This is a genomic window from Pseudomonas mandelii (assembly GCF_006438925.1).
In the GTDB taxonomy this organism is placed as follows: Bacteria; Pseudomonadota; Gammaproteobacteria; order Pseudomonadales; family Pseudomonadaceae; genus Aquipseudomonas; species Aquipseudomonas mandelii_C.
In genome coordinates, this window is the sequence record NZ_RCZA01000005.1 from 345,779 (window position 1) to 401,096 (window position 55,318).

The following is a 55,318-nucleotide window of genomic DNA, read 5'->3' on the forward strand; positions in this document are numbered from 1 at the left end:
GGGTGCTGCGTATTGAAATCCGCCAGCCTGGGCATCAGCCAAAGCATGGCAAAGGACGGACGGACATTGATCTTCACGGTCGGCAGCGAGGCGTGCTGCTTGAGTTCAGCCGCAGCGTTGGCGATCTGCGCCAGCCCGGCACTGACCTGCTCATAAAAGCGCTGACCGGCCGGCGTCAGCACCGATTGACGGATACGACGCTCGAACAGCAGCACACCCAGGTGCTCCTCAAGCAATTTGATGTGCCGGCTGACGGCACTGTGACTGACATGCAGCTCTTCGGCCGCCAGGCTGAAACTCTGATGACGAGCAGCAACAGCGAAGGCGCGAACAGCATTAAGCGGCGGTAGTGGATTTATCATGCGTCTAATTTAGTCACATATGCACCGCAATTAAAGCGTTTGTCACGCCCACGTCGTCACGCCAATCTGCCAGCACGCAGCTAGCGCCACCTGACGGAGCAAGACATGAACAGCTACGGACTCTTTCTACTGTTTGCCACCCTGACCATTTTGAGTCCAGGGCCTGGCGTGGTCCTGACCCTGTCCAACGCGGTGCGCCACGGCTGGACGGGGGCCGTGCCAGGCATTCTGGGGATCGCGTCGGGTGCGTTTATCGTCGCCGCCATCAGCGCCACCAGTGTCGGCCTGATCCTCAGCACCTCAGCCAACGCCTTTACCGCCTTGAAATTCGCGGGGGCCGCCTATTTGTTGTACCTGGGTTACAAAAGCTGGCGCTCGGCTGGTTTCAACACGCTGCTTGAAACGCGCCCCTCAAGCCCGGGCTATCGCTTCCTTGAAGCGGCTTCGATCCAGTTTTTGAACCCCAAGGCAGTATTTTTCTTTCTGGCGGTGTTCCCGCAATTCATCGACACCTCAGCGCACTTCTCTACCCAGTTTTTTAAACTGGTCGCCTCCTATGGCGTACTGGTGATCCTCGTCCATGGCAGCTATGCCTTGCTCGCCAATGCCGCCAAAGGCTGGTTGTCGAGCCCGAAGGGTTCCTGGCTGGCGGCGAAAGTCTCGGGCGTGACCTTCGCCGGTTTCGGCGTGCTGATGGCCTCGGCCAGTCGCTAAGGTGCCGAACTGGCGTTCGCGCGACGCCTTGTCTCGGTGAATGCGGGTTGTGCTGTCGATACCTGAACAGGCAGTTCAACGGCAAACCGGCTACTGAGCTCCTTTCGCCCCGTCGCCGTCAACGCCAGCGCGCGGCTGTCCAGGTCTTGAGTCACCCATTTGCGCTTGATCGCCGTTTGCAACAACGCCGCCCCCAGTGAGCCGCCCAAATGCGGCCGACGCATGCTCCAGTCCAGACATGGGCAAGCGAAGCGGCGACGCAGCGTGCTCAAGTCCTTGACCTCGATACCCAACCCTTCAAACAACGCCTCACCGCTGTCGCTCAGCTGATAGACCTGTTCATCGGTTTCCAGCAGCCACCCCGCTTCGATCATCCGGTCATGCAGCAGCACCGCCAACGTGCCGGCCATATGGTCGTAGCACGTGCGGGCGAATTGCAAGCGATCCGGGGTGCGCGAATTGAAGGTCGGCGCGGCGTTCTGGCCGATCACCATCAACGCTTCCAGCGCCTGGGCGACGCGCCTGTCCGTCAGGCTGTAATAGCGATGGCGGCCCTGAACATGCAAACGCACCAACGCCAGTTCCTTGAGTTTGGCCAGGTGCGCGCTGGCGGTGGAGGCGCTGACTTCGGCAATCGCCGCCAACTCGGTGCTGGTGCGGGCGTGGCCGTCCATCAGCGAACAGAGGATTTTCGTCCGGGCCGGTTCCGCGATGGCCGCCGCCACGTGAGAAACGCCGATGTCATGCTGTTCTACGTTCATATTTCGCTCCCGGACGAATCAAGGCCCTTTCGGACTGGAGATAGTAGCAACACTTTTCCAACCACGAACAAGGCTGCGACCCATGGACCCGATCATCGCTGCGACTCACGCCGACCCTTATCCCTATTACGCGCAACTGCGCGCTGAGGGCGGGCTGGTTTTTCACCAAGGACTGAAAGTGTGGGTGGCGAGTAGCGCCCGAGCCGTTGCGGCTGTGCTAGCGCACCCTGACTGTCATGTCCGGCCGTCCCACGAGCCGGTGCCCAAGGCGATTGTCAGCGGGATGGCCGGCAAGGTCTTTGGTCAGTTGATGCGGATGAATGAGGGCGAACGGCAGCGTTGTCCAAGGTCGGCAATTCAACCAGGGTTGGCGTCGATTGATGTCCATGAAGTCAATGCACTGGTCGGCGCTCGCCTGATCACCCCGGGCGCCGATGGGTTGTACAAGGCGATGTTCCGCGGGCCGGTTTGCGTGGTGGCTGCATTGCTGGGCTTCTCTCCGGCTCAGGGCCGGGTTATCAGCGAGCTGACGGCGGACTTCGTCGCGTGCCTGTCGCCCCTGAGCGATCAAGCGCAACTGGAGGCGGCGCACGGTGCGGCGGAACAATTGAGCGGCTATTTCATTGAACTGCTGGATGACCCGGGCAATCAGAGCACCCTGCTCGCCGGAATCCGCCAGCGCTTCGCGGCAACCTCTAGCGACTCCGAAATGTTGATCGCCAACCTGATCGGGCTGTTTTCCCAGACCTATGAAGCCACCGCCGGGCTGATCGGGAATGCGCTGTTGGCGTTGATTCGAAACCCGTCGTTGCACAGCGAATCGACACCCGTTGACAACTTGATCGCTGAAGTTCAGCGCTTCGACCCGTCGGTGCAGAACACCCGCCGGTTTGTCGCTGCGCCTTGTGAAATCGAGGGGGTAAGCCTGAACCCCGGCGACGTGATTCTGGTGCTGCTGGCTTCGGCTAATCGTGATCCGCAGCTCAATGACCATCCCGACGTCTTTCTTCTTGATCGTCCAGACCGGCGCAGTTTCACCTTTGGTATTGGGCGGCATCAATGTCCGGGGCAGATATTGGCTCAGTGCATTGCCAGCGCTACATTGAAGGAGATTCTGACGATGAAGCCTGCTTTGGATCGCCTGACCTGGCATTACCGACCTTCGCTGAACGGGCGTATTCCGCTGTTTAGCGATTTGCCGTAAGACCCCGGGAACGATCAAAACGCGCAATCAATCAACCTGACCAACACGCTCCGCATCCGGCCAGAACAGTGCCGCCTGCCCCCGATGCTCACCGTGCTGATCGATCAGCGTCCAGACTTTGCCTTCGTGAATCATGAAGGCATTGCCATTCCGATCCACCCGATAACCGCTGTAGCCATGAGCAATCCCGTTGGCCGTGACCTGTTCCAGCAACATCTGGCGCATGGCCCGGTCCAGTGGCGAAGCGCTGAACCGTGATGGCATGCCGAGGAACTGCGAGCGATCGTATTTGAAACAGGCCAGCGTTTGTTCGTTGGCGTAGAAGAAGCACGGATCGGCTTCGGTGCCATGGGCCAGCAGGCTGTATGGCGCGTGCGCGTGTAACCAGTGCAAGCGCTCAGGTCCGGTCAGCGACTCAGGGGCTGGCAGGCTTTGGCCGGTCCAGCGCAGGTAAGCTTCGTCCAGTAGTTGAACAGCAGCTGCATATTCGTTGATTGACGACACGCGCCCTCCCACGCAAAGGCGTTGGTTTTAGATGCGTCGTAGCCTATCGAAACCCTGCTGAAAAATCCGCATCCACACCAGTCACGCCAGTCGATCCGCAACAAAATCGATAAAGGCTTTCAACTTGGGCAGTGATTTTCGCGAGCGTGGATACACCATCTGTACTGGTTTGGGCGGCGGCGCATAGGCGTCCAGGATCCGCACGAGTTCGCCATTGGCCAAGGCAGCCGACACCAGGAAATCGGGCTGCATCAAAATCCCCTCTCCGGCCACGGCCGCCTGCAGCAGCACTTGACCGTCATTGCTTTTCAGCACCGCCCCTTCAGGCCAGGGGACTTCGCTGGCGCCGCTTTTCAAAGGCCAGGCAAACCGATTATTCCAGGACGTGTGGGTGAGGATTCTGTGTCGGTGCAGGTCTTCGGGGGATTGGGGTTCCTGCCATTTTTCCAGGTACCGGGGCGATGCGCAGATCACCATTCGATACGGTGGCAATGGCTTGGCCAGCAGATTCACGCCGATCAGTTCGGAAATCCTGAACGCCAGATCGAATGACGTCTCGTACAGGTCCACCACTTCATTGCTCAGAATCAACTCGACCTGGATCTGCGGATAACACTGCATGAATTCCGACACCAGAGGACCGACCAAGGCCACGCCGAGGGTCATCGGTGCGGTGATTCGCAACAGGCCGCTGGGCTCCGGGCTCGACGCCTCCACCCGGCTGAACGCGTACTTCACCTGTTCCAGTGCCCGCTTGGCCTCTTCATAAAATAACCGCCCCTCCCCGGTGATGGATTGGCGTCGGGTGGTGCGTTGAATGAGCTGGGTGTTGAGGGTTTTCTCCAGGCTCTGGATATGCCGTCCAACCATGACCGCCGACATGCCAACTTCACCGGCCGCATCGGCGAAGCTGCCCGCCTCGACCACGGCGACGAAAACTTCCATTTGCCTGAGTTTGCTCATGACCATGCCTTGTGAAGGGAGGAAACGGAACGCTTGATTAAGTACATCAGGTTAAAGGAGTAATAACCGGCAATGCGTTTATCACGAAGGGCTTTCTCCATAGAGTCATATTATTAAAACGAACAACGAGGCTCCATTGATGCAAACCCTTCTGGACACGTCACTGAGTTCTTTTGCGCGGGCAGACCTTCTGCAAGGCCCCACGCCCATTCAGCGCGCCGAACGCCTCGAACAACTGCTGGGATTGAAGTCGCAGGGAATCGGCCTGTTTCTCAAGCGCGACGATCATATGCTGATTGGCGGTGGCGGTAACAAACTGCGCAAACTCGAATTCCATATCGGCGCAGCGCTGGCGGCCGGAGTCGACACTGTGATCACCGTGGGCGGCATTCAGTCCAACCACGCGCGCCTGACTGCTGCGGTGTGTGCTCGCCTGGGCCTTGCCTGTGAACTGATCCTTACCCGCGCCGTCCCCAAAACCGATGTAGATTACGAACTCAACGGCAACGTTCTGCTCGACCAGTTGTTCGGCGCACAGCTACAGGTACTTGCCGGGGGCAGCGACTCACTCGCCGTGGCCGAAACACGGGCCACGCAACTTCGGGATTCGGGGCGCAACGTGCTGGTGATTCCCACCGGTGGCTCAACACCTCTGGGCAGTCTCGGTTATGCGCGCTGCGCGGCGGAGATCGCACAGCAAGAGACGGAATTCGGCCTCAGCTTCAATCAGGTCGTGGTGCCCAACGGCAGCGCCGGCACCCACGCCGGGCTCGCGGCGGGCTTCCAGTTGCTGGGCCGAGGCACCTCGATCGTCAAGTCCTATTCGGTTTTATCCGATCAAGACAGTTCAGCGGCCAGAACCCGGCAACTGACCCAGGACGCACTGGCGCTGTTGGGCAGTAGCGCCATTGTGCAGGCTGAAGAGATCGCCATTGACGGCAGTCAGTTGGGCGACGGTTACGGTCTGCCAACGCCCGCGATGCAGGAAGCGGTGCGCCTGATGGCTCGCGCCGAAGGTCTGTTGATCGACCCGGTCTACTCCGGCAAAGCGTTCGCCGGGCTGTTGGCCGATCTCAGACAAGGACGCTATCGTTCCGGGGACAACGTGCTGTTCGTGATGACCGGCGGAATACCGGGTCTTTATGCCTACCGGGAAACCTTTCAGTCTTAGCGGTTAATCGTCGCGGCCCTTTGGCCAACGGGATAACCAAACCGCTGACGTTAGTCGTCTTCATATCATCACATGCACAGACGACGGGTCAGATCATTCAGAAGCCATCGGCCTGCTTTCCCTAAAGAGCGATTTTGCATGTGCGCGGCGTAGATCGTCAGTGTGTCTGGTGTGCGCTGAAGTTCGGCGGTCAACTCAAGCGGTACGAGGCGTCCTGAAGCCAGATGATCCGCAATCAGATGCTCTGGCATTCGACACCAACCGAACCCGGCGAGCAAAAAATCCAGCCGCCGTGCCAGATCTACAAACCGCCACTGGTAACTGCCCGTCACCCCATAGCTAGGGCCGTCGGGAGAAACCGGATCGGAAAGTACCAGTTGCACATAAGGCTTGAGGTCTGCACTTGTTGCCCGACGGCCTAACATGGCCAAGGGATGTCCGCTGGCTACTACTGGCCTCAAGTCGACGCTGAGCAGCGGCAGTGCGGTGACATCGTCGGGCACTGTCGGAATCAATGTGCAAAGCGCCAGTGCCGCATCGCCGTTGCGCAATCGGCGCTCTGCGCCGCCTAAGCCTTCTGTAGAAAAACTCACTGCCAGATGCGGAAAAGCCTCACGGATAGCGCGCAGGCTTTCGATGAGCGGTGCGCTAGGGACTAAAGGGTCTATGGCGAGAGCCAACTCCGGCTCAACCCCGGCTGCCGTACTGGCGGCCATTGCTTCAAACTGGGCAGCGCTTGCCAGCACTGCGCGCGCTTGAACCACTAGCACTCTACCTACCTCAGTGAGCGTTGGACGATGGCCGCTCCGATCAAACAGCCTCACACCTTGAACTGACTCAAGTGTGGCAATCGACTGGCTAATGGCAGATTGAGCACGCCGCAGGTGACGTCCCGTTGCCGAGAAACTGCCTGTATCAGCAATGGTTACAAGGATCCGCAACTGATCCAAGCTGAGATTTCCGATCATGACCCATCACTTAAACAGATGGACTCAATCATATTTACATCACTCCTGCTTAGAGATCGCATTGGGTAGAGTGTGTCGCACATCGCCTAAAGCGACAACGCAAAACCTACCGCCGCGTCACCGCGCAGGAGTTACATCCATGTCCAGGCTTCTCAGCATTGAAACCAGCTCACGTGGGGATGCTTCAATCTCCCGGCAGCTCACTCGCCGATTTGTGGCCGCGTGGCAAGCTGCACACCCTAGGGGCGCCATCAAAATACGGGATCTAACGGACACTTCGCTTACGTTCGTGACGGCCCCCTGGTTACAGGCTTATTTCACCCCAGAAACTGAACATTCGCCTGAAATGAAAGCCGTGTTGCAGCTATCCGATGAGCTTGCGGCCGAGTTGCTGGAAACCGATCACCTGGTTATTTCAACGCCGGTCTACAACTATAACGTCCCTGCGGCGCTCAAGGCGTGGGTGGATCACGTGGTACGTAAAGGCCTGACCTTGGGCTTCGATGGTAAAGGACTGGTGACCGGTAAAAAGGCAACGGTGCTGCTCGCCTCGGGAGGTGTATACACCCACGACTCCCCGATTAGAGACCGTGACATTGCGACCCAATATTTGAAACTGATCCTGAACGTCCTAGGTATCACTGATGTCACCTTTATTGCGGCCGGCGGCGCTAAAGCTGTAGATCTCGGAGAAATCGGCATGCACGATTTTCTGGATACATTTGATCATCAAATTCAAAAGTCGCTGGTTTAGACAGCATCCAGATAGAAGGCGCTGGCGAAAAAATAGTGGCGAGGTGGCTTGATCAATGTTCAAAAAAAACCGCTCTTTCTGTGAGCAGATAGTGCGGTTCTTGTCATTTCAGCTAATACGCCAATCAATCATCGCGCGTCAGCACTTCCAGCAGTTCAATCTCGAAAATCAAATTCGAATGCGGGGGAATACCCCCCATCGTCCGCTCGCCATAGGCCAAACGCGCAGGCACCCACAGCTTGCGCTTGCCACCGACCTGCATGCCCATAATTCCCTGATCCCACCCTTTGACCACCCGACCCGTGCCAATCACACACTGGAAAGGCTTACCACGGCTATAGGAAGAGTCGAACTCGGTGCCATCTTCCAGCCAGCCACGGTACTGCGTGGTGATCAGCGCGCCTTTGACGGCGGCTTTGCCGTCGCCTAGTACAAGGTCGATTACCTGAAGCTCGTCATTCATTGCATTCACTCGTGTGTTCGTTTGCCCGAAAGGCTTTATGGGCGCCGTTTTCCCAGATTTGCAGCCGATTGGCAACCATTCCGATCGCCTGACGAGGGGTTTAAACCTGTTTCTGCAGTGACCGTGAACTAAGATAAGCAACACCTACCCGTACGGATCAACACGCCATGACGGCAATTCCTGAATGAATGTAGTTTGGACCAGCGCAACCATCGGCTCACTGATGCTAGCCCTGATCGTCGCGTTGATCTGTCGCGAGCGCACGCTGCAAAAGCAGCTGGCCGAGTATCGCGTGCTGATCACCAGCCTGACTGATGGACAAAACATCCGTCAGGACGGTGACGCCGAACGCTTTAAGCGCAGCCAGTACTTCGCCCGTATCGGCACATGGGACTGGGATGTTGACACCGACAAGCTCTACTGGTCGGACGCGATCTACGGCATGTTCGGCTTCAAGATCGACGATGTAACGCCCTCCTACGCGCTGTTTTGCTCATGTGTTCACCCGGACGACCGGGCCAAGGTCCGGGCCGGGGAGCTGCGCTGCCTGGAAACCGGCGACAACCATGACGAGGAATATCGGGTGGTCTGGCCCGACGGTACGATCCGCTGGCTTCGGGAAACCGGCAATGTGGTCAAGAACGACCACGATGCAACGATCAAGATGATGGGTGTGGTACGCGATATCACCGAGGAAAAAGCCTCCGCCAGCTACCTGCAACACCTGGCCCACTTCGACCCGCTGACCGGTCTGCCCAATCGTCTGGTGCTCGAAGAGCGTCTGTCCGAAGCGCTGGAACAGGCGCGCATCAGTGCCACGAGAGTTGCGCTGGTATTTGTCGACCTCAATGGTTTCAAGGCAATCAACGACCATTACGGCCATGCCGCCGGCGACCGGGTACTGATCACCACCGCCACCCGACTGAAGAAAATCCTGCGTTCAACCGATACCGTCGCCCGGATCGGTGGCGACGAGTTTGTGGTCATCCTTCAAGGCCTGTCCCAGGGCAACAGCCTGCAAGACGAAGCCCGCAGCATCTGCCAAAAAATCTTCGTCGAACTGTCGCCACCGGTGACCATCGGCAATGATCAACGGCACATCGGCACCAGTCTGGGGGTCGCGGTGTTCCCGGACCATGCGCCGAGCATGGACCGGTTGATTCATATTGCGGATCTGGCGATGTATGAGGCGAAGCGCAGTGGGAATAATCAGTATCGGTTGGGAGAACAAACTTTGAGCCCTAGCCGGGTAGATTGACCCGTTCAGTCCTTGCGCAGACCAAAAGGAACACCATTGAAGGTGTGGGTGCAGCAGTAACAGTTAGGGGTCATGCGCTCTGCCGTCAGCTCAGGATTGACGATCCGCAAAAACCCTTGATCATCGACATACAAGCCGCTGAAGTAGCTCGACTCTCCCAGACACACCTGCTCCTTCCTTTCGTTTTCATGCAGAGCCACCATCCAGAACACCGGTTCAGGCCGATCGAGGCGAGCCACCGCTTCGCTGAAAACCTCATCCCATTGCCTACCGACGCGAGACAGTAGAAAACGGAACAACGGCGTGTAATCGAACCCGTGCCGGCGGGTTCCATGCATCGAACCCCGTGACGCATCGTTGTTGACTTCATTCTTGGTATTGCGCTGATGCCGGTAATGTCCCGTGTAATCGTTCCGCCAAACACCCCAAGTGCGGGTATTGACCTTACGGTAGAGGGGTTTCTTTTCCAATGCGTTGCTCCTGACATCCAGTCAATGAAATCGCCGCCGAGCTTTACCGGAACCGCTGGCGATTTCAATCAGCCTTCAATGGCTAAATGTTGCTTGCGGTTTAACGCTCCACTGGCGTGATATCCACGATCGTCCCGTTGGTAATCATCACCATCATGTACTTGTCGTTAATCTGCACCCACTGCGCCTGAGCCTTCGGGGCTTTCAGGCCTTTCTGCTTCCAGTTGCTCAAAGCTTTTTCGCTGCGCTGGTAAACGTCCGGGGCGCGATCACCCATCACCAGTTGGCGGGAGTTGTTAACCCCCGGCTGGACGGTTTTTTGCGGTGGGTCATCCGCTTGAACAATGGGACTGATACCGGCAACGCCGGCGGCGATGGCCAAGGCGGCGATGAGGGATTTGCTGTTCATGGGGTGATCCTCCTGTGATGTCGCGGTACCAGAACTCCGACTGCATAGGCAGCGAATCATTCCTTACGGGTTACATTGATCCGTTTCACACATCAATGCATGCCAACAATGCAATTAACATATCGATCACCCTGCTCCACTATCCGCCCCAATAAGAACCGTGCACCGCGTCCAGGCGGTGCACGTCATAAAAGCGGTGGAGTACATGTCTATGACAGCATCAACCCAACGGCCCGCGACTTCCGGTCGCTCCCGGGCCAGCGCGATTTTCCGGGTCACCTCGGGCAACTTCCTCGAACAATTCGACTTTTTCCTGTTCGGCTTTTACGCCACGCAGATCGCTGCCGTGTTCTTCCCGGCCAGCAGCGAGTTCGCCTCTCTGATGATGACCTTCGCGGTGTTCGGCGCAGGCTTTCTGATGCGGCCGTTGGGCGCCGTGGTGCTGGGCGCCTACATCGATGATGTGGGTCGGCGCAAAGGGTTGATCGTCACCCTGTCGATCATGGCCAGTGGCACGATTTTGATTGTGCTGGTGCCCGGCTATGAAACCATCGGGCTGTTCGCCCCGGCCATCGTGTTGATCGGCCGCTTGCTGCAAGGCTTCTCGGCCGGCGCAGAAATGGGTGGCGTCTCGGTGTACCTCTCGGAGATCGCCACGCCCGGCAACAAAGGCTTCTTCACCAGTTGGCAGTCGGCCAGCCAGCAAGTGGCGATCATTGTCGCGGCAGCATTGGGCTATGGCCTGAACCAGTGGATGGCGCCGGCGATGATTGCCGACTGGGGCTGGCGAATTCCGTTTTTCGTCGGCTGCATGATCGTGCCGTTCATTTTTTTCCTGCGCCGCAACCTTGAGGAAACCGAAGCGTTCGCCGCCCGTAAACACCGCCCGAGCATGGGCGATGTGTTCCGCACGTTGGCGCAGAACTGGGTGATCGTGTTCGCCGGGATGATGATGGTGGCCCTGACCACCACCGCGTTTTACCTGATCACCGTGTACGCACCGACCTTCGGCAAGACCGTGCTGCACCTGAGCACGTCTGATGCACTGCTGGTGACTTTGCTGGTGGGCGTTTCGAACTTCTTCTGGCTGCCGATTGGTGGCGCACTGTCGGACCGCATCGGCCGTCGTCCGGTGCTGATTGCCATGGCCCTGCTGACCTTGGCCACGGCGTATCCGGCGCTGACGTATCTGGTGCAGGCGCCAAGCTTCATCAACATGCTGTTGGTGCTGCTGTGGTTGTCGTTCATTTACGGTTTGTACAACGGCGCGATGATTGCCGCGCTAACGGAAATCATGCCGGTCGAAGTTCGGGTTGCCGGTTTCTCCCTGGCTTATAGCCTGGCCACGGCGGTGTTCGGTGGTTTCACCCCGGCGATGTCGACCTTCCTGATCCAGTACACCGGCGACAAGGCTGCGCCCGGTTACTGGATGAGTTTTGCCGCGCTCTGTGCCCTGTGCGCGACGTTGTATCTCTATCGCCGTTCGACCGGTCGCTTGCAACCGTCGATGTCCTGACCCCTTTGAGAGCACATGACCATGAAGAAACTATTCAATTTTGCTGCCCTGATTTTGCTGGCCAGCCTGGGTCTGAGCACCATCGCCCAGGCCGAAGAAATCCGCGTGATGACCTCCGGCGGTTTCACCGCGGCCTACAAAATCCTCGGCCCGAAATTCGCCGCCTCCACCGGCAACACGTTAGATACCGCCCTCGGCCCCTCGATGGGCAAGGCGCCGGAAGCGATCCCCAATCGTCTGGCTCGCGGTGAAAAGGCCGACGTGGTGATCATGGTCGGCTACGCCCTTGATGACCTGATCAAGCAAGGCAAAGTCGATCCCGCCTCACGGGTCGAGCTGGCGGACTCGCGGATCGGTCTGGTGGTACGTGAAGGGGCGCCGAAACCGGACATCAGCTCTGTCGACGGCCTGAAAAAGACCTTGCTCGACGCGAAGTCCGTGGCCTATTCCGACAGCGCCAGTGGCGTGTACATCGAGGAACAATTGTTCAAACGGCTGGGCATCGAAGACCAACTCAAACCCAAATCGACGATGGTTGCGAAAATCCCGGTGGGCTCGGTGGTTGCCACCGGTGACTATCAACTGGGCTTTCAGCAGGTCAGCGAGTTGCTGCCGGTGCCGGGCGTGAGTTTTGTGGCGAAGATTCCAGAGTCGGTGCAGTCGGTCACGCGTTTCGCCGCCGGCATTCCGGTCGGTGCGCAACACCCGGCGCAAGCCAAGGCGTTGCTGGATTACCTGGCCTCCACCGCCGCTCAACCGGAGGTGAAAGCCACCGGGCTGGACTCAGTCAGTCGCTGACCTGGACTTTCATTTCCACCACCAGCCGTTCCAGTTCCAGCGCCGCCGGGGTCAATGTGCGCCCCCGGCGCTTGATCAAACCGACACTGCGCATCACCTGCGGATCGGTCAGCGGCACCCGCGTCAGGATCGGGTGGTCCGCCGCCGGCATCGCCATCAAGGGCACCGCTGCCACGCCCAACCCCGCTTCGACCAAACCAATCATCGTCGTCACATGCCGGGTTTCGCAGATGCTCGACCGCTGCGGCACGATGCCCGTGAGCGCCTGATCCAGCAGAAAGCGATTGCCGGACGTCTTGTCCAGCGAGATGTAGTCCTGCTGATAAAACTCATCCCACGTCACGCTGGCGCGTCCGGCCAAGGGATGATCGCGCCGGCACGCCACCACATAACCTTCCTGCACCAGCGGCTCGAACTCCACTTCCGCCTCCAGGGTGCCCATGAAACTCAGGCCGAAATCCGCCTCGCCGTTGACCACCGCACTCAGCACTTCATGGGCGCTGGAATCGAGGACCTTGACCTTGATCCGTGGAAACTGCCGATGGTAGTGGGCGATCACTCGCGGCATGAAGTAGTAAGCCGCTGAAGGCACGCAGGCCACGGTGACGTGACCGAGGCGGGTCGAGGCGACTTCGCTGATGCCCAATAGCGCCACGTCCAGATCGTCCAACAGACGCTCGACACTCGGCATAAAACCGCGTCCGGCCTGGGTCAGGCTGACCTTGCGTGTGGTGCGTTCGAACAACCTCACACCGAGGGCGTCTTCGAGTTTTTCGATGCGCCGGCTCAGCGCCGGTTGGGAAATGCGCACCGCGTCGGCCGCCTTGCGAAAGCTGCCCTGCTCCACCACAGCGCGAAAGGCTTGCAGGTCGTTCAGGTCGAAGTTGATGGCCATGGTGCGCACTCGGGAACGGACAGATTGATCAGCCTATCGCATAAATGTAACTAATTAATGCAACATATAACTACATTTTCGTCGCCCTACAGGCCGCCATCGCGAGCAGGCTCGCTCTCACAATGGATCTACGGTGGACACAGTATCTCTGCACCCCACAAACAAATGTGGGAGCGAGCCTGCTCGCGATGGCGGTGTGTCAGTCAGCAGAACTGTATGTTCATGGCTGACGCATCAAGCATCACCCTTTATCCTTGTCACCCCCGCCATACCGAGTGAATGGAGTTTTTGTCATGCCCCATGAAGGCAACCTGTTGCAAGCCGCTGTCGTGTTTCTGTTCGCGGCGGTGCTCACCGTTCCCTTGGCCAAGCGCCTGCAACTGGGGGCGGTGCTGGGTTATCTGTTTGCCGGGGTGATCATCGGGCCGTCGGTGCTGGGCTTGATTGGCAATCCGCAAAGCGTCAGCCACATTTCCGAACTCGGGGTGGTGTTGCTGCTGTTCATCATTGGTCTTGAACTGTCGCCGCGACGTTTGTGGGTCATGCGCAAATCGGTGTTCGGCGTCGGCCTGGCGCAGGTGCTGCTGACAGGCTCGGTGATTGGTGTGCTGGCGTTGTTCGTGTTCGGCCAACCGTTGAACAGCGCGATCGTGCTGGGCTTGGGCCTGGCGCTGTCGTCCACGGCGTTCGGTTTGCAAAGCCTGGCCGAGCGCAAGGAACTGACCAGTCCCCACGGACGCTTGGCATTCGCGATTCTGTTGTTCCAGGACATCGCCGCCATCCCGCTGATTGCCATGGTGCCGTTGCTGGCGGGCGGCGATCACTCCAGCAGCGCTGGCGAAGGCCTCAATCACGGCTTGCGCGTGCTAGGCAGCATCGCGGTGGTGGTGATCGGTGGGCGGTATCTGCTGCGACCGGTATTCCGGGTGGTGGCCAAGACCGGTTTGCCGGAAGTCTCGACCGCCACTGCGTTACTGGTGGTGATCGGCACGGCGTGGCTGATGGACCTGGTTGGCGTGTCCATGGCGCTGGGGGCGTTCCTTGCCGGGTTGTTGCTGGCGGACTCCGAATACCGCCACGAACTGGAAGCGCAAATCGAACCGTTCAAGGGATTGCTGCTGGGGCTGTTTTTCATCAGTGTCGGCATGGGTGCCAACCTCAGTCTGCTGCTGAACGCGCCGATCACGGTGCTGGGCCTGACCCTGCTGCTGATCGCAATCAAACTGCCGCTGCTGTTTGTTGTCGGGCGACTGGCCGGTGGCTTGGGCAAGGTCAGTGCCATTCGCCTTGGCATCGTGCTCGCGGCCGGTGGTGAGTTTGCGTTTGTGGTGTTCAAGATCGGCCGCGACCAGGGACTGTTCGAACCTCGGCTGTACGACTTGCTGGTGCTGACCATCACCTTGTCCATGGCGGTGACGCCGCTGCTGTTGCTGGTGTGCGCGAGACTGGTCAGCCCCAGGGTTCAACCGGTGGTGGTGCCGGAGAAATTCCGCGAGATCGATACCGACACGCCACGCGTGGTGATCGCCGGCATGGGCCGTATGGGGCAGATCGTTGCGCGGATTTTGCGCGCGCAGAACATCAAATTCGTCGCCCTCGATACCTCGGTGGAAACCATCGAACTGTCGCGCAGCTTCGGCGGTGTGCCGGTGTTCTACGGCGACCCGATGCGCCCGGAGATCCTCAGTGCGGCCAAGGTCGAGCAGGCGGAATACTTTGTCATCGCCACCGACGACCCGGACACCAACATCAAGACCGCCGAGTTGGTGCACAAACTCTACCCGCACATCAAAATCATCGCCCGGGCCCGTAACCGTCAGCATGTGCATCGGCTGGTGGACCTTGGCGCCGAGGCCATTCGGGAAACCTATTATTCGAGTCTGGAAATGAGCAGGCGCACGCTGGTCGGCCTGGGGCTGACCCCGGCCCAGGCCGATGCGCGGATCAAGCGCTTCAAGCATCACGACGAGCAGGTGCTGGAGGCCCAGCATGCGGTTTATGACGATGCGGCGAAGGTATTGCAGACGGCGCAGGAAGCCCGGGCGGAACTGGCGAGATTGTTTGAGTCGGATCAGTTGGGGGAGCAGGAATCGGGTAAAGCTTGAGATCCAGCCCCTCGCCCTAACCCTCTCCCCAAGGGGCGAGGGGACTGATCTGGGAGTTCTTTTGAGATACGGCGACCTGAATTATCGAGTCGAACTCAGGATTTGAAAGCAATGGAGATCTGCCCCCTTTCCCCCTCTCCCCCGTGGGGATAGGGCTGGGATGAGGGGATGGATCTAACTGACACACAACCATTCGAGCAAACCCATCCTATGACCAACACCAACCAACCCGCCCCCGCCCTGAAAGAAATCTTCAACGCCGACCGCCTCAAGCACATCGCCACCGAGATGACCTCCGTCTACCCCACGTTCAACGCCAAGGCCTTCCTGAAACTGGCCAACGACGGGCTAGCCGAATTATCAATCATGCAGCGCATGGCCCGGGTCAGCGAGTGCCTGCATGCGGTGTTGCCGTTGAGTTATGAACAGACGCTTGAAGTGCTGCGCGCCCTCGTTCCGCGGCTGAACAGCGGCTTCGTCAGCATCTCATTACCGCATTACGTCGCGACGTACGGCGGACATGCTTTCGAACAATCCATGGACGCCCTCAAGTACTTCACTGCGTTCGGCTCCTCGGAGTTCGCGATCCGCCATTTCCTGCGCAGCGACATCGAACGCTCCCTGGCGGTCATGCACGATTGGTCCCTGGACGACAACGAACACGTCCGCCGCCTGGCCAGCGAAGGCAGCCGACCGCGCCTGCCATGGTCGTTTCGACTGGAACAGATTCAGGCTGACCCAACATTGGCGGCCGCGATCCTCGATAACCTCAAGGCCGACGACAGCCTCTACGTGCGCAAGTCCGTGGCCAACCACCTCAACGACATCACCAAGGATCATCCTGAATGGGTGCTGGACCTGATCGAAGGCTGGTCGCTGGACAACAAGCACACCGCATGGATCGCCAAACACGCCCTGCGCAGCCTGATCAAACAGGGCAACCAACGAGCGTTGGCGATCATTGGCGCGGGCGGCAAGCCTGAGGTCGAGATCATCGATGTGAAGGTGGAACCGGCGGTGATTCGTCTGGGTGAAAAAATCACCCTGTCCTTCGCCATGAAATCCACGGTCCAGGACAGTCAGCGACTGGTGATCGACTACGCCATCGATTACGTCAAAGCCAACGGCAGCACGTCGGCGAAGGTGTTCAAGCTCAAGGCGCTGACGCTTCCCGGCAAGGCGACCGAGTCCATCGTCAGGAGTCAGCAGATCAAAGAACTCACCACCCGCCGGCATTACGCGGGTCATCACGCCGTGCACATTCTGGTGAACGGCGAGCGCCTGGCCAGCACCGGGTTCGAGATTATCGCTGACGCTGATTGACCGTATTGCCGGATCGACCGGGCAGCATGCGCGTCAAGGTGTTGTCACGGACCCAATAGTGATGGAACAACCCCGCTGCCGCGTGCAAGCCGATCAGCCAGTAACCGGTGCTGCCGAGCAATTCGTGCCAGTACTTGAACTGCTTGGCCAGGTCCGGATCGACCGCCACCGGCGAAGGCAGGAAGAACTCGAAATAAGGCATCGGCTTGCCACCTGCCGACAGCATCAGCCAGGCCAATAACGGCGTGGCGATCATCAGCCCATACAACGCCAGGTGCATCAGGTGCGAAACGCCCGTCTGCCAGCCGGGCAGCGCCGGCGTAATCGGCGGACGCGGGGTGATCCGCCCGAGCAAGCGCACCCACACCAACACAAAAATGCTCAGCCCGAACAAGCCGTGCAACCCAAGAAACAATCCCTTCAAGGCGTGCCCCTTTGGCAACAACCCTTTGATTTCGATGCAGGCATACACGCCGACAAACAGCGCAAGCATCAGCCAGTGCAAGGTGATCGAGAGTTTTCCATACCGGTGAGCGAGTGCATTGCGGGTCATAACAGGCCTCGTGAACGTTATTGTGGCTGCCGAGTCATTCGCGCAGCCCGGTTCCGCTTTGTTGCCGAACCGATCGGCGCCACCCTGCCCGCCCAGTCTTAAGGCAATCTGAAGACAGGCCCGATCGGTCTTTGGCCACCTTCAGACTCAGTTAAGAAATGCTTCCGATACTTCTCCCATACTTACCCGGGGAGGCGTCTTCCAATGCCCGATTTCAACTGGAACATTCCTCTGCCCCTGCATTTCGGACAAGCCGAAACCCCGCAGATGAGTTTGGCCAGAGCCCTGCCGGACGAGCCCCTGCGTCCGGTCTTCGAAGCCTTTATCCAGCAACGTTTCCGTAAGGCCCACGGGGCCGACATCCGTCATTTCATGCCGGAGCTGTTTGGCATGAACAACGCGTCAGGTGAACTGTGTGCAGTGGCCGGCGTGCGTCTGGCGAGTAGCGAACCGCTCTATCTGGAAAGTTACCTGGACGAACCGATCGATCCGCTGATCAGTGCCGCGGTCGATTGTGCAGTAGACCGCAGGGGCATCGTCGAAGTGGGCAACCTGGCCGCCAGCGACACCGGCAGTGCGCGAATGAGCATCATCGCCATCACGTACCTGCTGGCGATGGGTGGCCTGGAATGGGTGGCGTTCACCGGCAACATCGGCCTGGTGAACAGCTTTCATCGCCTGGGCCTGAAGCCCGTCACCCTCTGCGCTGCCGATCCCGAGCGGCTGGGCGACGACCGCCACAGCTGGGGCAGTTACTACGAGAGCAAGCCCTGGGTGCACGTTGGCAACATCCGCGCCGGCTTCATCCATTTGCGCAACATCGGGATGTTCAACCGACTGGGGTTGCCATCGTCCATCGAGGAATCCAGCCATGTCGCCTGAAATGGAGCGTTTCAAACAGACGCTGCGCAGCCATGCCCAGCGCAAGTCCAATGCCGTCGCCGTGTGGGGCGATCAACTGAAACTGGACTACGCCACGCTGTACGCAGAAGTGATGTATCGCCAGCAGCGTCTGCGCGATGAAAACGTCAAGGTGGTTGCACTGGCCCTGGACAATGGCGTCGAAGCCATGCTCTGGGACCTGGCCGCGCTGTTCGAAGGCCTGACCTGCCTGACGTTGCCACCTTTCTTCAGCCCGGCTCAACGCAAACATTGCCTGAAGCAAAGCCAGTCCGCCCTGGTGATTGCTGAGCCAGCACTGGAAACTGAACTGAAAATGGCCGGCTACGAAAAAACCGGCGAGTTCTGGCGCCGCATCTTCAGCGGCCCAAGTCGGATGCCCGAAGGCACCGCCAAACTGACCTTCACCTCGGGCACCACTGGCACCCCCAAAGGCGTGTGCCTGAGCGCCGAAAGCATTCTGCGGGTCGCCCGCGAACTGGATCAGGCCAGCAAACCCACCGATCCACAGCATCACCTCGCACTTCTGCCGCTGGCGATCCTGTTGGAGAATATCGGCTGCTATGCGGCGCTGTACGCCGGCGCGACGCTGAGCCTGCCCAGCCAGAAAGCCCTGGGTATTCAGGGTGCCAGCGGTGTGGATGTGCCGCGACTGCTCGGATGCCTGATCACCCGCGCGCCCGAAAGCCTGATCCTCGTGCCGCAATTACTGCTGCTGCTGGTCAGCGCCGCCGAGCAAAAAGCCTTCAACCCCCACGCGTTGCGTTTTGCCGCGGTGGGTGGCGCACGGGTCAGCGAAGAATTGCTGCATCGCGCGCAACGGATCGGTCTACCGGTTTACGAAGGCTACGGACTGTCCGAGTGCGCGTCGGTGGTGTGCCTCAATCGGCCAGAAGCGCGCCGCCCTGGCAGTGTCGGCCGGCCCCTGCCCCACGTGGACATTCGCCTGGCTGACGACGGCGAAGTGCTGATCAAGGGCTCAACCTTGCTCGGTTATCTGGGCGAGGCGCCGCACACCGATGAATGGTGGCCCAGCGGCGATCTTGGCGAGTTCGACCCCGAAGGTTTTCTCTACCTCAAGGGGCGCAAGAAACATCAATTTGTCACCAGCTACGGCCGCAATGTGAACCCGGAATGGGTCGAGGCTGAATTGACCCAACGTCATCATATTGCCCAGGCCTTTGTCTACGGCGAAGCGATGCCGAGCAACCACGCGCTGCTCTGGCCCCATCGCCCGGATTGCACCGACGAAGAACTGGCCGCCGCCGTGGCCCACGCCAACGAGGCCCTGCCCGATTACGCCCAGGTCCATCACTGGACGCGTCTGGATCAACCGTTCACACCCGTCAACGGTCTGCTGACCGCCAATGGCCGACCACGCCGGGACGCCATCGTCGAGCGTTACCGGGCACAACTGACTGAAGCTGATTTTTCAGAGGAATCTGCGTCATGAGCTTTTTCGACACACTGCAAGAAGCCACCCATCAAGAACGCCACGAGCTGTTCAACCTGCCGATCATTCTCGACGCCCTCGAGGGCAAGGTCAGCCTGGAAAGCTACCGGGCCTTCCTGGCGCAAGCCTATTACCACGTACGTCACACCGTGCCCTTGATGATGGCCTGCGGCGCACGCCTGCCGTCGCGCCTGGAATGGCTGCGTAAAGCGGTGTGCGAGTACATCGAGGACGAATACGGCCACGAACAATGGGTTCTCGACGACATCGAAGCCTGCGGCGGCGACAAGGATGCGGTGCGCGATGGTCGTCCGTCCTTGCCGATCGAATTGATGGTCAGTTTCCTCTACGACCTGATAGCCCGGGACAACCCGGTCGGCCTGTTCGGCATGGTCAACGTGCTGGAAGGCACCAGCATCGCCCTGGCCACCCATGCTGCCGACAGCATTCGCGAACGCCTGGACCTGCCGCAAAGCGCTTTCAGTTACCTCAGCTCCCATGGCTCGCTGGATATCGAGCACATGCACACCTATCGCCGACTGATGAACACCCTCGATGATCCGGCCGACCAGGCCGCTGTGATTCACGCATCCAAGGTGGTTTATACGCTGTACACCGACATGTTCCGCGGCTTGCCGCGCAACGGGGAGAACCTGCATGCACCTGTCTGAGGCTCGCGTGGTATTGACCGGTGCCAGCGGCGGCATTGGCCTGGCAATCGCAACCGCCCTGTGCTCCAGTGGCGCCCGAGTATTGGCGGTGGCTCGGCATCGGGAACCGTTGGAGCCTTTGCTCGAACGCTATCCGCAGCATTTGTACTGGGTCGGCGCCGACCTGACCTTTCTCGCCGACCGCCGCAAAGTACTGGCCGCCGCCGAAGCTATCGGCGGTATCAACCTGCTGATCAACGCCGCCGGGGTCAATCACTTCGCCATGCTTGAACAGCTCGATGACAGCGACATCAACACCATGCTGGCGGTGAACATCAGCGCGCCGATCTGCCTGACCAAGTTATTGCTGCCGCTGCTCAAGCAAGCTGAAAGCGCGATGGTGGTGAACGTCGGTTCGACCTACGGCTCCATCGGCTACCCCGGTTACGCCAGCTATTGCGCCACCAAGTTTGCCCTGCGGGGGTTTTCCGAAGCCCTGCGCCGGGAACTGGCCGACACCCGCGTCGGCGTTTTGTACGTCGCGCCACGTGCCACCCGCACCAGCATGAACAGCCCGGCGGCGCAGGCCTTGAATGACGCACTCAAATCCAATGTCGACGACCCGCAAAAAGTCGCCTCGGCGGTGATGCACGCCATTGCCGGTGACCGCCGCGACTTGTACCTGGGCTGGCCGGAACGCTTTTTCGTACGCCTGAACAGTCTGTTGCCAAACCTGGTGGATCGCGGCCTGCGCAAGCAGTTGCCTCTGATCCGTCGCCTGAGTCAGAAGCCCGATAACGAGAATCTCAAGCCATGAAAAAACTCTTTGCCTGCTTGCTGATGGGCGCCTTGAGCCAAAGCGTCTGGGCGCTGGACGCCGCCGATCAGCAACGTCTCAATGGCATCCAGCAAAGTTGGGCGCACATTCAATACGAAGTGCCCGAGAATCAACGCACCGCGGCGTTTGAAAAACTCGCCGGCCAGGCCTCGGCGTTCACTCACGAACGCCAATCGGTGGCCGAAGCCTGGATCTGGTCCGGCATCGTCAACAGCAGCTGGGCCGGCGCCCAAGGCGGGCTCGGTGCGCTGAGCAAGGTCAAGGATGCGAAAGTCGATCTGGAGAAAGCCCTGGCCCTGGACCCAAAAGCCCTGCAAGGCTCGGCCTACACCAGCCTCGGGGCGCTGTATGATCGCGTACCGGGCTGGCCCATTGGCTTTGGCGACTCAGACAAGGCCGAACAGTTGCTCAAGCAGGCCTTGCAACTCAACCCGAACGGCATCGATAGTCTGTACTTCTGGGGTGATCACCTCTACCGTCAAAAACGCTACAGCGAAGCCCGGGGTGCGCTGCAAAAAGCCTTGCAGGCAGACCCAAGGCCCGGCCGGGAAACCGCCGACGCCGGGCGGCGCAAAGAGATCGAAGCCTTGCTGGTGGACGTGAACAAGAAACTCGACTGACAGGAGTCCGTGTGCGCTTATTACTGGTTGAAGATGACGTGGCCCTGGGCGAAGGCATCCATCAGGCCCTGGGCCGCGAAGGTTATACCGTTGACTGGTTGCAGGACGGCAGCAGTGCCATGCATTCGTTGCTCAGCGAAAACTTTGATCTGGCGGTGCTCGACCTCGGCCTGCCGCGCATGGACGGGCTGGAAGTGCTGCGCCGCCTGCGTGACAGCGGTTCCAATCTGCCCGTGCTGATCCTCACCGCGCGGGATGCCACCGAAGACCGTATCGCCGGGCTGGATGCCGGCGCCGACGACTACCTGATCAAGCCCTTTGATCTGGCCGAACTCAAGGCGCGCCTGCGGGCCTTGCTGCGGCGCAGTGCCGGCCGCGCGCAGATGCTGATCGAACACGCCGGCATCAGCCTCAACCCCGGCACCCAGCAAGTCAGCTATCTGGGCGAGCCGGTCGCGCTGACGCCCAAGGAATATCAGCTACTCCACGAATTACTCTCGCCACCGGGCCGGGTCATGACCCGCGATCACTTGATGCAGTTGCTTTACGGCTGGAACGAAGAAGCCGAAAGCAACACCCTGGAAGTGCACATCCATCATCTGCGCAAGAAATTCTCCACCGATCTGATCCGTACCATTCGCGGTGTCGGTTATCTGGTGGAGGAGCGTCGATGACGTCAATCCGGCGCCGCACCCTGACGCTGATCATCGGCCTGATGCTCGCGGGTCTGGCGATGATCAGCATGTTCAACCTGCACGACAGCAATCATGAAATCGCCGAAGTCTACGATGCCCAACTCGCGCAGAACGCCCGGCTGTTGCAGGGTGTGATGCGCATGCCCATGGCCAGCAAGCAACACGCTGACCTGTATCAGGCCTTCAACAAGGCGTTGGGCGAGGCGGAGCCAAGGGTCGACGGCCATCCCTATGAAACCAAGCTTGCCTTTCAGGTGTGGAATCGTCAGGGCGAAGTGCTGGTGCACACAGCCAGCGCGCCCTCTTTCACTGCGCCGCCGTCGGTGCCTGGTTTCAGCGACGTGGTGGACTTGAGCGACCGTCACTGGCGCGCGTTTGTACTTGAAGATAAACAGAATGACCTGCGGATCTGGGTCGGTGAACGTGAAGACGTGCGTTCGGACCTGGTGGAGCGAATTGTGCGCCATACCCTGTGGCCCAATGTGCTGGGCAGCCTGATTCTGGCTGCATTGGTCTGGCTGGCCATTGGCTGGGGCCTCAAGCCCCTGGCCGACATGGCGGCGACGCTGCGGGCTCGGCACAGCGGCTCTCTGGAACCGCTGCAACTGACCCCGCTGCCCAGCGAGCTCGAGCCGATGCAAGCGGCGCTCAATCGCATGCTCGCGCAGATTCAGGAAGTGCTCGGCCGCGAGCGGCGCTTTATCGCCGACGCCGCCCATGAAATGCGCACCCCCCTGGCGGTGCTGCGGGTGCATGCGCAAAACCTGTTGGAGGCCGGCACCGAACAGGAGCGTCGGGAATCCCTGGGGTTTCTGATTTCGGGCGTGGACCGAGCCAGCCGGTTGGTCAACCAATTGCTGACCATGGCGCGCCTCGAGCCCACAGCCGTAACACCGGTGCTGCACACGATCGACCTGACTCAAACGGTGCGCGACAGCCTGGCTCAGCTAACACCCTGGTTACTGAGCAAGAACCTTGAGCTGGCCTTCGACGTCATTGACCGTCCCTTTACCGTGATGGCAGACGCGGCGGCCATCGACATCGCCCTGAACAACCTCATCAGTAACGCGGCAAACTTCTCCCCGGAACATGGTGTTATCACCGTGCAGTTAAGTCAGGCGGACGGTTTCTATTCGCTGAGTGTCGAGGATCAGGGACCGGGCATCGACGAAGGGGAACGCGGGCGCTTGTTCGAACGCTTTTACAGTCGCGGTAACGCCCAGGGGGCGGGGTTGGGACTGACGATCGTCAACACCATTGCAACTCGGCTGGGTGGACGCATTACCCTGGTCAACCGGCCGGAGGGCGGATTGCGGGCGACGCTGTCGATTCCGGACGGCCAACGGCTCAGTCCATTGCAGCGAACCACCCGCGAGCTGCCGCCCAAGGATTGAGTTGTTGCGGTCCCAAGCGGCTAAACAATCTGTGGCGTGGGAGCTTGTCGGTTCACGTTTTAGCGCTCGCCAAATAATGCGCAACCAAAGCATTGGCATGCCCATGCCCCATACCGTGTTCAGTCTTCAGCCACGCCACCATTTCCATGTGCTTCTTTGCGCTCACCGTTCCCAGCAGATCCAGCCAGTGGCTGATTGGCTGCCCGTACTTTTTCTCGATTGACGGAAAGTACGACGCCGGGCCTTTTGTTTTTGTATCGTCGGTCATGCTGCAAGCTCCCTTTATCGCGACGGAGTGTCGGATAACGCTCCTTGTCGTCATCCAATAGACTGGACGCCAAACGCTATCCCAGCAACAACCCCTGCTCCGCCTCACACAACGCCACTACGTAATCCCACAACACCCGCAACCGCACGGATTTGTGCAGCTCGCGCCGCGTGCTGATCCAGTAGCTGCGCTGAATACTCTCATCCGGCAACAACGGCACCAGGCCGGGATCAGCGCTGGCCATGTAACACGGCAGCACGGCGATCCCCAGCCCGGAACGCGCGGCCTGTTGTTGGGCGATGACGCTGGTGCTGTGAAACACCACCTGCGGATTGCGACAGAAGCTGTTGAGAAACACCAATTCCTGGCTGAACAGCAAGTCATCGACGTAACCGATCCAGGCGTGGCGACCGAGGTCTTCGCGGCTGCGCAGCGGTGGTGAGCGGTCCAGATACTCCTGGCTGGCGTACAGCGCCAATCGATAGTCAGTCAGTTTGCGTGTGACCAGCATGTCGGCGGCCGGGCGCTCGAGGTGGATGCTGATTTCCGCTTCGCGGTTGAGGATGCTGACGAAACGCGGCACCGCCACCAGTTCCACTTCGAGCCCCGGATAACGTTCGAACAGGCCGTTCATGCGGCTGGCGAGGAACATGATGCCCAACCCCTCTGTCACGCCGACGCGGATCTTGCCCAGCGGCGCCGTGGATTGGGTGATTTCTTCCTGCGCCAGCAACGCGACGTTTTCCATGGCTTCGGCGTGTTTGAGCAACGCTTCGCCCGCCGGCGTCAGCTCATAACCCTGGGCATGCTGGACAAACAACGCCGTGCCGAGGCTCTTTTCGATGGCCTCGATGTGCCGGGCCACGGTGGCGTGGGTGGTGTTCAAACGGCGGGCGGCGGTGAGCAGACGCCCGCTGCGCTGCAATTCGAGAAAAAACCGCAGGTCATTCCAGTCGAACATGAACCGTCCTTGAGGTGAGGCTGTTTAAAAACGCACAGTGGCTGCGCAAAAACTAACATTCTTTTGACGAAAGCTAACAACTAGGATGACCGACAACAAGAACAACAACATGAGGTCACGGATGCAGACTTCCCTGGATGAATACGACTACATCGTGGTCGGGGCCGGGCCGGCCGGTTGTTTGCTGGCCAATCGGTTGTCGGCCAACCCGCAACATCGCGTGCTGCTGCTCGAAGCTGGCGGCCGCGACAACTATGCGTGGATTCACATCCCCGTGGGTTACCTGTTCTGCATCGGCAACCCGCGCACCGACTGGTGCTTCAAGACCGAAGCGCAACCCGGCCTGCAAGGTCGCGCCCTGAGTTATCCGCGTGGCAAAGTGCTCGGTGGCTGTTCCTCGATCAACGGCATGATCTACATGCGCGGCCAGGCCGGCGACTACGACGGCTGGGCGGCTCAGGGCAATCCCGGCTGGAGCTGGCAAGACGTGCTGCCGTTGTTCAAAAAGAGCGAAAACCATTTTGCTGGCGACTCGGCGTTTCACGGCGCCGCCGGTGAATGGCGAATCGAACGTCAGCGACTGTCGTGGCCGATTCTCGATGCTTTCCAAAGGGCCGCCGAGCAAAGCGGCATCGCCAGCATCGATGACTTCAACCAGGGCGACAATGAAGGCTGCGGCTACTTCCAGGTCAACCAGAAAGCCGGTATTCGCTGGAACGCGGCCAAGGCGTTTCTCAAACCGATCCGCAACCGCCCCAATCTCACCGTACTGACCGATGTCGAAGTGGATCGCGTGCTGCTGGATAACGGCCGTGCGTCGGCGGTCAGTGCGCGTTGGCAGGGTGAGACGAAAACCTTCAAGGCACGCAAGGAAATCGTGCTGTGCGCCGGTTCCGTCGGCTCACCGAGCATCCTGCAACGTTCCGGGATCGGCCCTCGCCCGCTGCTACAACGATTGGGGATCGGCGTTGCTCATGAGCTGCCCGGCGTGGGTGGCAATCTGCAGGATCACCTGCAACTGCGCCTGATCTACAAACTGGAAAACACCCGCACCCTTAACCAGATCGCCGGCAGCCTGTGGGGCAAGATGGGCATGGGCCTGCGTTACCTGTATGACCGCAGCGGCCCGCTGTCCATGGCGCCGAGCCAGCTCGGGGCCTTCGCCCGTTCGGGACCGGAGCAAACATCGGCGAATCTCGAGTACCACGTTCAACCGCTGTCGCTGGAGCGTTTCGGCGAGCCGTTGCATGCGTTCCCCGCCTTCACGGCGTCGGTGTGCGATCTGCGCCCGCAAAGCCGTGGTCGCATCGAGATCCGCTCCACCGATCCGCAGGAAGCGCCGCTGATCCAGCCCAATTACTTGAGCCATCCGGAGGACTTGCGGGTGGCAGCAGACGCCATTCGCCTGACCCGCCGCATCGTCGCCGCCCCGGCCCTGCAAGCGTTCAAACCGGTCGAGTACTTGCCCGGAGATAGCTTGCAGAGCGACGAAGAATTGCACGAAGCCGCCGCGCGTATCGGCACAACGATTTTCCATCCTGTCGGCACCTGCCGCATGGGCAACGACGCGGACGCCGTGGTCGATGCCGAACTGCGCGTCCATGGCATCCCCGGCCTGCGCATCGCCGACGCCTCGATCATGCCGCGCATCACCTCGGGCAACACCTGTTCGCCTACGCTGATGATTGCCGAAAAAGCCGCACAACTGATCCTCAACCCCAACTCAAGGAGCATCGCCGCGCAGAAGGAACTGACCAGCAACGCCTGAATCACACCGGTAGGAGCTGGCGCAGCCTGCGATCTTTTGGCGTCTTTGAAGGCGCTGAAAGATCAAAAGATCGCAGGCTGCGCCAGCTCCTACAGAGAGCCAGTGCACCCGATACATCGACAGTAGCGGCGCCAGCCCATAAGGCCGGCGTCGACAGTGGAACAAAAAAAACAATCACTGTGAGGGATACCGATATGTCAGAACATGTTCAGCCCCTGGAAGCCGTGCGCAGCGCGGGCACCAGCCAGGAAACCCAGAAAGTCATCTTCGCCTCGTCGCTCGGGACGGTCTTCGAGTGGTACGACTTTTTCCTCTATGGCGCCCTCGCGGCGGTAATCAGCAAACAATTTTTCGCCGGGGTCAACGACACCACGGCGTTCATCTTTGCGCTGATGGCCTTCGCTGCCGGCTTCATCGTGCGGCCGTTCGGCGCTTTGGTGTTCGGCCGGTTGGGGGACATGATCGGACGTAAATACACCTTCCTTGCAACCATCATCCTCATGGGCCTGGCGACTTTCTGCGTCGGGTTGCTACCGACCTACGCGAGCATCGGCATCGCCGCGCCGATCATTCTTGTGGTGCTGCGCATGCTTCAGGGCCTGGCCTTGGGCGGTGAATACGGCGGCGCTGCCACTTACGTGGCCGAACACGCACCGACGGGAAAACGCGGCTTCCACACCAGCTGGATTCAGTCCACCGCAACCCTCGGCTTGCTGCTGTCGCTGCTGGTGGTGCTCGGTTGCCGCTACTTCACCGGTGACCAGTTCGAAGTCTGGGGCTGGCGGATTCCGTTTCTGTTTTCGATCATTCTGCTGGGCATCTCGACCTGGATTCGCATGAGCCTGCACGAGTCGCCAGCGTTCGTGAAAATGAAAGAGGAAGGCAAGCTCTGCAAGTCGCCGCTGCGCGATTCCTTCGGCAAATGGGAAAACCTGAAAGTCGTCCTGATCGCCCTGTTCAGCATCAACGCCGGGCAAGCCGTGACTTTCTACGCGGCGCAATTCTACGTGCTGTTCTTCCTCACCCAGTTCCTGAAAATGGACCCGGCGCTGGCCAACAGCCTGCTGATCGTCAGTGTGATCATCGGCGCCCCGTTCTTCATTTTCTTCGGCTGGCTGTCGGATAAAGTCGGGCGCAAACCGGTGCTGATGATCGGCCTGCTGCTGGCGACTGCACTGTACTTCCCGATCTTCAAGTCCATCGCCCACTACGCCAACCCGGCCATTGACCAGGCCAGCCGTCAGGCACCGATCACCGTGCTGGCGGACCCGGCCACCTGCACCTTCCAGTTCGACCCGGTGGGCAAGGCGAAATTTGACAGCCCTTGCGACAAGGTCAAAACCTTCCTGGTGAAACAGGGCCTTCCTTACAGCAGCGAAGCTGCACCGGCCGGCAGTGCCGTGCAGGTGAGTGTCGGGGAAGTGAAACTCGATGGTTACGATGAGGCGGCCTTGCGTGGCGCCGTGACCCTCGCGGGGTATCCGTCAAAAGCCGACACCCAGTTGATCAACAAACCGATGATCGTGGCGCTGATCGTCGCGCTGATCATCATTTCCGCCATGTGCTACGGCCCGCTGGCAGCGCTGATGGTCGAACTGTTCCCGACCCGCATCCGCTACACCTCGATGTCCCTGCCGTACCACATCGGTAATGGCTGGTTCGGCGGTTTCCTGCCAACGGTGTCGTTTGCCTTGGTGGTGTACACCGGGGACATCTTCTACGGACTGTGGTACCCGGTGGTGATTACCGGCGTGAGCCTGGTCGTCGGGCTGATCTGTTTACGTGAAACCAAGAACGTGGACCTGGATACCAACTGATAGCACGTGCAAAAAAACGCCCCGCAATGCGGGGCGTTTTCGTTAATCTGACTCTACGCTCGACGCAACCATCGCCCCGCCACTCACCAGACCGAGGCACCATGATCATTTCATCCGCATCCGACTATCGCGAGGCAGCACGTCGCAAACTCCCGCGTTTTTTGTTTGATTACATTGATGGCGGGGCTTATGCAGAGCATACCCTGAGGGCCAATAGCGCTGATTTGACTGGCATCAGCCTGCGTCAGCGCATTCTGAAAAACGTCGAAACCTTGAGTCTTGAAACCACCCTCTTCGACCAACCGCTTTCAATGCCCATCATCTTGGCCCCAGTCGGCCTGACGGGCATGTTCGCCCGTCGTGGTGAGGTGCAGGCGGTTAAAGCGGCGGAAAATAAAGGCATCCCGCTTTGCCTATCAACAGTTTCGGTGTGCTCGATCGAGGAAGTCTCGGCACAAAGCCAGCAATCCATCTGGTTTCAGCTGTATGTGTTGAAGGACAGAGGTTTCATGAAGAATGCACTGGAACGGGCGAAGGCCGCCGGTGTGAAAAACCTGGTGTTTACCGTGGACATGCCCACGCCCGGCGCCCGATACCGGGACGCACACTCGGGCATGTCAGGTCCTTTTGCATCATCGCGACGAATGCTTCAGGCCATGACCAAACCCGACTGGGCATTCAACGTCGGCGTCATGGGGCGACCACACGACCTGGGCAATATCTCGAAGTACCTGGGCAAAGCCGTCACCCTCGAGGACTACATGGGCTGGTTGGCCAATAACTTCGACCCTTCGATCAGCTGGAGCGATCTGGAGTGGATTCGTGAGTTCTGGAAAGGCCCGATGATCATCAAAGGCATTCTCGATCCTCAGGATGCCAGAGACGCGGTCAGCTTTGGCGCGGATGGCATTGTCGTGTCGAACCACGGAGGGAGACAGCTGGACGGCGTGCTCTCCACCACCCGGGCATTGCCGCCCATCATGCAAGCCATCGGTAATGATTTGACGGTACTGGTCGACTCGGGAATCCGCTCGGGGCTTGACGTTGTACGGATGTTGGCACTGGGCGCAAAAGGCGTATTACTGGGGCGTTCCATGGCCTATGCACTGGCCGCCGATGGTCAACGCGGGGTGGAGAATATGCTGGATATCTTCGCCAAGGAAATGCGCGTCGCCATGACCTTGACCGGGGTGACCTCGATTAGTCAGATTGATGAATCCACGCTGGTGGATGCTGTTCGATGAGCTGAATGCAACTGTAGCCACTGTAAGAAAACGCCTCGCCAATGCGGTAATGCTGTTCACTTAAGGTCGGGGGACATATCCGTTTCTGCGGTAACGGCCACTTATGGTTTCGCTCTTACAGCGACTCACTTTTCCAAACGCCGAAAAGTAAGCAAATGTATGGTCAGCCCATCTTCTGCCACCCAGCACTGATGAACGGTAAATCGAGCTTGCGCTAATGTATTCGGGCTCAGTGTGAGCACGGATAGCGCTCGGCCCTTGATGAGTAGTCGCTCCTGCCTGTCCTTTAAAAAGGCTTCAGCCTCCAAAGCTCTTTTGCTTCTCAGGTTTTCAGCCAGGATGTCTACCGTTTATCGTCATCAGCTACTGACGTCGCAAAAGCCGGTGGTGAAGCGTACGGATCAAGCCAAAAACTGTGAGTTGTAGGTGCCGCCCTTGGTTAATAACACCCAGATGATTCTGGCCATTTTGTTCGCCAGGGCACAGGCCACTTTGTTCAGAGGCTTGCGGGCGAGCAAGTTTTTGGCCCACCTACCGAGGGCGTCGGTTCGGTGATCGACTCGGTACAAAACGGTGTGAGCGCCCTGTACAAGCAGGCTTCTTAGGTATTTATCGCCCCGTTTGCTGATGCCGAGGAGGACAGTTTCGCCACCTGTTGAATACTGTCGCGGCACCAACCCCAACGATGCGGCGAAGTCGCGGGACGATTTGAAAACCGAAGCGTCGCCGACATCGGCCACCAGAGCGCTAGCGATGAGGGGGCCGATGCCGGGGATGCTTTGCAGGCGTTGACCGGCGTCGTTTTGGACGAGGCTTTGCTTGATCTCGACATCAAGTTTTTTGATCTCGCCAGTCAGCTGCCGAATATCTTCAAGCATGCGCTCAATGGCGTTTATCAAACGGATGGGAAGTTCGCGGCTTTGCATCAGGCCCGAGACCCGATCAAGGGCGGCGTATCCGGCGGGAAAGATGACGCCGAACTCCAGGAGAAATCCATGCACTTGATTGATGACGGCGGTGCGTCGACTTACCAAGGACTTGCGCAGTCGGTGCTCAGTGCACAACACCTGCTGTTCTACGGTTTTGACTTGGACCGAACGGGTTCTAGGGCGCGAGGCCGCTTCACAAATGGCCTCGGCATCAATGAAGTCGTTTTTGTTGCCGGTAACATAGGCCTTCACATGTTGCGGCGCGATCAACTGCACTTGATGGCCTTGCTCCTTGATTTTCCGGGCAAGCCACTGAGAACCGCCGCAGGACTCCATGGCAATTTTGCAGGTCGAAATCTGCGCCAAATAAGGGAGCAATTGGTTGCGGTTGAGCTTTTTACGCAGCACCTGATGGCCCCTGGCGTCCTGTCCATGCAGGTGGAAAGTGTTCTTGCCGATGTCGATGCCTAGAAGCGTCATGGTAGTCATGAGAGATCCTCCTTCGGTAAAAAGAGCACCCCGGCAAGTTTAGACTCGCCGAGGTTCTCGCCGGGCTGACTATCTTATTAAGGCTTTGCCCCTCCATTCGGTGCCTCGCCCAGGCTCGGCATGCCCTCACTCCGGCATTGCTCCGGGGGCCCGCCGCCATCGGCCATCCATGGCCGGGGGCGGCTACCGCGGCATCCTTGCCGCGGTGCCCCCTGCGCAACGCCTGCGTTCGGCCTCTGGGAAAGGGGCAAGCAGATCAAAAGCCAAAGCAACGGCAACGGCAACGGCAAGATCAACAGCTTCGCGAGCAAGCCCGCTCCCACATAAAGCAGATCGGCATACAGCTTTTGCTTCTCACCACTCAACAGGCCGAGCGTTAGCTCGCCTGCAGCTTTTGATCTTGATCCACCGCCCTCTCGAGAGGCCGAGTGGAGGTTCTGCGCAGTGGGCAACCCGGCATGGATGCCGGGTTAGCCGCCCCCGGCCATGGATGGCCGATGGCGGCGGGCCCACGGAGCAGGACCGGAGCGAGGGTATGCCGAGCCTAGGCGAGGCACCGAACGAAAAGGGCAAGAGCGTTTGGTTACTTTGCGCGTTTCAAAGTGACTCGCTGTAAAAGCGAAACCGATAGCCGCCGTGACCGCAAAAACGGATATGTACACAATCAACAAAAGACAGGTCGGCCGCCTCGCTCCTGATCCACCGCCCTCTCACTACGCATGTGTGCCTGGAAAGCTCCCCTCACTCAACGTCTTTGAGAATTTCAAAGGTCACTTGATCGGGATAAAACGCCATGTAGCTGCGAATCTGCTCTACCGACACTTTGGGGTCTTCATAGCTCCACACCGCGTTAGCGCCCTCATGTCCCGGGATTTGCAGACTGAAATAGCTGGCATCGCCCTTGTAGGGGCAATAACTCGTGTGATCGGTGCGGGCAAAGTACTTTTCATCGATATCCTCCCGCGGTACGTAATACACCGGAGGATAGTTGGCCTCGAGCAACACCAGCGCCCGTGCGGACGCGGCCACTTGAATACCGTGAAACTTTACAAGCAGGCAGCCCGGCTGCTCTGCAATGGTGATGACAGGACTAGGACCGGTGCTTTTCATGAAATACGTTCCTCATGATGCTGATGGGCTGCGCTGCAGCCCCAAAACCTGAGACCACGACTTTCAGGTATAACCCAGATTTTGCACTCACGACGGCTTCGCAGCCGAACGGGAGAGAGCCCCCTCGCCAGCCGGAGCGTTCTACTTCATCGAGAACGGTGAGGCGTCGTTCGCCGATATTGGCGCGGCCCTCTCTGAACGCATGGAGCTGGGGCCGGTCCGGTCGTGGTCGGTGGAAGAAGCCGAACAACACTGGGACCCGATGCACGTGCATTACACCTTCGGCACCAACAGCCGGGTGATCGCCAAACGCGCACGGGCGGAACTGGGCTGGGTGCCGCGTCACGGTTCGATTCTGGACTGGTTCAAGAACCAGATGCCGCTTTAAGCGGGGCAAACACTCGAAGTCGGTGAAACATCGTCTACGATCAATAAGACCGTTGACCTCCCTACTGCCCAGACAGGCAGTCGTGGCATGGCGTGGGGATTTGAGTCTCAGAAACCTGAGGGTCTCACCATGCCCGCCACACAGTTTTCCCTCGGCCAGAAAATCATCACCCTCGACGCCCGTCCGGATCGTCTCGACCTGCGCGATCACATTTTTACCCCGCGGGTCCAGTCACTGCCGCCCTCCTGGCCCGCCGACAAAGACATTGCCTCCGAACTCTCGGGCTACCTGGACAAAAACATGGTGCTCTACCAGGGCAACGAAGGCGCGTGCACCGGGTTCGGGCTGGCGGCGGTGGTCAACTTTCTGTTGTGGCGGCGAGACAGGGCCTCCACCAAAACGAGTCCGCGCCAGCTTTATCATCTGGCCAAACTCTATGATGAATGGCCTGGCGAAGATTACGTGGGTTCCAGTTGTCGCGGCGCGTTGAAGGGTTGGCACAAACACGGCGTCTGCGCGCAGGAACTTTGGCCCTATACCGTCAAGCCAGACGGATCGGTTCCGGCCTTTGAAGCACCGGCGGAGAATTGGGCGATGGATGCCATGACGCGACCGCTGGGGGTTTACTACCGTGTCGAGAAGGACGATGTCACCGCCATGATGGCGGCGCTGTATGAAGCGGGCGCGCTTTTCGTCTCTGCCAATGTGCATCAGGGCTGGGCACTGATGCGACCCAAAGGCAAAAAACAGCCGGCGGTGGAATTCCAGAGCATCTCTCAGTTGCCCGTCATCAAATGGCCGGCAGCCAGTGAGGGCGGTCACGCCTTTGCCTTGATCGGGTACACCAGTCAGGGGTTCATCGTGCAGAATTCCTGGTCAACCGCTTGGGGATTTTCCGGCTTCGCCATCCTGACGTTCGAAGACTGGCTGGCCAATGGCACCGACGCCTGGACCGTGGCCCTCGGGGTTCCGATCGAACGCGGCGCGTTATCGCAAAACGCACGTCCTTCAGGCGCAAGGACTGGCGCTCAATCACCGTTTCGTAGCGCGCTGTCCAGTTCCAGCGCCAAGCGCGAAGGGTTTTCCCTGTTCACGGCCAGCACCAGCGAGCCCGATCGCAAAGGGCCGCCGCTGTTGACCAAGGATCAGGCTTACGGCCTGACCATCGTGATGGAAAACAACGGCAGCATCGGCCCTCGTCTCACCGACGTGGAAAACGTCCGGGCGGGCGTCAAGCGCATCGTCTACGAGGCGCCTCGCGCCTGGTACGACAAGCTGCCGGCGGCCAACAAGCCCGCCGTGCTGCGCATCGCCGTCATTGCCCACGGCGGGCTCAATTCCGAGCAGGATTCGATCAATCGCATTTGTGCGATGGCGCCCTACTTCCTTGAAAACGGTGTCTATCCGCTGTTTGTCACTTGGCGCACCGGGGCCCTCGAGACGCTGGCGGATATCGTCCAGGACACCCTTCCCGGACTATTTCCCGAAGCCGGCAGCATCAGCGATGCATTGAAGGCGATCAAGGACAAAGCCGTGGAAGGCTTCGATCGCACGCTGGAACTGGCGACCAAAAAACCCGGCGGCGACCAGTGGAGCCAGATGAAACAGAACGCCGAAGCCGCCGCAGTCGCCGGTTTTACCCCGCGTGGGCTAGTGGAAATGGCGGAGAACCTGAAAAACCTGGTCGCCGACTTGGGCAAGAAGAACGTCGAGCTGCATCTGATCGGCCATTCCGCAGGCTCCCTGATCAATGGCCACTTGATTCAACTGCTGTGGGCCAGGGGTTTGCCCACCGAAACCTCGACGCTGATGGCCCCGGCCTGCACCCTCGATTTCGCCAACCAGACCTACCGCAAAGTCATCGAAGGTGGAGGCCTCAAGCGCAAGGACTTCCACATCCACCTCATGTCCGACAGTCGTGAACAGGATGACAACGTCATCGGCGTGTACCACAAATCCCTGCTGTACCTCGTTTCCCGTGCCTACGAAGAACTGCAACGCATGCCGCTGCTGGGCATGGCCAAAAGCCTGGACAAGCAGTGCCAGGACTTCAGCAATCCCGATCTGTCGGAGTGGAACATTGCCGCCAAAAACATGACCGAACAGTGGAACCAGTTTTACTTCGGGAAAACCATTCCGACCGGGTTTGCCGCAACGGGTCGCGGGCTTCCCGAAGTGTTCGCGCAAACCCTGCACATCTTCAACGATCCGAAAATGAACTATGGCGCGGGGACCAAAAAGGACACCTCCCACGGAGGCTTCGACAATGATGTGAACGTGATTACCGCCGCGTTGCTGACCATTCTCAGGCGAGAGCCCGGCGCGAAGCTGGACCAACCGGTGGTTAACCTGAACTACTGAGGAGCCTGCGCAATGAATCGCAACGCACCGACTGTACATCCATACAGATAAAGATTGCCCCATCGCTCATCAGCCGCCATTCTGTCCGCCTCTCGACAGTTGATGAGCGATGGTGGTTATGCGGCTGTACCTCTGTGAAAAACCTTCCCAGGCCAAAGACATTGCGGCCGTCCTCGGCGCCAGGCGTCGTGGCGACGGCTGCTGGCTGGGAACGGACGTCACGGTGACCTGGTGCATCGGCCATCTGCTGGAAACCGCGCCGCCCGACGCCTATGACGCGCGTTACAAGCGCTGGGTGCTGGCGGATCTGCCGATCATTCCAGAGAAGTGGAAGATGACCGTCAAACCGCGTACTGCCAGCCAGTACAAAGCGGTCAAACGGCTGCTCGGCGAGGCCAGCGAACTGGTGATCGCCACCGACGCCGACCGTGAGGGCGAGATGATCGCCCGGGAACTGGTGGAGCATTGCCGCTATCGCGGGCCGATCCAGCGGTTATGGCTGTCGGCGCTGGACGATGCGTCGATCCGCAAGGCGCTGGCAACCCTGAAGCCGGGGGCCGAGACCTTTAGCCTTTACCATTCGGCACTCGGGCGCTCGCGGGCCGACTGGCTGATCGGGATGAACATGAGTCGGCTGTTCACGCTGCTGGGGCGTCAGTCCGGTTATCAGGGCGTATTGCCGGTCGGTCGGGTGCAAACGCCGACCTTGCGCCTGGTGGTGGATCGCGACCGCAGCATCGCCGATTTCGTGCCGGTCGCCTATTGGGCCATCGATGTGCAACTGCTGCACGACGGCACCGCATTCACCGCCCAGTGGCGTGCGGCCTCCGAGGTTTGCGACGACCAGGATCGCTGCCTGAATCAGGCGTTGGCGCAAAAGGCAGCGGCGGCGATTGGCAGCGCGGCGAGTGCCCGGGTGATCAAACTGCGCACCGAGCGGATGCACGAAGTGGCACCCCTGCCCTTCGATCTGGGCACCTTGCAGGAAGTCTGCTCGAAGAAGCTCGGGCTCGGCGCCCAGGAAACTCTCGACATCGCCCAGGCCCTGTACGAAACCCACAAGGTCATCACCTATCCACGCAGCGACTGCGGTTATCTGCCCGTGAGTCAGCACAGCGAAGCACCGGGCATACTTGCCGCGCTGAGGCAGGCTGATCCGGCGCTGAACGCCTTGAACGATTTCCTGGAGCCTCAGCGCCGCTCACGGGCCTGGAACGACGCCAAGGTCAGCGCTCACCACGGCATCATCCCCACCGCGGCGGCGAAAAACCTCGAGCGGCTGGCAGGCAAGCAGCGGGCGGTCTATACCCTGATCCGCGCGCGTTACCTGGCGCAGTTTCTGCCCAACCATGAATACGACCGGACTCAGGCCGACTTCGACTGCGCCGGTGAAGCCTTGCGTGCCGTCGGCAAGCAGATCGTCGAGCCCGGCTGGAAACGCGCCCTGCCCGAAGCCCTCGCCCCGGCCAAGGGCCGCGAAGCACCGGCGCCGCAAACGCTGCCGGCATTAGCCGAAGGACGTGACTGCGCAGTGGCCGACGTGAAGCTAAAGGACCTCTGGACGCAACCGCCCAAACCGTTCACCGAAGGCGATCTGATCAAGGCGATGAAGAACGTCGCCAAACTGGTGGAAGATCCCCTGCTCAAGCAGAAACTCAAGGACACCACCGGCATCGGCACTGAAGCGACCCGCGCCTCGATCATCCAGGGCCTGCTCGACCGTGGTTATCTGATCAAGAACGGCAAGGCCCTGGCCGCCACCCCGGCCGCGTTCAGCCTGATCGATGCCGTGCCGCGTGCCATCGCCGACCCCGGGACCACAGCAATCTGGGAGCAGGCGCTGGACATGGTGCAGAGCGGCGAGATGAGCCTGGAAGAATTCGTCACCAAACAGGCCGCGTGGATGAGCAAACAGGTCGCCCGTTGCGCCGGCCTGAGCCTGACCATCAGCGGACCGGCAAGCCCCGCCGGGCGCGGTGCCACGCCCTGGAAAAACAAACGCAAGCCCACCAAACGCAAGCCCTCGACGGACACCAAACGCGCAGCAAAACCGGCGAGCAAGGCTTGAGGGCACTTCGAACGAACCAAAAGGGTCTAGTGTTCTTCAAGCCCAGTGACAGCCCCATTTTCTGATAAGGCATCGACCATGATTATCGTGCATCACCTGAACAACTCCCGTTCCCAGCGGATTCTCTGGTTGCTGGAAGAATTGGCTATCCCTTACGAGCTGAAATGCTATCAGCGCGACCCGAAGACCAACCTGGCACCGCCGGAATTGAAAGCGATCAATGCCCTGGGTAAATCACCGGTCATTGAAGACGGCGCGCAGAAGCTGATCGAGTCCTCGGCGATCATCGACTACCTGATTCGCCGCCATGGCGACGGTCGCCTGCAACCCGATCCGTCCACCCCTGCCTATGACGAATACGTGCAGTGGCTGCATTTCGCCGAAGGTTCAGCAATGTTGCCGCTGATGTTGAACCTGTACGTGGGACGCCTCGGGGAAGCCGGCGCGCCGTTGCATCCACGGATCAATTCGGAGGTGGCCAACTACCTGGCCTACCTCGACACGGCTCTGAGCCAGTCCGATTACCTGCTGGGCGATGAGTTCAGCGCCGCCGACATCCAGATGAGTTTTATCGGCGAGATCGCCAGAGCCCAGGGCAAGCTCGGCAACTATCCTCATGTAGCGGCCTGGATTGAACGCTTTCAGGCTCGTCCGGCCTATCAAGCCGCACTGAAAAAAGGTGGGAAATACGATTTCGCCCCCCACTGAGTGATCACGCCTGGGCCAGGGATGGCCTGCACCTCAGGAGCTATCAACATGCCCTTGATCGAACTGCACGCCGCCCAGCGCGACGAGCTGGAAACGATTGAAAACCTGATGCAGTTCTACATGTATGACTTCAGCGAGTGGCTGCCGCTGAAGCTCGGTGAGCATGGCTTCTTCAACGCTCAGCCCAAACCGGGTTACTGGCGCAACCCCGCAACCAGGCCGTTTCTGATCAAGGTCGACGGAGAATTGGCCGGCTTCGTGACGGTGGATGACGAAACCCATCTTCACGGCGCCGAGTACAACATCGGCTACTTCTTTGTCAGTCGACGCTTTCGTGGCCAAGGCGTCGCGAAGTTTGTCGTTTCCACCTTCTTGAGCCGGTTCCCCGGTCAATGGCAAATTTTCCACCTCGACGCGAATCAGCCTGCGCAGCGGTTCTGGACCCGGGTCTTGTCCGATCTCACCCATGGCGAGTTCACCCTGCATCAGCTGCCGGTAGACGGTTATCCCTGCACCGTTTACCGATTCCAGACATCGTTGCCATCGTCCTGACTGGCGCTTTCCCATTCCGCTTTTTAATTCCAAACGACTTTGTCCGACAATATGTAGTGACCAAAAATAATCACTACAAAACCGTTGACGCCTCCGATTTGCCCTTGCATGATGCAGACGTCTCCCCGATCGGGAGTACAGGCAACACGTTTGAGCAAGCTCGTCTGACCGCCGAGCTGTTTTTCCCGGATACACGCTGCCCACAAGGCAGATTGAAGAAGCTGACCTGGCCTGAACGTCCAGTACAAGGACGAGAAGCGCTGGCGATCAATCCTCATGAAGCTTGTGGCCGACCCTGAAAACGTCGGCAGTGGCCAGAAGGTTTTCGCCGCTTCTCCTCGTTGTGACGCTATTGCGTAGCAGTTATTCAACACGACTACATGCAGCAGACGCGGGCCCCCGTCAATTTGGCGGCTGACCGCTGACGTCCTGGTTTCGGTGCCAGGGATCAACTAACCGATGGGCTACCTGTATTAGCGAATCAACTTTGAAAGATCACCAAATGGTCAAGGGGCTTACTATGAATCTGAACAATCAACCCACTATCGATGAACTGGCTCATCTGTTCGCTGCGCAAAAAGACAGCCATGACAGCCATATTCTGTGGATCAGCAAGTCGGGCCAGGTGCATATCGACTGCCTGTCGCCTCACGCCCATGAAGCGGAGTTCGACAAGAACAACCAGAACCTGCTCGCCCGACTGAAGATGTACCGTCGCGGCCAAGGCTATGTCGGCAAGAAAGCCGCGGCTGACAAGGACTTCATCGGTCATGTTCTGCAAACGCTGAAACAGGCATGGGCCTCGATGCAGAACCAGAACGAAGTTCGGGTGATTGACCGGTTCTACTGATACCTCCACACCCCATCCATAAAAAGGCCCCGCTCGTTACATCGAGCGGGGCCTTTTTGTTTGTCTCGTGCGCTCCAAACAACGCTATCGTTAACCGTGTGCACTGGATCATTGGAGGATTGTGATGAACATACAACTGACAGGCTTGCTGTTACTCGTAATGGCCAGTGCTGCCCATGCAAACAGCATCACCGGCGTTCCGCTGTTCGATGCGGACTGCCCCGGCAAAATCATCGTCCACGCGGATCAGGACGGACCGGTGCTGATCAACAGCAAGGAAGCCGAGACCAAAGCCATCGACGATCGCCGATTCGAAGCCAAGGGTTCGGGCGTCGTGATCTCGATCCTCCTCTCCGATGACGACTCGGTCACGGTGTCCTCTACTGGCAAGGCGCCCAATGGGGTGTGCCAATTAGTAGAAGACTGATGCCGTCGACTCACCTGCAGCCGCACCCAACACCCGTTCCATAAAAGCCACCGACGCTGCGCTGTGATAGTTGTTTTTGCGTCGGAGCAGCGCGGCTCCTCGTTTGGGCGCATCCCCTAATAACGGGATTTTGCGCAACGCCCGGTCCTCGGTGGCGATGGGTTCCGGAAGGATGGTGGCGATGGCGGTGTGCCGAATGACTTCCAGCAAGGTGCTCACCGAGTTGACCTCGATTACCACCTTCGGCGTGATCTGCTCCTGGGCAAAGTACTCATCAATGCGGGTGCGGGTAACGAAGTCCGGAGCCAGTAGCGCAAATTCCAGTTGCGCGACCTCTTGCGCGGACAACGCGACCTGGCTTTCGTATAACGGGTGATCGCGCCCCACCATGACACCCAAGGTCTCTGTAAATGCCGGGATCGACTCGATGTCGGCATTTCTGACCTGGGTAAACGCGATGGCGATGTCCAGTGAGTCATCCACCAGCCCGGCCTCGATGTCATCCATCGACAACTCGAAAATCTGTAGATGGATGTTCGGATACCGCGCCACGTAATCGCGCACCAGCGGCCCCACCAGGTACGCCATGAACGTTGGGGTCATGGCCAGCCGCAGGGTGCCGCGGGACAAGTCCTTTACGTCATGCAGCGCACGTTTGCCTGCCTCCAGTTCCACCAGCACCCGACGAGCACATTCGATGTAGGCCTCGCCCGCATCGGTCGGTTTGACCGTGCGCGAGGTTCGGTCGAACAGGCTCACGCCCAGGGTTTCTTCCAGTTGCCGGATCTGCTGGGACAGGGTCGGCTGCGAGACGTGAAGCGCCTCGGCGGCGCGGGTGAAACCGCCGTGATCGGCGACCGCCAGCAAATAACGCAGGTGTCGGAGCAGCATTGCAATTCCCATCTATAGGCTGTGCTTATGCACTGCATTGTATATCGATCTTGGACGCTATGGATCGATCAGCAGAAGATTGCTGCACACCCAAGCAACCTCACTCCCGACAGGAGAAACACCATGCAACAGTCCCACGCTTACAACGACCCAAGCCTGGCCCTGACCACGTCGATCCTCGATGCGAAAGCGCGCAAAAACCTGTCCTGGCAGGACCTGACCGACGGCACCGGCCTTGGTCTGGCCTACGTCACTGCCGCCCTGCTCGGTCAGCACCCGCTGCCGGAAAGCGCCGCCAAAGTGATTGGCGAAAAACTGGACCTGGACGCCGACTCCGTGGCCCGCCTGCAGATCATCCCGCTGCGCGGCAGCCTCTCGGGTGTCCCGACCGACCCGACCATCTACCGCTTCTACGAAATGATCCAGATTTACGGCACCACCTTGAAAGCCCTGGTTCATGAGCAATTCGGCGACGGCATCATCAGTGCGATCAACTTCAAGCTCGACATGAAGAAAGTCGAAGACCCGGAAGGCGGCTCCCGCGCAGTGATCACACTCGACGGCAAGTTCCTGCCACTGCGTCCTTTCTAAACGGATGACAGACGAGTCGAATTTCCAACTGTGACACGCGATCCCCTGTAGCAGCTGCCGAGCTCGCGAGGCTGCGTTCGGCTGCGCAGCAGTCGCCTGGATCTGGCGAGGACTACGGTCGAGCGCGACCCCGGCTCTAACGCAGCCTCGCAGGCTCGGCAGCTGCTACAAAATAATCATTTGATTCACGTATGAGGACATCACCATGAAAGCGCTCATCGAAGGTTTTTTAAAGTTCCAGAACGAAGCCTTTCCGCAACGGACCGACCTGTTCAAGCACCTGGCCACTACCCAGCATCCGGGCACGCTGTTCATCACCTGTTCCGACAGCCGTGTCGTGCCGGAACTGCTGACCCAACAAGAACCCGGCGAACTGTTTGTGATCCGCAATGCCGGTAACATCGTACCCTCCTACAGCCCTCACCCCGGCGGTGTGTCGGCCACGGTCGAATATGCGGTCGCAGTGCTCGGCGTCACCGATATTGTGATCTGCGGGCATTCGGACTGCGGCGCCATGACCGCCGTCGCCAAGTGCAAATGCATGGACCACCTGCCCGCCGTCAGCGGCTGGTTGCAACACGCCGAGTCAGCGAAAGTCATCAACGAATCCCGCCCTCACGCCAATGAAGCCGCGAAGGTGAGTTCAATGGTTCGGGAGAATGTCATCGCGCAACTGGCCAATATCCAGACGCATCCAAGCGTGCGCCTGGCTCAGGAGAAAGGCCTGTTGAATTTGCATGGTTGGGTCTACGACATCGAGACCGGTTCGGTCGATGCTCTGGATGCCAACAGCCACCGTTTCGTGGCGCTCGCCGAGTATCCGGACACCTGCGCCCTTCAAGCCCGATCCATAGAAGCAGCAGCCTGAAGCGTGTATCCATTGGCAGCGAGACGATCGACGCAGCGCTCCCGACTCACGGGAGCGCTGCACTGACACGATCGACCGGGTTATTTATCGTCCATCTTTGTTGACGATTGTGGTCGACTCTCAGGGGCCTCTTCGGCGTTGGGGGGTTGTGGAATACTGCCGGGCGTGAACACGTGAGTCAGCAAGTCTCTGGCATCGACGTCGACGACGCCCTGAACCGAACGGGTCAGAGCAACAGCCTGCTCACACTGTTTATGGGTGTTGACGCGACCGCTCAATGCCACCGTGCCCCCGTGGGTTTTGACATGGATTTGCAGGCCAAGGCTGGGTTCGGCCATTGCCAGGGCTGACTTCACCCTGGTGGTAATCCACGTGTCGTGAACGCCCCTTTCCAGGTCATGAGAGTAATGTTGAAAGGAATGAAGTTTCATGGTGTAACCCTCTCTCCGTCATCAGATGCACGGCCCGTCCATTGGCTGTGCAGCCTTGACTCTCAGGCGAGCGTTATGGACATCTGATTCGTTTTGGAGTGCTCGCCACGCCCATACGGACGCACATTAAGTATAGTGCGGCCGTTGACCGGGGTCGTGGTGCCGGATCAGCGTTTGACCGACAGATCCGTCTGGGTCATGCGACTGCGGATCGTGAACACCCCATCTCCCGAGAGAATCGCGCTGCGAGCAAACAGGCGACCGCTCTCCCAGTTTGAAAGACCCAGTTCCGGCTTGTTCAGCGCGTACTGTCCGTCGACCCAGCGGGTAATCCCGTTACCGACAAAGGGTGCGTTGACCGCGTTGTAGAAGCGTTCCTGAGCCGTGGCATCTTCACTGATCAACGACACGGTGAACTGTGGGCTATAGCGATTGAACAACGCGATGGCGCTGTCCAGGTCATCGACAATCTTCAGGCTGACTTCCGGGGTTTCTTCCCATTCCCACTCGCGGCCCAACTGATCCTCGGGCAGCGGTTCGGCCAACGCTTCGGTCTGATAGCCTTCGGCGCGGTACACCTCAACGCTGGCGGTCTGCCAATCGGTCGGCAAGTACGGCTCGCTACCTTCGACGATGTGCAATTTGCAGCCCTGCCCCCGTGCGGTGCCGGCCTGTTGCAGCGCGTCGAGGAACAGCGGCAGCAGTTCCGCGACACGGTCACGGTGAATCAGGCAGACATTCATCGTGTTGCAGACTTTGCGATCCAGCGAGTTGCGCACTACGGCGGCAAAGCGTGTGGCATCGGCGTCCTTGTCGGCAATCAGCCAGGCGCCACCGGTGCCGTGCAGGCTGACCGCGGTGCCGGCCTGTTGGGCGATGCTGCCCAACTGGCTGACGGCACGACCCGAACCACGGGCCACCGCCAGCGACAGGCGCCGATCGGCGAACATCGCCCAACCGGCGGCGTGATTGACGCTTTCCACCAGCGACACCGCGCCCGCTGGCAACCCGGCGTCGTTCAGTGCCGGATTCAGCGCGTGGGTGACGATGGCTTGCGCCGTGCCCAACGCATCACTGCCAATGCGCAGCACTGCCGTGTTACCGGTGCGCAACACACCGGCGGCGTCGGCGAAAACGTTCGGTCGGCCTTCGAAGACGAACGCGACGATGCCCAGCGGCGAGACCACTTGCTCGACTTTCCAGCCGTCATGCTCGATGCAACTGACCACCTTGCCGCGCGTGGCCGACGCATCACGCCAGGCCCTGAGGCCGGCGATCATGTCGCGGCGCATGCGTTCATCAGCCAGAAGCCGCGTGGTGGAGCGTCCGCGGGCCTTGGCCCGCTCGATGTCGGCCAGGTTGGCGGCTTCGATCAAAGCCCAGCAGGCAGGGTCTTCCAGGCGTTGGGCGAAGCGATCAAAGAACTCGCTGATGGCTTGATCGGAGACCGCGGACATTGCGCCGAAAGCCGTTTCGGCACGCTCGATTGCGATGGCCGCCGCTTGCTGGTCAGCCACCGGAATCAGCAACAATTCGCCACTAACCTGCTCCACCAGCAAATGGTCCCCGGGCTGAAAGCGCGCGACCAATTCGGGGCTGACCACAGTGACGCGGTTACCAGCGAAAGGGATAGGCGTGCCAGCGACTAGACGTTCGAGCGCAAGAGACATTAAGCGGTTTCACCATGCAGTGGGCGGCCGGAAAATGTATAGGAAAATCCCTGGAGCGTCATTAACCGCACGCCTGACCGGTGATCGAAAACCCGGCGGCCCTTCAGCCGGCCCTCCTACGCTGAAAGAGGTACATCAGCGTTTCCTGTTTTCCGAGGAGGCCGTCATGAGCGATGAATTTTGACGCGCAACACCCGGATATCAGCAGCAAAACCCCCGGCAACTATGGTGCAACGGGGCCGCATCAATATGACCGTCTGAACCTGGCCGTCGGCCTGAACAGGAACGCAGCCTTGCAAAGTACATCGTGGGGACTGGGGCAGATCATGGGATTCAATTTTGCGCAGACCCGTTCGGCGGATGTCGAGGCGATGATCAAACGGATGGTCGTGTCTGAAAACGAGCAACTACGACGTGCGGCTCAGCGCGGCGTATCAGAAGTTCTCGTATGGCGGGACGCCGGACCTGAGAATTCGTATAGCGCAAACCTATTTGACGTACCTGGGCTGGCATCTCGGCCCCGTCGACGGCATCGTCGGCAAACAGACCCGGGATGCGATGAATCTCTTTCAGGCACAAGAGCACCTGAATATCACCACAGTGCTGGACGATGAAACGCTGGCGTGTATGCGCAGCCGGGTCGAAGCGTTGCCGCTCTGACCCGGCTCCTAGAACACCGACCAGCCAATCCGCTGACTCAGCAACTCCAGCGCGGCCATGCCCGCGAGGGAGTTGCCGGCGGCGTTCAATTCCGGTGACCAGACGCACACCGTGAATTGCCCCGGCACTACCGCGACAATCCCCCCGCCGACGCCGCTCTTGCCGGGCAAACCAACGCGATAGGCAAAGTTGCCGGCTTCATCGTAGAGGCCGCTGGTGGCCATGATCGAGTTGACTTGCTGGGTCTGGCGGGCGGTGAGGATCTGTTGACCGCTGTGCTTGCAGAAACCATCGTTGGCCAGAAAACAGAACGCCCGCGCCAGATCCACGCAGCTCATGCGCAGCGCGCAATGGCTGAAGTAACTGCGCAGCACCGCTTCGACGTCGTTGTGGAAATTGCCGAAAGACTGCATCAAATAAGCCATCGCAGCGTTGCGCGCGCGATGCTGGTATTCGGACTCGGCGACCTTGCCGTCCACCATGACTTGCGGGTTACCGGACAGCCGACGGACAAAGTCGCGCATCGACAGTGCCGGCGCGGCAAAGCGTGACTGGTTGATGTCGCAGATCACCAGCGCACCGGCGTTGATGAAGGGATTGCGCGGGCGCCCGCGCTCGAACTCCAGTTGCACCAGCGAATTGAACGGTTGGCCGGAAGGCTCGTGACCCAGGCGCTTCCAAATGTCTTCGCCGGAATGCTCGATGGCCTGCACCAGGCTGAACACCTTGGAAATGCTCTGCACCGAGAACAGCGTATGGGCATCGCCGGCGCAATACAGTTCGCCGTCATTGCCATACACCGCGATGCCCAACTGATCGGCCGGCACCGTACCGAGTGCGGGAATGTAGTCAGCCACCTTGCCCTGGCCGATCAGGGGACGAACTGCGTCAAGGATCTCGTTCAACAGCGCTTGCATGCCGGGTTCCGAAGTCTCGCCCCATGGGATTGCGGGGACACAGACGCTAGACGCCACTGGTTGAGGCCGGATCACAGTTTTGTACTGTGCCACTGGCTACCTGTAGCAGCTGTCGAGCCTGCGAGGCTGCGTTCGGCTGCGAAGCAGTCGTGAAGTCAAGCGACTCGGTAGTTCAGGTAAATCGCGTGCACAGGGATTACGACTGCTGCGCAGCCGAACGCAGCCTCGCTGAGGCTCGACAGCTGCTACAGAGTTAAACGCAGCCTCGCAGGCTCGACAGCTGCTACAGGACTGCGGGTTGGCTGAGCAATTTCAGGGTTATGTATCACTGTGTGTACAGCGCCCCTACCGACACACCCCGCCCCTAAAACCCCACCCCAAAGACACATCGCAGATACACCTGCTTGATGAACTGTGCCTGTCGATTGGCCACGCCGATCAAAGCGCTCAACTCACTCAATGCTACGGAGTATCACCATGTTCAAGCTCTCGACTTCTTCCTTGACCCTCGGCCTGATCATCGCTGGCGGCCTGGCCCTGTCCAACGTGGCTTCGGCCTCCGAGTCCGAAGCATTCAGCATGAAGCAACTGGCCCACGGCTACAGCCAGGTCCAGGCCGACACCGCGGAAAAACCGGCGGAAGGTAAATGTGGCGAAGGCAAGTGCGGCGCCGGCGAGTAACCCTTTGCGTGGGGCATCGCGTTGCCCCACCTCCCTGACTGAACGGAGATCAAGCCCATGACCACCTCACTCTCGTCGGCCGTGAAAGGCCTGCACCTGAACCTCGACCGTGCCGGTAGCTGGATCGCGCCACTGACCCTGCGGGTGTTCCTCGCCTGGGAGTTCTTCGAATCAGGCCTGGAAAAATTCAATGGTGAAAACTGGTTCGCCGATATTCAGGACAGCTTCCCGTTCCCGTTCAACCACGTTCCGGCCACGCTGAACTGGGAACTGTCGATGTGGGCCGAACTGATCTGCGCCCTGGCCATACTGGTCGGCCTGGGAACGCGGATCTCCGCAATCATTTTGATCGTGGTCACGGTCGTCGCGACCGCCGCCGTTCACTGGCCGGCTGATTGGTCTACATTGAGTGAGCTTGCTCAGGGTTACGCCATCAGCAACAAGGGTCACGGCAACTTCAAACTGCCGCTGATCTACCTCGCGGCCTTTATGCCGTTGTTGCTCTCGGGTGCCGGCAAGCTCAGCCTCGATGCGCTGCTGGCTCGAGTCTTCTGGCGTCGCGATAACCGCTAAAACGCCAGGGACTCGATAACGTCCCTCGGTTCAATAGTGGAGCAATCGTCATGAGTCTCACCCTCTATGGTTTTGACGGCAGTACTTATGTGCGCACCGTAAAGATGCTGCTGGTGGAAAAAGACGCGGACTTCGACCAGGTGCAGGTCAACGTGATCAAAGGCGAGCCGCACCTGCCAGAGCATTTGGTGCGTCACCCTTTCGGCAAGGTGCCCGTCATTGACCATGACGGTTTCCGGGTGATCGAAACCGGCGCGATCGTTGCCTACCTGGACGAAGTCCTGCCAGGTCCGTCAATCACCCCTGACAATGCCCACGACCGTGCGCGCACCCACATGGCCCAGGGCATTTATGATTCCTATGGCTACGGCAACCTTGTCCAAGTGTTCGGCTACCATCTTTTTCCTGACTTCATTGGCGGGCAGAATGAAGATTCGCGCCGCAAAGGGATCGAGAACTCGAAACGGGTGCTGCGCGAACTGATGAAAATAAAAGGCACCGATCCCTATATCGCTGGTCTAGAACCCAGCATCAGTGACTTTTACCTGGCACCAGGCTGTGCTTACATCGCGATGACCCCGGATGCACCGCAGGTATTTTCGGTGGACGGTTTCGACGGATGGTGGAAACGTATGCAGTCTCTGCCAAGCTTCAAGGCCACGCAGCCGAAATAAGCTTCACCCCACTCACTTGCGAAGACAGGAGCCACCATGAGCGTGACCACCCAATGGATCGAGATCGACAGCGCCGACGGTAAATTCGGCGCTTACCTGGCGATTCCGCACACCCGCAAAGGCCCGGGGATCGTGCTGATCCAGGAAATCTTCGGCGTGAATGAACACATCCGCTCGGTCGCCGAACAATACGCTGCCGACGGTTACCTGGTGATTGCACCGGATCTGTTCTGGCGCAGCGGCCACCGCATCGAACTGGGTTACGACGAGGCCGGCTGGAAACGCGCGGTCGAGTTGATGAACGCCACCGATGTTGGCAAGGCACAGACCGACATCGAACTGGCCATCGACGCCTTGAAAGCCCAGCCGGGTCTGGATGGCGGGATCGCCTCGATTGGTTACTGCTTCGGTGGTTTGCTCTCGTACCACACCGCCGCCAATGGGCTGGTGGACGTGGCCATCGCCTATTACGGCGGCGGAATCCAGAATCAGCTGGACCGGGCCGATGAAATCGAAGTGCCGCTGTTGATGCACTTCGGTGAACAGGACAGCCACATCCCACTGGAAGCCGTGGAGAAAATCGCCGAGCGTTTCGATACCAACGATTACGTCGAAATTGTCGTGTACCCGGAGGCCGAACATGGCTTCAACTGCTCGCATCGCGACAGCTACAACCAGCGCGCAGCGGCTGAGGCCCATGGCAATACGTTGATCTTTTTGGGTCAGGAACTGTAAGGCCAGACGAGCAAAAGGGGACTTCCAAAGTCCCCTTTTTTGTGTCTGCAGTTTAACGACTGATTTCTTCCACGGTATCGGTCACCGCCGGCTTCGGATGTGCACTGCGTTCATGCACATGGCTCGTCGGTGTACGGTCGATCAGCAGACTCAGCAGTTCCGGGCGGCTGTAGTGACCACGGGAATCCATCATGCGTTTGCGCTTGTCGATCAGGCCCATGTCGAGATCGACGATCACCTCACCTTCGCCTTCGGTCAGCGAGCCCAGCACTACGCCGTCCGGGCTGATGATCGCGGTAAAGCAACCACCGGAAATCGGGCCAATGGGGCAACCGGTGTCGGCCATGATTTGCGCCTGTTGTTCAGGGTTCAGCCAGGCGGTGGAGTTGACCACGAAGCATGCCGATTCCAGCGCGTGTTGGCGGATGCTGACTTCCATTTGCGAGGTGAACAGCGGGCCGGCAAACGACCCCGGGTACATCGACGCGTGAATCTGCTCGCCGTCGGCCATCAAGGCGTAACGGGCCAGCGGGTTGTAATGTTCCCAGCACGCCAATTGGCCGATGCGCCCTACCGCGCTGTCGGTGGCGCGCAGGCCGGAGCCGTCGCCCATGCCCCAGATCATGCGTTCGTGATAAGTCGGGGAAATCTTGCGGCGATGCTGAATCAGGGTGCCGTCGGCATCGAACAACAACTGCGCGTTGTACAGCGTGCCGCCGTCACGTTCATTGACGCCGATGGACACCACCATGCCGGCCTGTCTGGCGGCGGCGCCGATGGCCTCGGTAGCAGCCGAAGGGACAGTGATGGCCTGATCCAGCAGTTTCAGGTGTTCAGCCGCCATTTCGAAAGGCGACTGAACGAACGAGAAGTAAGGGTAGTAAGGCACGATGGTTTCCGGGAACACGGCGAACTGCACGCCCTGCTCGCCGAGTTCGAGAATCTTCTGCACCACTTTATCGACGGTGCCTTCACGGCTGTAAAGAACGGGACTGATTTGGACGGCGGCGGCTTTTACGAGGGTCATGGCGGTGATCTCAGTGAGAAATGGGCTTCAACGAGATCAAAATTACGCCAATAATATTTAGACTGAAATGTCGAATACACCACCTTTTAGGACATCACGAACGTTAGCCACGATTGGCGCGTTGAATGACCTGCGGTGGCTGGCCAAATGCACGGATAAAAGCCCGACGCATCCGCTCCCGATCGCCAAAACCGGTATCGGTCGCCACCACATCGATGGGGTGCCGACCGGTTTCCATCATCAAACGCGCCGCTTCCACCCGCAGGTTTTCGATAGCCTTGGCCGGTGATTGGCCGGTTTCGGCATGGAACACGCGGCTGAATTGCCGAGGGCTGAGGTTGGCGGCGCTGGCCAGTTCCTCGACCGACAGCGCGGACTTCAGGTTCTGTTTGGCATAGGCCAACGCGGCCTGGATACGATCGGTCTTGGGCTCCAGTTCGAGCATCACCGAAAACTGCGACTGCCCTCCCGCGCGCCGGTGGTACACCACCAATTGCCGGGCAACCCGCCGCGCCACCTCCGCGCCCAGATCCTTTTCCACCAGCGCCAGCGCCAGATCGACGCAGGCGCTCATGCCCGCGGCCGTCCAGATGTTGCCGTCGTTGATGAAGATCCGGTCTTCCTCGACCTTCACCTTCGGATACGCCTTCTGCAGCGCCGGTGCATGACACCAGTGAGTGGTCGCCCGTCGACCGTCCAGCAAACCGGCCTCGGCCAGCGCAATGGCGCCCGTGCAGATAGAGCCCAGACGCCGGGTGGTCCGGCTCGCGTTGCGCAAAAACGCCACCATGCCCGGTGATACCGGACGGATCAGGTTGTCGCCCATCACCAACAGTGTGTCGAACGAGCGCTGGTCGAACGCCGAGGTTTCCACGCCAAACCCGGCGGAGGTCTGCACCGTGCCGCCGCGCTCGGACAGCAAGGCAATGTTGTACGCCGGTTCGTCGGTGGCCATGTTGGCCAACTCGAACGTGGCGCACATGGCCAGGCCCAACACCTGAAACCCCGGGTAAACGATGAGTCCGATTGTGTGCATGGTGGCTGCTTCTTTTGACCTTAAAGGTGGCGCGACTGATTTTACCGCCACTGACTTTGCACTGAACTCCTTTATTGGGTCTATACATAACTGTAATCAGTTGGCCGAGAACAAGAGGCACAGGCCATGGACAACAAGGGTTCTGGCACTAACCTGGCTTTCTGGCTGCCAGGCAGTGCGGTCATCCTGAGTCTGGTGGTATCGATGTTCGCCCTCAACCGCGAACCGTTCCTTGAACCGCGGCCGATCGGTGCACAGTTCCAGGCGCAACTGCCCATCGAAGCCCGGTTATGGCAAGACCCTTTCGACGCGGTCGAGCGTTATCGCAAGAAGCTCACCGACAGCAAGAACCCGGATGCCGAGCATGTTTGCAGCCCTGATCTTTCTCCCCTGGCCGGTGAAAAGCCGGCTCCCGACATCATGGTGGCGCTGGTCGAAGGCGGCCCTTACGCCGACGAAGTCGAGCGGCGTCGGCGCATTCGTTATGCGCTGCTCGCAGGGTTCAAGAATTCCCACCGGGTGCCGGATCAGGAGCAATACATCCATTGCTTGAGACTCGCCGCCAACCTGTCGCTGGATGCTCCGCAGCAAGCCGCTTTCGTCGACGCGCCTTATGAAGTGTTCGTCTCCAACCCCTTCGATCCACCGACGGCACTTGAGGGCGCGCCACCGCCGCCTGACCGAACGATTGTGTTCTGGTTCAAACAGGACGCACTTGGCTCAACGCCACTGCAATCGCTCGAAACGCTACGCTAAAGACCCGCTGATCAAGGCGCTGCTGCTGTCGCTGACCGGTATCGGCGGCTCGGCCATTGTCGATGCGTTGAACTATGCGAAGTTCTAGCAGCAACGCGTATTGCATTTTCCACGACCGAAGCGGGCCTCCTGACGCTCACGAAAAAACGCCGAATAGTTCATGACCAAAAGCGTCGACGAACACAAAACCTGTGGCGAGGGGGCTTGTCGGACCGCCGCACCGCCCCGTTGGGTCGCGAAGCGACCCCCAGTGTTCGTTCAGACAAATCGAGTTGTCTGGATTTACGGCTGCTGCGCAGCCGAACGGGGCGGTGCGGCGGTCCGACAAGCCCCCTCGCCACAGGGTGATCACCAGGCTCATATGAGTAGCCTATGCTTGATGTGTTGCCAGCCCCTGGTAGCCACATCGTGAAAGGAGGCGTTCGAGATGCAACTCATCACGTTGAAAATCGATAAACCGGAAGTGACGAACTTCATTTTGGGTCAGACGCACTTCATCAAGTCCGTCGAGGACCTCCATGAAGCGTTGGTCAATGCCGTGCCAGGTATCCGCTTTGGCGTGGCCTTTTGCGAAGCTTCCGGCAAATGCCTGGTGCGCTGGTCCGGCACCGATACCGCCATGATCGAACTGGCCCGGAGCAATGCCCAAGCCATCGGTGCGGGCCATAGCTTCATCATTTTCCTCGACGATGGCTTCTATCCCGTAAACGTGTTGAACGCCGTCAAAATGGTTCCAGAGGTGTGCCGCATTTTTTGTGCAACGGCCAACCCGACTGAGGTGATTCTCGCCGAGACCGACCAAGGGCGAGCGATTCTGGGCGTGGTGGATGGCTACTGTGCCCGTGGCATTGAAGGCGAGGAAGACATCCTGTGGCGCAAGAACCTGTTGCGGCAGATCGGCTACAAACTTTGAGCACCTTGCGTTATAACCGGGCGCTGAACATCACACTGTTCAGCGCCTCACACCTTACGCCTGAGAAGCTTTTTGGCGAGCTGGCAGCACGGAACCTGTTCCCAGCGCTGAGTGAGCAGAAATAACCTCTGCCTGAGCCGTCGCGGGTTTCTCCCCTTCGACCTCACCATTCAACGCCTTGTGCATTTTCACGGTGTCCAGCGCCCCGACCCATTTGGCAATGGCCATTGTCCCGACGCCATTGCCGATGGTGTTGGTGATCGCACGCGCTTCCGACATGAACCGGTCGACGCCCAACAGCAGCACCATGCCCGCCACCGGAATGGTGCCAAGGGACGATAGCGTCGCAGCCAGAATGATGAATCCCGAGCCGGTGACACCGGCAGATCCCTTGGAGGTAAACATCAGCACGGCCAGGACGATCAACTGATCCGTCAGGGTCAGCGGTGTGTTGGTGGCTTGCGCGATGAAGATGGCGGCGATGGTGTAGTAGATCGCCTGCCCGTCCGGGTTGAAGGTCAGGCCCGAGGGAATGATCAGACCGGCGACGGGTTTGGAAACACCGGCCTTTTCCATCTTGGAAATCATTTGCGGCAGCACCGATTCCGAAGAGCTGGTGCCCAGGACGGTGAACAGTTCTTCCTTGATGAATTTCAGAAACTTCCACAGGCTGAATCCGCTGTAGCGGCAGATCGGGCCCAGTACAAAAATCACGAACACAGCACAGGTCAGGTAGACACAGGCCATCAGCTTGCCGAGTGAGAACAGCGAGCCAAAGCCGTATTTGCCGATGGTAAAGGCAATCGCCCCGAAGGCGCCGATAGGTGCCAGACGCATGACCATGTTGACGATGCGAAACATGCCCTGCATCAGGCTGTCCAGCGTGTCGACGAACACCTTGGCACGAGGTCCGACATGCGCCAGGGCAACGCCCAGCAAAATGGAAAACAGCAATATTTGCAGCACGTTGCCCTTGGCGAAGGCATCCACGATGGTGTCGGGGATGATGTTCATCACAAAGTCCATGAACGACGCATGCTTCACGGCGCTGGTGTAGGTGGCCAGGCTGGACGTATCCAGCGTGGCGACATCGATGTTCATGCCGGCGCCGGGTTTGAACACATCGACAACCACCAGGCCGACGACCAGCGCCAGGGTAGACACCACTTCGAAATAGATCAGCGCACGAAAGCCGACGCGCCCCAGCTCTTTCATGTTCTCCATGCGTGCGATGCCCGTGACCACCGTCAGGAAGATCACCGGGGCGAGGAGCATTTTGATCAGTTTGATGAACGCGTCGCCCAAGGGTTTGAGCGCTGTTCCGGTTTCGGGAACAAGCACGCCGACAATGGCGCCGAGGATCACGGCGATGAGCACTTGTACGTAAAGTTTGCCGAATATTCTTTTCATGACAGGGCCCTGATTTTTTATTGTTGTCAGGAAATGCCAAGGGGTCTGACCGGTGATCAGCTCCTTGGCGTTGTGCCGCCGCTTGAATCAGCGTTTGATCAACTCGATGACCGCATCCGTGATCTGGCGGGTGGTGGCCGTACCGCCCAGATCCGGGGTATGCAGACCGCTCTCGGTCACCGCCTCGATGGCCGACATCAGGTGCTTCGCCGCAGACGCTTCGCCCAGGTGTTCGAGCATCATTGCCGCCGTCCAGAACGTTGCAATCGGGTTGGCGACGCCTTTGCCGGTGATGTCGAAGGCCGAGCCATGAATCGGTTCGAACATCGAGGGGAATTTGCGCGAGGGGTTCAGGTTGGCGGTCGGCGCGATGCCCAGGCTGCCGGACAACGCGGCGGCCAGATCGGACAGGATGTCGGCGTGCAGGTTGGTGGCGACGATCACGTCCAGCGTCGACGGTTTGAGCACCATGCGCGTGGTCACGGCATCGACCAATTCCTTGTCGATTTTGACGTCCGGAAAATCCTTGGCAACTTCGTAGAAGATCTCGTCCCACAGCACCATACCATGTCGCTGGGCGTTGGATTTGGTGACCATGGTCAGGTGTTTGCGTGGACGGCTTTGCGCCAGTTCGAAGGCGAAACGGTGAATGCGCTCTACCCCGGCACGGGTGAACACCGACACTTCGGTGGCGACTTCTTCAGGCAGACCCCGGTGGACACGACCGCCGTTGCCTGAGTACTCGCCCTCGGAGTTTTCACGCACCACGACCCAGTCGATTTGATCACCATTGAGCAGCGGGCTTTTAACCCCTGGCAGCACGCGAGCCGGACGCACGTTGGCGTACTGGTCGAAGCCCTGGCAGATCGGCAGACGCAGGCCCCACAGCGAAATGTGATCCGGTACGTTGAGCGCACCGACAGCGCCGAAGAAAATGGCGTCGAAGGTTTTCAGCTCTTCCAGGCCACCTTCCGGGATGTAGTAGCCGTTTTTAAGGTAGTTGTCCGAGTTCCAGTCGAAGTGTTTGAAATCCAGCTCGAAGCCGGACTTCTTCGACAAGGCTTGCAGCACCTCGACGCCCGCCGCGATCACTTCTACACCGATACCATCACCTGGAACTGCAGCAATTTTGTACGCGCTCATCAATTAACTCCACTCTCGTCACGTTCTTGTTGTGCCTGTCGAACGGGGGTGTTCAATCAGGGTGTGAGCGGAGTATATGTAGTGAACAAATGAGCGAGAGTTACTCCAAATCACTACATAGATGAATTTTAGTTACCAATGAGCCAGACCCTGGATTTGTCTTTTTTCTACCTGCTGGCCAACAAAGGCAGCCTCGCGGCGACGGCTCGCGAGTTGGGCGTCACCCCGCCGGCCGTGAGCAAACGCCTGACCGCGCTGGAAGCACGGCTCGGCATCCGCCTGGTCAACCGCACCACGCGCTCGATGAGCCTGACCTCGGAAGGTGAACTGTATTTTTCCCATGCCGCGCGCATCCTCACGCAGATCGATGAGGTCGAGCAGCTGATCAGCAGCAGTCGGGCGACGCCTAAAGGCCTGATCCGCGTCAACGCTTCGCTGGGATTTGGTCGGCGCTACATCGGCCCGGCCCTGGGCGCGTTCTTCGCGCAGTACCCGGAGGTGGAAATACAACTGGAAATCAGCGACCACCCGCTCGACCTGACGACTCACGGGTTTGACCTGGGTATTCGTTTCGGCACGCTGCCGGACGCCGCTTTCCATGCCCGCAAGATCGCGTCCAATCGCCGTCTGTTATGCGCTTCGCCGCTGTACCTGGAACAAC

General features: G+C 59.4%; 59 protein-coding genes and 1 pseudogene (2 of these 60 cut by a window edge). 38 read left to right on the plus strand and 22 right to left on the minus strand.

Annotation, left to right across the window (positions count from 1 at the left end; translation table 11 throughout):
• Positions 1-362: the start of a LysR substrate-binding domain-containing protein gene (locus EAH74_RS14010; protein ID WP_140679242.1), read on the minus strand. Its footprint begins 538 nt before the window's first position; the window shows 362 of its 900 coding nt (coding positions 1-362); the start codon lies at positions 360-362; its stop codon lies beyond the left edge, outside the window.
• Between the two features lie 105 nt (positions 363-467).
• Here EAH74_RS14010 and EAH74_RS14015 point away from each other — a divergent pair, with 105 nt between their 5' ends.
• Entirely contained in the window at positions 468-1,076 is a 609-nt protein-coding gene (locus EAH74_RS14015; protein ID WP_140679244.1) for a LysE family translocator, read from the plus strand.
• Here EAH74_RS14015 and EAH74_RS14020 read toward each other — a convergent pair.
• The gene (locus EAH74_RS14020; RefSeq protein ID WP_140679246.1) at positions 1,073-1,837 is read right to left on the minus strand and encodes an ArsR/SmtB family transcription factor; all 765 of its coding nucleotides are present in this window, start codon (positions 1,835-1,837) and stop codon (positions 1,073-1,075) included. The two genes, EAH74_RS14015 and EAH74_RS14020, sit on opposite strands and share 4 nt — an antisense overlap.
• An 82-nt stretch (positions 1,838-1,919) precedes the next feature.
• On the opposite strand from EAH74_RS14020, the gene EAH74_RS14025 reads away from it, so the two are divergent.
• On the plus strand, positions 1,920-3,041 hold the full coding sequence (locus EAH74_RS14025; RefSeq protein ID WP_140679248.1) for a cytochrome P450: 1,122 nt from the start codon (positions 1,920-1,922) through the stop codon (positions 3,039-3,041).
• A gap of 27 nt (positions 3,042-3,068) precedes the next feature.
• Here the strand turns inward: EAH74_RS14025 and EAH74_RS14030 are convergent, their stop codons facing one another.
• Entirely contained in the window at positions 3,069-3,545 is a 477-nt protein-coding gene (locus tag EAH74_RS14030; protein ID WP_140679249.1) for an MEKHLA domain-containing protein, read from the minus strand.
• An 81-nt stretch (positions 3,546-3,626) separates the two neighbouring features.
• Complete coding sequence (locus EAH74_RS14035; RefSeq protein WP_140679251.1) at positions 3,627-4,508, minus strand: LysR family transcriptional regulator; 882 nt, start codon at positions 4,506-4,508, stop codon at positions 3,627-3,629.
• 139 nt (positions 4,509-4,647) lie between these two features.
• Between EAH74_RS14035 and EAH74_RS14040 the strand changes: the two genes are divergently transcribed.
• Positions 4,648-5,679 carry a D-cysteine desulfhydrase family protein gene (locus EAH74_RS14040; RefSeq protein ID WP_140679253.1) on the plus strand — a complete coding sequence of 344 codons (1,032 nt, stop codon included), beginning with the start codon at positions 4,648-4,650 and terminating at the stop codon, positions 5,677-5,679.
• 68 nt (positions 5,680-5,747) lie between these two features.
• Here EAH74_RS14040 and EAH74_RS14045 read toward each other — a convergent pair whose 3' ends face one another.
• Positions 5,748-6,647 carry a LysR family transcriptional regulator gene (locus tag EAH74_RS14045; RefSeq protein WP_140679255.1) on the minus strand — a complete coding sequence of 300 codons (900 nt, stop codon included), beginning with the start codon at positions 6,645-6,647 and terminating at the stop codon, positions 5,748-5,750.
• A gap of 139 nt (positions 6,648-6,786) precedes the next feature.
• Here EAH74_RS14045 and EAH74_RS14050 point away from each other — a divergent pair, with 139 nt between their 5' ends.
• Positions 6,787-7,401 (plus strand): FMN-dependent NADH-azoreductase, encoded by a 615-nt coding sequence (locus EAH74_RS14050; protein WP_140679257.1) that lies wholly within the window; start codon positions 6,787-6,789, stop codon positions 7,399-7,401.
• Positions 7,402-7,525: 124 nt separating this feature from the next.
• Here the strand turns inward: EAH74_RS14050 and EAH74_RS14055 are convergent, their stop codons facing one another.
• Positions 7,526-7,864, minus strand: a complete 339-nt coding sequence (locus EAH74_RS14055) for an FKBP-type peptidyl-prolyl cis-trans isomerase (RefSeq protein WP_140679259.1) — start codon at positions 7,862-7,864, stop codon at positions 7,526-7,528.
• A 184-nt stretch (positions 7,865-8,048) separates the two neighbouring features.
• On the opposite strand from EAH74_RS14055, the gene EAH74_RS14060 reads away from it, so the two are divergent.
• On the plus strand, positions 8,049-9,122 hold the full coding sequence (locus EAH74_RS14060; protein ID WP_140679261.1) for a sensor domain-containing diguanylate cyclase: 1,074 nt from the start codon (positions 8,049-8,051) through the stop codon (positions 9,120-9,122).
• Between the two features lie 5 nt (positions 9,123-9,127).
• On the opposite strand, the gene EAH74_RS14065 is transcribed toward EAH74_RS14060, so the two are convergent.
• Positions 9,128-9,592 carry a hypothetical protein gene (locus EAH74_RS14065; protein WP_140679263.1) on the minus strand — a complete coding sequence of 155 codons (465 nt, stop codon included), beginning with the start codon at positions 9,590-9,592 and terminating at the stop codon, positions 9,128-9,130.
• 100 nt (positions 9,593-9,692) lie between these two features.
• Positions 9,693-10,001 carry an RcnB family protein gene (locus EAH74_RS14070; protein WP_123368255.1) on the minus strand — a complete coding sequence of 103 codons (309 nt, stop codon included), beginning with the start codon at positions 9,999-10,001 and terminating at the stop codon, positions 9,693-9,695.
• Between the two features lie 211 nt (positions 10,002-10,212).
• Between EAH74_RS14070 and EAH74_RS14075 the strand changes: the two genes are divergently transcribed.
• On the plus strand, positions 10,213-11,517 hold the full coding sequence (locus EAH74_RS14075; protein ID WP_140679265.1) for an MFS transporter: 1,305 nt from the start codon (positions 10,213-10,215) through the stop codon (positions 11,515-11,517).
• 21 nt (positions 11,518-11,538) lie between these two features.
• The gene (locus tag EAH74_RS14080; protein WP_140679267.1) at positions 11,539-12,315 is read left to right on the plus strand and encodes a substrate-binding domain-containing protein; all 777 of its coding nucleotides are present in this window, start codon (positions 11,539-11,541) and stop codon (positions 12,313-12,315) included.
• Here the strand turns inward: EAH74_RS14080 and EAH74_RS14085 are convergent.
• On the minus strand, positions 12,305-13,210 hold the full coding sequence (locus EAH74_RS14085) for a LysR family transcriptional regulator (RefSeq protein WP_140679269.1): 906 nt from the start codon (positions 13,208-13,210) through the stop codon (positions 12,305-12,307). The genes EAH74_RS14080 and EAH74_RS14085 overlap by 11 nt on opposite strands.
• A 293-nt stretch (positions 13,211-13,503) precedes the next feature.
• Between EAH74_RS14085 and EAH74_RS14090 the strand changes: the two genes are divergently transcribed.
• The gene (locus tag EAH74_RS14090; RefSeq protein WP_140679271.1) at positions 13,504-15,315 is read left to right on the plus strand and encodes a monovalent cation:proton antiporter-2 (CPA2) family protein; all 1,812 of its coding nucleotides are present in this window, start codon (positions 13,504-13,506) and stop codon (positions 15,313-15,315) included.
• A 210-nt stretch (positions 15,316-15,525) separates the two neighbouring features.
• A complete protein-coding gene (locus tag EAH74_RS14095) occupies positions 15,526-16,638 on the plus strand; it encodes a DNA alkylation repair protein (RefSeq protein ID WP_140679273.1) in 1,113 nt (370 codons plus the stop codon).
• Here EAH74_RS14095 and EAH74_RS14100 read toward each other — a convergent pair.
• Complete coding sequence (locus EAH74_RS14100) at positions 16,619-17,191, minus strand: cytochrome b (RefSeq protein ID WP_140679275.1); 573 nt, start codon at positions 17,189-17,191, stop codon at positions 16,619-16,621. The genes EAH74_RS14095 and EAH74_RS14100 overlap by 20 nt on opposite strands.
• 204 nt (positions 17,192-17,395) lie before the next feature.
• On the opposite strand from EAH74_RS14100, the gene EAH74_RS14105 reads away from it, so the two are divergent.
• Genes EAH74_RS14105 through EAH74_RS14135 form a run of 7 tightly spaced genes read left to right on the plus strand, consistent with a single transcriptional unit; the run spans position 17,396 to position 23,741 of the window.
• The gene (locus EAH74_RS14105; protein ID WP_140679277.1) at positions 17,396-18,073 is read left to right on the plus strand and encodes a thermostable hemolysin; all 678 of its coding nucleotides are present in this window, start codon (positions 17,396-17,398) and stop codon (positions 18,071-18,073) included.
• The gene (locus EAH74_RS14110; RefSeq protein WP_140679279.1) at positions 18,063-19,544 is read left to right on the plus strand and encodes an AMP-binding protein; all 1,482 of its coding nucleotides are present in this window, start codon (positions 18,063-18,065) and stop codon (positions 19,542-19,544) included. Before EAH74_RS14105 ends, EAH74_RS14110 begins: the two co-directional genes overlap by 11 nt.
• Positions 19,541-20,215, plus strand: a complete 675-nt coding sequence (locus EAH74_RS14115) for a TenA family transcriptional regulator (protein ID WP_140679281.1) — start codon at positions 19,541-19,543, stop codon at positions 20,213-20,215. The genes EAH74_RS14110 and EAH74_RS14115 overlap by 4 nt, the downstream gene beginning before the upstream one ends.
• Positions 20,202-21,011 (plus strand): SDR family oxidoreductase, encoded by an 810-nt coding sequence (locus EAH74_RS14120; protein WP_140679283.1) that lies wholly within the window; start codon positions 20,202-20,204, stop codon positions 21,009-21,011. The genes EAH74_RS14115 and EAH74_RS14120 overlap by 14 nt, the downstream gene beginning before the upstream one ends.
• Positions 21,008-21,652: a tetratricopeptide repeat protein gene (locus EAH74_RS14125; protein WP_140679285.1), complete on the plus strand. Its 645-nt coding sequence runs from the start codon at positions 21,008-21,010 to the stop codon at positions 21,650-21,652. The genes EAH74_RS14120 and EAH74_RS14125 overlap by 4 nt, the downstream gene beginning before the upstream one ends.
• A gap of 11 nt (positions 21,653-21,663) precedes the next feature.
• Positions 21,664-22,326 carry a response regulator gene (locus EAH74_RS14130; protein ID WP_140679287.1) on the plus strand — a complete coding sequence of 221 codons (663 nt, stop codon included), beginning with the start codon at positions 21,664-21,666 and terminating at the stop codon, positions 22,324-22,326.
• Positions 22,323-23,741, plus strand: a complete 1,419-nt coding sequence (locus EAH74_RS14135; protein WP_140679289.1) for an ATP-binding protein — start codon at positions 22,323-22,325, stop codon at positions 23,739-23,741. The genes EAH74_RS14130 and EAH74_RS14135 overlap by 4 nt, the downstream gene beginning before the upstream one ends.
• A 52-nt stretch (positions 23,742-23,793) precedes the next feature.
• On the opposite strand, the gene EAH74_RS14140 is transcribed toward EAH74_RS14135, so the two are convergent.
• Positions 23,794-24,009 (minus strand): DUF4287 domain-containing protein, encoded by a 216-nt coding sequence (locus EAH74_RS14140; RefSeq protein ID WP_140679290.1) that lies wholly within the window; start codon positions 24,007-24,009, stop codon positions 23,794-23,796.
• A gap of 76 nt (positions 24,010-24,085) precedes the next feature.
• Positions 24,086-24,970, minus strand: a complete 885-nt coding sequence (locus EAH74_RS14145) for a LysR family transcriptional regulator (protein ID WP_123368268.1) — start codon at positions 24,968-24,970, stop codon at positions 24,086-24,088.
• A gap of 121 nt (positions 24,971-25,091) precedes the next feature.
• Between EAH74_RS14145 and EAH74_RS14150 the strand changes: the two genes are divergently transcribed.
• From EAH74_RS14150 to lldD, 3 genes are all read left to right on the plus strand, one after another.
• A complete protein-coding gene (locus EAH74_RS14150; RefSeq protein ID WP_140679291.1) occupies positions 25,092-26,738 on the plus strand; it encodes a GMC family oxidoreductase in 1,647 nt (548 codons plus the stop codon).
• 194 nt (positions 26,739-26,932) lie between these two features.
• Positions 26,933-28,555 (plus strand): MFS transporter, encoded by a 1,623-nt coding sequence (locus EAH74_RS14155; protein WP_140679293.1) that lies wholly within the window; start codon positions 26,933-26,935, stop codon positions 28,553-28,555.
• Positions 28,556-28,656: 101 nt separating this feature from the next.
• Positions 28,657-29,799, plus strand: a complete 1,143-nt coding sequence (lldD, locus tag EAH74_RS14160; RefSeq protein WP_140679294.1) for an FMN-dependent L-lactate dehydrogenase LldD — start codon at positions 28,657-28,659, stop codon at positions 29,797-29,799.
• Positions 29,800-30,200: 401 nt separating this feature from the next.
• On the opposite strand, the gene EAH74_RS14165 is transcribed toward lldD, so the two are convergent.
• Together EAH74_RS14165 and EAH74_RS14175 are read right to left on the minus strand one after the other, a co-directional pair.
• On the minus strand, positions 30,201-31,217 hold the full coding sequence (locus EAH74_RS14165) for an IS110 family transposase (RefSeq protein WP_140679296.1): 1,017 nt from the start codon (positions 31,215-31,217) through the stop codon (positions 30,201-30,203).
• 741 nt (positions 31,218-31,958) lie between these two features.
• A complete protein-coding gene (locus tag EAH74_RS14175) occupies positions 31,959-32,327 on the minus strand; it encodes a DUF427 domain-containing protein (protein WP_123368272.1) in 369 nt (122 codons plus the stop codon).
• Between the two features lie 232 nt (positions 32,328-32,559).
• Here EAH74_RS14175 and EAH74_RS33335 point away from each other — a divergent pair, with 232 nt between their 5' ends.
• From EAH74_RS33335 to EAH74_RS14215, 7 genes are all read left to right on the plus strand, one after another.
• A complete protein-coding gene (locus tag EAH74_RS33335) occupies positions 32,560-32,715 on the plus strand; it encodes a hypothetical protein (protein ID WP_240050507.1) in 156 nt (51 codons plus the stop codon).
• A gap of 129 nt (positions 32,716-32,844) precedes the next feature.
• Positions 32,845-35,076: a C1 family peptidase gene (locus EAH74_RS14185; protein WP_140679299.1), complete on the plus strand. Its 2,232-nt coding sequence runs from the start codon at positions 32,845-32,847 to the stop codon at positions 35,074-35,076.
• A gap of 118 nt (positions 35,077-35,194) precedes the next feature.
• On the plus strand, positions 35,195-37,144 hold the full coding sequence (locus EAH74_RS14190; protein WP_140679301.1) for a DNA topoisomerase III: 1,950 nt from the start codon (positions 35,195-35,197) through the stop codon (positions 37,142-37,144).
• A 78-nt stretch (positions 37,145-37,222) separates the two neighbouring features.
• Entirely contained in the window at positions 37,223-37,852 is a 630-nt protein-coding gene (locus EAH74_RS14195; protein ID WP_140679303.1) for a glutathione S-transferase family protein, read from the plus strand.
• Between the two features lie 48 nt (positions 37,853-37,900).
• On the plus strand, positions 37,901-38,404 hold the full coding sequence (locus EAH74_RS14200; protein WP_140679305.1) for a GNAT family N-acetyltransferase: 504 nt from the start codon (positions 37,901-37,903) through the stop codon (positions 38,402-38,404).
• Positions 38,405-38,924: 520 nt separating this feature from the next.
• Positions 38,925-39,254: a hypothetical protein gene (locus tag EAH74_RS14210; RefSeq protein WP_008151464.1), complete on the plus strand. Its 330-nt coding sequence runs from the start codon at positions 38,925-38,927 to the stop codon at positions 39,252-39,254.
• A 124-nt stretch (positions 39,255-39,378) separates the two neighbouring features.
• Positions 39,379-39,681: a hypothetical protein gene (locus EAH74_RS14215; protein WP_008151467.1), complete on the plus strand. Its 303-nt coding sequence runs from the start codon at positions 39,379-39,381 to the stop codon at positions 39,679-39,681.
• On the opposite strand, the gene cynR is transcribed toward EAH74_RS14215, so the two are convergent.
• Complete coding sequence (cynR, locus tag EAH74_RS14220; protein ID WP_140679308.1) at positions 39,667-40,572, minus strand: transcriptional regulator CynR; 906 nt, start codon at positions 40,570-40,572, stop codon at positions 39,667-39,669. The two genes, EAH74_RS14215 and cynR, sit on opposite strands and share 15 nt — an antisense overlap.
• Positions 40,573-40,695: 123 nt before the next feature.
• Between cynR and cynS the strand changes: the two genes are divergently transcribed.
• Together cynS and EAH74_RS14230 are read left to right on the plus strand one after the other, a co-directional pair.
• The gene (cynS, locus tag EAH74_RS14225) at positions 40,696-41,163 is read left to right on the plus strand and encodes a cyanase (RefSeq protein ID WP_008151471.1); all 468 of its coding nucleotides are present in this window, start codon (positions 40,696-40,698) and stop codon (positions 41,161-41,163) included.
• 205 nt (positions 41,164-41,368) lie between these two features.
• Complete coding sequence (locus tag EAH74_RS14230) at positions 41,369-42,031, plus strand: carbonic anhydrase (protein WP_140679310.1); 663 nt, start codon at positions 41,369-41,371, stop codon at positions 42,029-42,031.
• A gap of 80 nt (positions 42,032-42,111) precedes the next feature.
• On the opposite strand, the gene EAH74_RS14235 is transcribed toward EAH74_RS14230, so the two are convergent.
• Both EAH74_RS14235 and EAH74_RS14240 read right to left on the minus strand, forming a co-directional pair.
• A complete protein-coding gene (locus tag EAH74_RS14235) occupies positions 42,112-42,462 on the minus strand; it encodes a BON domain-containing protein (RefSeq protein ID WP_123368282.1) in 351 nt (116 codons plus the stop codon).
• Positions 42,463-42,629: 167 nt separating this feature from the next.
• Entirely contained in the window at positions 42,630-44,132 is a 1,503-nt protein-coding gene (locus tag EAH74_RS14240; RefSeq protein ID WP_140679312.1) for an aldehyde dehydrogenase family protein, read from the minus strand.
• A 173-nt stretch (positions 44,133-44,305) separates the two neighbouring features.
• Between EAH74_RS14240 and EAH74_RS33340 the strand changes: the two are divergent.
• Together EAH74_RS33340 and EAH74_RS33345 are read left to right on the plus strand one after the other, a co-directional pair.
• A pseudogene (locus EAH74_RS33340) lies at positions 44,306-44,488 on the plus strand (N-acetylmuramidase domain-containing protein); the annotation flags it as partial.
• A 58-nt stretch (positions 44,489-44,546) separates the two neighbouring features.
• Entirely contained in the window at positions 44,547-44,792 is a 246-nt protein-coding gene (locus EAH74_RS33345) for a peptidoglycan-binding domain-containing protein (RefSeq protein ID WP_240050508.1), read from the plus strand.
• Between the two features lie 8 nt (positions 44,793-44,800).
• Here the strand turns inward: EAH74_RS33345 and glsB are convergent, their stop codons facing one another.
• A complete protein-coding gene (gene glsB, locus EAH74_RS14250; RefSeq protein WP_140679314.1) occupies positions 44,801-45,709 on the minus strand; it encodes a glutaminase B in 909 nt (302 codons plus the stop codon).
• Between the two features lie 477 nt (positions 45,710-46,186).
• On the opposite strand from glsB, the gene EAH74_RS14255 reads away from it, so the two are divergent.
• From EAH74_RS14255 to EAH74_RS14270, 4 genes are read left to right on the plus strand one after another with little or no spacing between them, the layout of a single operon-like run.
• Complete coding sequence (locus tag EAH74_RS14255; protein ID WP_059405530.1) at positions 46,187-46,390, plus strand: HvfA family oxazolone/thioamide-modified RiPP metallophore; 204 nt, start codon at positions 46,187-46,189, stop codon at positions 46,388-46,390.
• A 57-nt stretch (positions 46,391-46,447) separates the two neighbouring features.
• Entirely contained in the window at positions 46,448-46,963 is a 516-nt protein-coding gene (locus EAH74_RS14260) for an HvfX family Cu-binding RiPP maturation protein (RefSeq protein WP_008151486.1), read from the plus strand.
• Positions 46,964-47,013: 50 nt separating this feature from the next.
• Complete coding sequence (locus EAH74_RS14265) at positions 47,014-47,637, plus strand: glutathione S-transferase family protein (protein ID WP_140679316.1); 624 nt, start codon at positions 47,014-47,016, stop codon at positions 47,635-47,637.
• 36 nt (positions 47,638-47,673) lie between these two features.
• Entirely contained in the window at positions 47,674-48,372 is a 699-nt protein-coding gene (locus tag EAH74_RS14270) for a dienelactone hydrolase family protein (RefSeq protein WP_140679317.1), read from the plus strand.
• A 52-nt stretch (positions 48,373-48,424) separates the two neighbouring features.
• On the opposite strand, the gene EAH74_RS14275 is transcribed toward EAH74_RS14270, so the two are convergent.
• Positions 48,425-49,399 carry a nitrilase-related carbon-nitrogen hydrolase gene (locus EAH74_RS14275; RefSeq protein ID WP_140679319.1) on the minus strand — a complete coding sequence of 325 codons (975 nt, stop codon included), beginning with the start codon at positions 49,397-49,399 and terminating at the stop codon, positions 48,425-48,427.
• 103 nt (positions 49,400-49,502) lie between these two features.
• On the minus strand, positions 49,503-50,435 hold the full coding sequence (locus tag EAH74_RS14280) for a GlxA family transcriptional regulator (protein ID WP_140679321.1): 933 nt from the start codon (positions 50,433-50,435) through the stop codon (positions 49,503-49,505).
• A 126-nt stretch (positions 50,436-50,561) separates the two neighbouring features.
• Here EAH74_RS14280 and EAH74_RS14285 point away from each other — a divergent pair, with 126 nt between their 5' ends.
• The 3 genes from EAH74_RS14285 (at position 50,562) to EAH74_RS14295 (ending at position 52,104) form a co-directional block, all read left to right on the plus strand.
• Positions 50,562-51,191 (plus strand): hypothetical protein, encoded by a 630-nt coding sequence (locus EAH74_RS14285; protein ID WP_240050509.1) that lies wholly within the window; start codon positions 50,562-50,564, stop codon positions 51,189-51,191.
• A complete protein-coding gene (locus tag EAH74_RS33615; RefSeq protein WP_275671796.1) occupies positions 51,151-51,279 on the plus strand; it encodes a hypothetical protein in 129 nt (42 codons plus the stop codon). Before EAH74_RS14285 ends, EAH74_RS33615 begins: the two co-directional genes overlap by 41 nt.
• A 339-nt stretch (positions 51,280-51,618) precedes the next feature.
• Entirely contained in the window at positions 51,619-52,104 is a 486-nt protein-coding gene (locus EAH74_RS14295; protein ID WP_140679323.1) for an adenosine-specific kinase, read from the plus strand.
• 54 nt (positions 52,105-52,158) lie between these two features.
• Here EAH74_RS14295 and EAH74_RS14300 read toward each other — a convergent pair whose 3' ends face one another.
• Together EAH74_RS14300 and EAH74_RS14305 are read right to left on the minus strand one after the other, a co-directional pair.
• Positions 52,159-53,514 (minus strand): dicarboxylate/amino acid:cation symporter, encoded by a 1,356-nt coding sequence (locus EAH74_RS14300; RefSeq protein WP_140679325.1) that lies wholly within the window; start codon positions 53,512-53,514, stop codon positions 52,159-52,161.
• An 87-nt stretch (positions 53,515-53,601) separates the two neighbouring features.
• On the minus strand, positions 53,602-54,657 hold the full coding sequence (locus EAH74_RS14305; RefSeq protein ID WP_140679327.1) for a tartrate dehydrogenase: 1,056 nt from the start codon (positions 54,655-54,657) through the stop codon (positions 53,602-53,604).
• 138 nt (positions 54,658-54,795) lie between these two features.
• Between EAH74_RS14305 and EAH74_RS14310 the strand changes: the two genes are divergently transcribed.
• Positions 54,796-55,318: the 5' portion of a LysR family transcriptional regulator gene (locus tag EAH74_RS14310; protein ID WP_140679329.1), read on the plus strand. 401 nt of this gene lie beyond the right edge of the window; 523 of the gene's 924 nt are visible here — the first part of the coding sequence; it begins with the start codon at positions 54,796-54,798; its stop codon lies off the right edge, out of view.

Excerpts from the sequence above, each read along its gene's own strand:
- EAH74_RS14015 (WP_140679244.1), top strand. The coding sequence starts at position 468 with ATGAACAGCTACGGACTCTTTCTACTGTTTGCCACCCTGACCATTTTG.
- EAH74_RS14020 (WP_140679246.1), bottom strand. The coding sequence starts at position 1,837 with ATGAACGTAGAACAGCATGACATCGGCGTTTCTCACGTGGCGGCGGCC.
- EAH74_RS14025 (WP_140679248.1), top strand. The coding sequence starts at position 1,920 with ATGGACCCGATCATCGCTGCGACTCACGCCGACCCTTATCCCTATTAC.
- EAH74_RS14035 (WP_140679251.1), bottom strand. The coding sequence starts at position 4,508 with ATGAGCAAACTCAGGCAAATGGAAGTTTTCGTCGCCGTGGTCGAGGCG.
- EAH74_RS14040 (WP_140679253.1), top strand. The coding sequence starts at position 4,648 with ATGCAAACCCTTCTGGACACGTCACTGAGTTCTTTTGCGCGGGCAGAC.
- EAH74_RS14045 (WP_140679255.1), bottom strand. The coding sequence starts at position 6,647 with ATGATCGGAAATCTCAGCTTGGATCAGTTGCGGATCCTTGTAACCATT.
- EAH74_RS14050 (WP_140679257.1), top strand. The coding sequence starts at position 6,787 with ATGTCCAGGCTTCTCAGCATTGAAACCAGCTCACGTGGGGATGCTTCA.
- EAH74_RS14055 (WP_140679259.1), bottom strand. The coding sequence starts at position 7,864 with ATGAATGACGAGCTTCAGGTAATCGACCTTGTACTAGGCGACGGCAAA.
- EAH74_RS14060 (WP_140679261.1), top strand. The coding sequence starts at position 8,049 with ATGAATGTAGTTTGGACCAGCGCAACCATCGGCTCACTGATGCTAGCC.
- EAH74_RS14070 (WP_123368255.1), bottom strand. The coding sequence starts at position 10,001 with ATGAACAGCAAATCCCTCATCGCCGCCTTGGCCATCGCCGCCGGCGTT.
- EAH74_RS14075 (WP_140679265.1), top strand. The coding sequence starts at position 10,213 with ATGACAGCATCAACCCAACGGCCCGCGACTTCCGGTCGCTCCCGGGCC.
- EAH74_RS14080 (WP_140679267.1), top strand. The coding sequence starts at position 11,539 with ATGAAGAAACTATTCAATTTTGCTGCCCTGATTTTGCTGGCCAGCCTG.
- EAH74_RS14085 (WP_140679269.1), bottom strand. The coding sequence starts at position 13,210 with ATGGCCATCAACTTCGACCTGAACGACCTGCAAGCCTTTCGCGCTGTG.
- EAH74_RS14090 (WP_140679271.1), top strand. The coding sequence starts at position 13,504 with ATGCCCCATGAAGGCAACCTGTTGCAAGCCGCTGTCGTGTTTCTGTTC.
- EAH74_RS14095 (WP_140679273.1), top strand. The coding sequence starts at position 15,526 with ATGACCAACACCAACCAACCCGCCCCCGCCCTGAAAGAAATCTTCAAC.
- EAH74_RS14100 (WP_140679275.1), bottom strand. The coding sequence starts at position 17,191 with ATGACCCGCAATGCACTCGCTCACCGGTATGGAAAACTCTCGATCACC.
- EAH74_RS14105 (WP_140679277.1), top strand. The coding sequence starts at position 17,396 with ATGCCCGATTTCAACTGGAACATTCCTCTGCCCCTGCATTTCGGACAA.
- EAH74_RS14110 (WP_140679279.1), top strand. The coding sequence starts at position 18,063 with ATGTCGCCTGAAATGGAGCGTTTCAAACAGACGCTGCGCAGCCATGCC.
- EAH74_RS14115 (WP_140679281.1), top strand. The coding sequence starts at position 19,541 with ATGAGCTTTTTCGACACACTGCAAGAAGCCACCCATCAAGAACGCCAC.
- EAH74_RS14120 (WP_140679283.1), top strand. The coding sequence starts at position 20,202 with ATGCACCTGTCTGAGGCTCGCGTGGTATTGACCGGTGCCAGCGGCGGC.
- EAH74_RS14125 (WP_140679285.1), top strand. The coding sequence starts at position 21,008 with ATGAAAAAACTCTTTGCCTGCTTGCTGATGGGCGCCTTGAGCCAAAGC.
- EAH74_RS14135 (WP_140679289.1), top strand. The coding sequence starts at position 22,323 with ATGACGTCAATCCGGCGCCGCACCCTGACGCTGATCATCGGCCTGATG.
- EAH74_RS14140 (WP_140679290.1), bottom strand. The coding sequence starts at position 24,009 with ATGACCGACGATACAAAAACAAAAGGCCCGGCGTCGTACTTTCCGTCA.
- EAH74_RS14145 (WP_123368268.1), bottom strand. The coding sequence starts at position 24,970 with ATGTTCGACTGGAATGACCTGCGGTTTTTTCTCGAATTGCAGCGCAGC.
- EAH74_RS14150 (WP_140679291.1), top strand. The coding sequence starts at position 25,092 with ATGCAGACTTCCCTGGATGAATACGACTACATCGTGGTCGGGGCCGGG.
- EAH74_RS14155 (WP_140679293.1), top strand. The coding sequence starts at position 26,933 with ATGTCAGAACATGTTCAGCCCCTGGAAGCCGTGCGCAGCGCGGGCACC.
- lldD (WP_140679294.1), top strand. The coding sequence starts at position 28,657 with ATGATCATTTCATCCGCATCCGACTATCGCGAGGCAGCACGTCGCAAA.
- EAH74_RS14165 (WP_140679296.1), bottom strand. The coding sequence starts at position 31,217 with ATGACTACCATGACGCTTCTAGGCATCGACATCGGCAAGAACACTTTC.
- EAH74_RS14175 (WP_123368272.1), bottom strand. The coding sequence starts at position 32,327 with ATGAAAAGCACCGGTCCTAGTCCTGTCATCACCATTGCAGAGCAGCCG.
- EAH74_RS14185 (WP_140679299.1), top strand. The coding sequence starts at position 32,845 with ATGCCCGCCACACAGTTTTCCCTCGGCCAGAAAATCATCACCCTCGAC.
- EAH74_RS14190 (WP_140679301.1), top strand. The coding sequence starts at position 35,195 with ATGCGGCTGTACCTCTGTGAAAAACCTTCCCAGGCCAAAGACATTGCG.
- EAH74_RS14195 (WP_140679303.1), top strand. The coding sequence starts at position 37,223 with ATGATTATCGTGCATCACCTGAACAACTCCCGTTCCCAGCGGATTCTC.
- EAH74_RS14200 (WP_140679305.1), top strand. The coding sequence starts at position 37,901 with ATGCCCTTGATCGAACTGCACGCCGCCCAGCGCGACGAGCTGGAAACG.
- EAH74_RS14210 (WP_008151464.1), top strand. The coding sequence starts at position 38,925 with ATGAATCTGAACAATCAACCCACTATCGATGAACTGGCTCATCTGTTC.
- EAH74_RS14215 (WP_008151467.1), top strand. The coding sequence starts at position 39,379 with ATGAACATACAACTGACAGGCTTGCTGTTACTCGTAATGGCCAGTGCT.
- cynR (WP_140679308.1), bottom strand. The coding sequence starts at position 40,572 with ATGCTGCTCCGACACCTGCGTTATTTGCTGGCGGTCGCCGATCACGGC.
- cynS (WP_008151471.1), top strand. The coding sequence starts at position 40,696 with ATGCAACAGTCCCACGCTTACAACGACCCAAGCCTGGCCCTGACCACG.
- EAH74_RS14230 (WP_140679310.1), top strand. The coding sequence starts at position 41,369 with ATGAAAGCGCTCATCGAAGGTTTTTTAAAGTTCCAGAACGAAGCCTTT.
- EAH74_RS14235 (WP_123368282.1), bottom strand. The coding sequence starts at position 42,462 with ATGAAACTTCATTCCTTTCAACATTACTCTCATGACCTGGAAAGGGGC.
- EAH74_RS14240 (WP_140679312.1), bottom strand. The coding sequence starts at position 44,132 with ATGTCTCTTGCGCTCGAACGTCTAGTCGCTGGCACGCCTATCCCTTTC.
- glsB (WP_140679314.1), bottom strand. The coding sequence starts at position 45,709 with ATGCAAGCGCTGTTGAACGAGATCCTTGACGCAGTTCGTCCCCTGATC.
- EAH74_RS14255 (WP_059405530.1), top strand. The coding sequence starts at position 46,187 with ATGTTCAAGCTCTCGACTTCTTCCTTGACCCTCGGCCTGATCATCGCT.
- EAH74_RS14260 (WP_008151486.1), top strand. The coding sequence starts at position 46,448 with ATGACCACCTCACTCTCGTCGGCCGTGAAAGGCCTGCACCTGAACCTC.
- EAH74_RS14265 (WP_140679316.1), top strand. The coding sequence starts at position 47,014 with ATGAGTCTCACCCTCTATGGTTTTGACGGCAGTACTTATGTGCGCACC.
- EAH74_RS14270 (WP_140679317.1), top strand. The coding sequence starts at position 47,674 with ATGAGCGTGACCACCCAATGGATCGAGATCGACAGCGCCGACGGTAAA.
- EAH74_RS14275 (WP_140679319.1), bottom strand. The coding sequence starts at position 49,399 with ATGACCCTCGTAAAAGCCGCCGCCGTCCAAATCAGTCCCGTTCTTTAC.
- EAH74_RS14280 (WP_140679321.1), bottom strand. The coding sequence starts at position 50,435 with ATGCACACAATCGGACTCATCGTTTACCCGGGGTTTCAGGTGTTGGGC.
- EAH74_RS14285 (WP_240050509.1), top strand. The coding sequence starts at position 50,562 with ATGGACAACAAGGGTTCTGGCACTAACCTGGCTTTCTGGCTGCCAGGC.
- EAH74_RS14295 (WP_140679323.1), top strand. The coding sequence starts at position 51,619 with ATGCAACTCATCACGTTGAAAATCGATAAACCGGAAGTGACGAACTTC.
- EAH74_RS14300 (WP_140679325.1), bottom strand. The coding sequence starts at position 53,514 with ATGAAAAGAATATTCGGCAAACTTTACGTACAAGTGCTCATCGCCGTG.
- EAH74_RS14305 (WP_140679327.1), bottom strand. The coding sequence starts at position 54,657 with ATGAGCGCGTACAAAATTGCTGCAGTTCCAGGTGATGGTATCGGTGTA.